Consider the following 57671-nt stretch of genomic DNA (forward strand, 5'->3'; position numbering starts at 1 on the left):
AATCTAGGTATTGGTCAGTATCGTAGTAGTACTTTCAAGAAACGTATTGATGAATCTGATTGGCAAAACGCATCTATTGAATGTAAAAGATGGGTTTACTCAAGAGGTAAGAAGTTAAAAGGATTGGTTATGAGAAGGGAAGTTGAAGCTACATTGTTGTTAAAAAGTTAGAGTGATTAAAAGGTGTGAGGTGTATATTATAGGATTTTGGTTCGAAGATATAATAACTAGAGAAAAGAAAGGTATAAAAAAAATGAATAACTTTACAGGTTTTTTGGTAATATAAAAGCTATTTCCTGTTAATTTTTTTAAACGATTCTTTCCTATGGGAGATGTCGTAAATTATATAATGATTATCCTCTTTTTGGTATAAAATAATTCGATAACAATAACGTATAGTGACTACGAAAGTGTTTTCTTTATTTTGTACCTTTCTTAATTTAGAAGTATCCCCACTAGCTGTGACATAGGAAAAATAATTAAAAACCGATTTTCTAACATCAACGGGTATTTTCTTTAATGGTTTATTGATGTATTCTGGTATATCAATTTTTACTTTACCCTCCATTTTAAGATGCTATTTCCTCCCAGTAATTATCCCAATCTTCTGTGCTAGAAAGAGTTTTTATTTTTACGTTTTTATTTTTTGAGCTTAATTGCGCCACTGATGCTTTCAAAAACACAGCAAAATCCCATATCATATCTGAACGTTTTTTGTAGCTATTCTTGATGCAATCAAGCACAATAGTTTTTAAAGCGGGATCAAACGGTATATAATTTTTATCTATATCATCATAAATACGATTGCCATCTCTAAGTAGTAACGATGCTCTTTCCTCACAGGTTTCAGCCAATTTTGCCCAATCATCTATCTCATCTTGGCTTACTTCTTCTTTCTTTTTTATTTTAGAGATAAGTAGAATGTATTCTTCCATATATGGGATATTTTCGTCAAAAGAAGCAAACCCATTGTCTATTATTCTATTTATTTTTACACGAGCATAAGTATATTTCATATTGGGTACGAGTTGCTCTTGCAACTCTTTAATTACACGTGCCTTATTATTTTTTCCTTGCCTTAGGCCACTCGGTGGGAAAAAGTCGCAATCAATACCCGACATATCTTGTTCTAACGTTAATGCCATTATCATGATCTCCCCCTTTTTTATCATAGTGCCTTAATCAAGTTGAAAAATCAATTAAACTTCGAAATATCTTGTATCTTTTTGTAGATTATAATTAAAAAAGTGCGGGCATCATAAAGTAAAACAACGTAGAATCAATGCTATTTACTATTGTAGATTCTAGGGTTAGGGCGTATCTAAATAATTGATTTTACGGTGTAATTACGGTTATACTCCATTATGTGCTAAGGAAGCTTCTCCTGGTAATACTTGTGTTCCTCCACCTATCAATGATGCAGTAGTAGCAGAATGATGTGGAGAGCGAAAAGGTCTATCTCGTACAAAAGAATATTCATGTGATGATTGACCAAAGATGGAATAAATCATTGATACTTCTATAGATTCTTCTAAAGATAAAGGTGGTAGTATTGATGGTAAGCAAGAAGCAAGCATGGATTTTCCTGCTACAGGTGGTCCAATCATTAATAAATTATGACCTCCAGCTGCTGCTATTTCAAGAGCACGTTTGGTAGTTTTTTGGCCTTTTATATCTGCAAAATTTGGAATATTATTTCGTGTTTTAGATGTATATTTTAAAGGTTGAGGTATAAGTTTTTTGTTATTTAAGTGATTTATTAGTTCTAAAAGATTATATGGAGCTATAATTTTCATGTTATCCGATGCTCACGCAGCTTCAGATCCACAAGATTGAGGGCAAATTAAATCTTTTTTGATATTTTTTGCACAAATAGCAGCAGATAGTAATCCATTAATTTTACCTAATGATCCATCAAGATTTATTTCTCCTACCGCTAAATATTTTGATAATAATTCACCATTAATTGCTTTAATAGATGCCATTAATGCAAGGATAATAGGAAGATCATAATGAGATCCTTCTGTCGGTAAATCTGCTGGAGATAAATTAATGGTAATCTTTTTACTAGGAAGAGCAAGACCGCATGAATAAAGTGCAGATTGAATTCTTTCACGACTTTCTATGACAGCTTTATCTTGTAATCCAACTATTTGCACTCCAACTCTTCCAGGAGATACCATTACTTGAACTTCTACAGGTATTTCTTTTATACCATGAAATGCAATTGTAGAAATTCTTGAAATCATATTTCAAACTTTAAAATTAATCTTAAAATAAAAAAGTATTTATATAATTATTTATATTACTAAAAATCAGACTATAGCAAGTATAAATTTGTTGTATATAAAATTTAAGTGACTTTTTATATAAAGATTAATCATATGATCTTTCTGATTAAGAAAAAACATTTATTTTAATAATACATTCAAAATTATTTTTTATAACGTTCTTCCAGATGAATGTACAAGCATTATGTAGACTTTTCCATAATTTGACATAATATGTTCCTGTACAATAGAAGGGTCAACATTAGAGTTAGTTTTTTCAGATAGCATTACTTCAAAATTTGATATATAGCTATCAACTTCATTTTTAAATTCTGAATCTACTACGTATTTTTCTTGAAGATTTCTAAATACTTTCTGTCCCTTTATAGTATACAAGCGATGGCTTAATATGTCTTCTTTTCCTTCTTTATAAGATTTCCATAGATTAACAAAAGCATCATAATCAACAAAATTTGAGATATTATTTAGTAGATTATCCATAAAAGACGGCGATGTTTTATCTTGAATACCCATAGATGAATAATCATTTTTTTTGCTATTGGTAGAAGAATTTAGAATACCATTAAACCATTTTTTTATCAAATGACTATTTTTTATCTGTGTATCTGATTTATTTTCTTCGATATTACTATTACTATTATGAAATTTTTGATTATTTTTTATATAATTATTTACTAATTTCTTAAAATCTTTTAATACACTAATTTGCTCTTCTAGGGCATTGCGTATGCTATCAGAGCTTTCTTTTGCCTCTTTTACTAAAGATACAGAATTACGTTTTAAAATATCTCTAGAATTGTTCAAATCTTCATTTATTCTATTCGAAGTAAATGTGATATCTTTGCTTGTTTTAGATAATTCTTTAGTAAAAGAATCTATTTTACTATTTATAGAATCCAAAAATAATTGCATAGATTGATCTGATTTTTTTTCAATAATAGAAAATATATTTTCAATATTAGGAATATAAGAACTTATTTTATCAACAATAATATTTGATAAGTCACCTGATTTTTCCTCTATCTTCATAAAATTACTGTCAATAGTTTGCATAGTTTTGTTTCCAATATTAGTTAAATCATTATTGATAACCTTTATTGTATTAAGACTACGCTCTTCTACATTAGATAATGTTCCATCTATTTTCGTAAATGATTCTCGGAAACTATCGATCATATTTTTAACAACATTTTCTGAAATAGAATCAGCTTGTTGTACAATTTTCTTAATATCTAATAAGAGGGAATTAACAAACTGTTGAGCTTCACTGGATTTGTTTACCAATTGGTTGGTCAATCCTATTAAGTTGTTTGCTCTTTTATCTAGAGTTAATCCAGTTTCAGATTGTGCTTTCACAAGTGAGTTATGGGCATTTATTAAAATATGAGAATTTTTATCAAATTTATTTACGATCTCAGATATCTGCAATAAAGAAACCTTTGATATTTCACTTATATCTTTAATTTTTTTCTCAAATAGCTTTGATGATTCCGAAAATACCATATTGATTTGTCCTGTAGTTTCGGTAATGCGATTAGTAGTTTGATACAAGCTCTTATCTACTTTATTCAGAGAATTAGTGGCGTTATTTAATATTGTTGTTATGTCTAAGCTACTGTTATTAATACGACCAGTGACCATTTCAACTTCACTAATTAATAACTTTTCAAGCTTTTTAAACGAATTGGCAGCATTATAAATTTGTTTTTCTATAATATTTACTATATTATTTCCTTCTTGATTAAATGCTCCAGAAATAGAATTTGATATTTCAATTGATTTCTTAGATAAAATATTATCAAGAATATTAGAACGTTCTTCAAAAGATAATACCATGGAATCATTATTTTTATCGAAAATATTTTCCATATTTTTCATGCTTGATTCAAAACAATGAATATATTCTTTAAACTGTTTGAATATTATAGATTCATGAGATTCTAACGAATTATCTAAATTTGAAATAATTTCTCTTATTCCATTAATTCTTTCTTCTATTAAAGAGCGAGATTCGTTGGTATGAGATGAAATAATATTATCAACATCTTTTAGTATCTTGGATATACTATCGCCAAAAATTTCTAAATTAGAACAAAACTTCTCTTCTCTTTTCTCTAATAATTGGCTAGTCTCAACAAATTTTTCGGAAATATCAAGTATTTCTCCGCTGATTCGAGAAGTATTTTCTATAATTTGACCAGTTATAACATCATTATTTTCCAATATTTTCTGTGAAATTTCCTGAGTTTTTTTGGATAATCTTTGTTCTGAATTTTCCATGGTTTTCGAGATTTCATCCATAAAGAATACAATCTTCTCGCCAAAAAATTCTTTACATTTTTTAATTTTTTGATCTACGGAATTCAGAGATAGTTCTAGTTGTCCAGAAACATCGTCTGTTGATTTAGACATACTACTAATAACTACAACTAGTTCTTGAATAAGGTTATTGATACTATTTGACAAATCTTTAAAGGAAGAAGAAGAATTATCAACAATCTGTGATAAAGACTTCTCTTGTTCTTTTAAGTTGTTTTCTAAATCTGTGGCTTGTTTAGAAACTGAGACAGACAAGCAAGATGATTTATCATCAATAATGCGGATAAGATCATCTGACTTTTCTTGTAATAGCTTATCAAACTTCTGATGACAAAGAAGCAATGCATTGTTTACTGAATTATTACTACAGTTAAGTAAAGATTCAATACGTGAAGAATTTTCATTTAAAATATCTTGAATAAACTGTGATGCAGATCCAACAACACCATCTATTTTATTTTCGTTGCCAGCAAGGGTTTGTTTTAAAATATTGATATGATCAGAAAGCTTTCTATCTAAAGTTTTATTATTCTCGTCATAAGACAATAAAATATTGCCCATAGATTCTTTGAATGTTTTTGCAACTCTCATATCAGCATCAGAAATCTTTTCTAACATAATTTTAGAATGATTTTCTAATGTTATTCCAATATTACCTTGGATTTTAGTTAGAGAATTAACTACATCTACTGCTTTGGAATAGGCTATATCTGTTAATTTTTCTATATCTAGAGAAATTTTTTCAATTAAAAGATGAGATTGATTAACAAGATTATTTTCAAATTTTAATTGATTGTCCGATAAAGAATTTATAAAATTATTATTACGTTGATCGAAAGTATTGCAAAGTAATTCTTGAGCTTGTTCTAGAGAACAAAGAATCTTATTAGAGTGATTTACAAGATCACTTCCTAATTCTTTACATCTTTTGTCTAACTCACTTGATATAGACTTAACATCATCAATTGAATATTTAATTTTCTTGTCAACTAATGATAATTCTGACTCAATATTTGCAGCACCATCATTTAGCAACTCTTTCATAGATTGCACATTGTCGGAAAAAAGACCACTAATATGTTCTGTAGATCTTTTTAGCATGTCATTTACATTATCACTTTTATTGCTAAATGTATCATTAAAAGATATAAGATGTTTTTGGAGAATTGTTTCAAGCTTGTTATTGTTATTGTTATAAGAAAAAACAATATTTTTAGATATTTTATCAAATATATCTACTAATTGAGTTTCAGTATTGGTTATTTTATGAACTACATCAGCAGCATGGTTTTTGAGACTATTATCAAGATATTTTTCATTTTCTGATAATGCTGCTACCAAAACCATTATTCTATCATATACATTATCTGTTAGCTTTTTGATATTAATAGAGATCGAATCAACAATAGATTGAGGGCGATTTGCAAGAGTTTCTTCAAATTGTAGCTGTGCTTTTGATAAAGAATTAGAAAAAAACTGTTCTCTATCTGATATAATATTACTTATCTTTTTATATGAAGAATCAAATGAAGAGCATAGTTCTTCCGATTTTCTTCCAATATCAAAATCAATTTTTTGCCGTTTTTCTTCAAGTATGTTTTTGAGATTATCTATGTTACTTTTTAGGATAACTTCTAATTGTTCTGTATTTTTACCTGTAATCTGATTTATATTGTTTTGCTTTTTAGAGAGTGTCTCTTCTAGAATTAAGGTTTTCTTTTCTAAATTAGAATCAATGTTTTTGATGTTAGAGAGAAATATATTATCAATATTACAATTTGATTCTTTAAAACATCTGTGAATTTTACCTATGTTGTCTTTTAAGGCTATTTCAACTTCATCAAAGTTACTTTTGAAAAATGAATTGAATTCATTAATGTTTTTATTAAGTTTTTCGATAGCTTCTTCAAGAAATATTTTAATTGTATTTTCTATTTCATCTTTACGGATATCAACCTCGTGCAACGTGGTATCTGTAGTAGATTGAAGATTATTACGAAAAATATCTTCTTTTTCTTGAAAGTTAATTCGTAAATTTTGCAACATATTATTTAATGCATCATTAATAGAACTTTGTTTTTCTGAAAAGAAATTCGAAATTTCACATATTTGCGATGTGAATGATTGCATTAATTGATGAGATTGATCCTTAAGTGCAATGCTAACTCTATCTGTGTTACTTTCTACCATTAATGCGTGATTATTCAGTTGATTAGCTAAATTACGATTTGAATTATCAATAGTGTTCGAAAGATATTTTATACGATTATCAAATTCTTCAGTAACTACAACGGATGTTGAATTAAGAACTTTTAACAACTGATCTATTTTCGATGAAATAATTTCTGCTGATTCTTTAACTATTCTATTTGTTTTTTCAGTCATTTTTACTACGCGCATATCTATCATAGACTGAAACGATTCTGTTGCATTTGATAAATGAAAAGAAATTTCCTCACATGTCAGAGAAAGTTCTTCTTTGAGCGATTCATGCACTTCAGAAATAGATTTGCGAAGTTGCATACCGTGATCAACTATTGCTTCACGTTCCTCTCTGAGTCTTTGTGTAATATCTTGAATCTTATTCTCATTTTCTGCGTGATTCTTTTCAAGAGCCTCTATCTCGCATCTGACATTTTTCTCTAATTCAGATGCTCGGGAGATAGTACGTTCTATTCCTTCTGTCATCAATACGATTTCTTTTCTTACAGCACTACTTATCGACTTTATCCTCTCGGAAGAGTAGTCTTCTGGATCTATTAGACGTAATGCAACTTCAGTTATTGATTGAGAAGCATCGTGCATATCTCTTGCACGTGATATCATTATAAAGAAAGAAAAAAACATCAAAATCGGAACAATACTTGTCACTAGAAGTAAGTTAATTACTTCTGGTCTCATAGAAAATTCGTAGAACGAATTCATAGTTGAATTAGCGTAAAATTTAGCTATAAACCCTAATTCGAATGCAAACCATATCAAAGACGATACAAATGCATTACGTAATGCTATGTTTAAGGAATTCTTCCCAATATTTTGTAATATACTAGTAATAACACCGCTATTTAAATCATTAGCAGGATGAAGCAGGGAACAAGATTCTTTGTTTTTTACTTGTTTAAAATCTTGCGTAAAACCAGCATCATCGTCCATATTCTCAGAATCAGAGTTAGTAGCAACTTCCCTTCTGGAAATGTCATCCTTCTTTTTATTATGTTTGTTTATAATCCTAGAATTATATTGCTTTTTATCTTTATTAAGATCTGATTTTGATAGCTCTTCGAACTCTCTTAGTGATTCGTCATAAGAAGACTTGCTTTTTTTGTTATTACTCATATACACGCCTTTATATTTCTAGACTTACAGACTGATCAAAGAAATTACAATACCAATCTCCGAATGTTGCTGATAAAAGACAATTAAATGCTATGAAAAACATTATAAAAGCCAATACATATAAAAAACATTTCAATGGATTTATAGTGAAATAGATCATTTCAACAAACGACATTACTCTCGGTTAAAAAAAACATTTTATACTAAAGATTAATATTAATTCTAAACAAAATATTACGTGCTTATTTAAAAATTAATACATTTCACTAACCTATTGTATATATTTGTAATAATTATGTATACAGCAATGCTCTGTTATGCACAGATGCTATTCATAGAAACAAATCTATAAATTAGTCCGGTCAATATTTGTCATATGATATATATATATATATATATATATATATATATATACATATTTTATATTAATAATTATTCACATTTTTTCTTGAATAAATATCGATGAATATTTCACATGTTATACAATTATAATAAAAGTTAGAATAATTTAATTTATTTGTAAAATAGGGATGAGGTATTATAAAATCGTTATACTATTATTACTTATTAAATTAATTTTTATATTTTTCTTTAAATTCCATCCAACCTTTTTTTCGTAAATGGCATGCTGGACACGAATTGCAACCATAACCCCATTCATGGAGTATATCTCGTGTCCCAAGATAGCAAGTATGACTTTCTTCAAGAACAAGATTTACTAAATTTTGTCCCCCTATATCTTCTAAAAGTTTCCAGGTTTCACATTTTTTAATCCACATTAAAGGCGTATGAATTTTAATATGGCTTTCCATTCCTAAATTAATGGCTTGTTCAGTTGCTTTTATAGTACTATGGCGACAATCTGGATATCCTGAATAGTCTGTTTCGCACATACCTGCTATTATATTGTCTATTCCACGACGATATGCTAATGCAGCAGCAAATACTAAAAACATTATGTTACGTCCAGGAACAAATGTATTAGGTAAATTATTATCATGAAACTTCATTTCAATATTTTTTGTTAGTGAAGAATGGGTAATATCTCCAAGTATTCCTAATGGCAATACGTGATCTTCTTTTAAAGAATCTTTCCATTCAGGCATTAGTTTGACTATTTTATTACGTAAGCAAAGTCGACATTCTAGTTCAACCTTATTACGCTGTTCATAGTTAAAGCTAAGAGTTTCTACCTCATTAAAATTTTTCAATGCCCAAGCAAGACAAGTAGAAGAATCCTGTCCTCCTGAAAATAGCAAAATAGCAGATGATTTTTTTTCTATAATATTATTCATAACGATTTTTGATATTCAACCCAAGACATTGGTGTTTCATAAACTCTTACAGCGGATAAAATTGGTAAAGAAGAAAATAAATGTTCCCAAATCCAGATAGCAATATTTTCTGCCGTAGGGTTCTCTAGACCTTTTACTTCGTTGAGGCAATGATGATCTAATTTTTCTAATAACGGTGCAAATTTTAGTTCTATGTTGAAAAAATCATCAACAAATCCAGTCTTGGGATCTAATTCTCCTTCCATCACTAGTTCTACTCGATAAGAATGTCCGTGCATACGATGACACTTGTGAGTTTTAGGTACGAATGGAAGTCTATGAGCGGCTTCAAATGTAAAAGCTTGTGTAATCTTCATTTTTTCCAAAATACTGTTCCTTTTATTTTATGATATAATACAGAAATAAAACTTTGCATTTCTATTTGTATTGGTTTTTTTAATGATTATTACTATGAATTTATTGTTATTGATAGCATGAAAAAATCATGAATAAGGTGTGATACGTCGTGCAATCGATAAAGATTGAAATTATAAAAACTCAGTATAATATTTTCTATGAGCATTCGTAAAATCCGATGGTCAGTATAATATATGTTTTATTGTTTTATTTTTAACGCCAGGATCGTCTAATTGTCTGATATGAGGATCTAAAATTATTTTATTATCATCTTTGAAGTAAGGACTTTTATCACTACTAAAAGGATAGTTTTTTGGGTCGTTCTCACTTAAAATTTGTATATTAAACATATTATTGTTCAATTTTATAGATGATATGGTGTCTTTATAATGTATATATTCTGGGCTTTTAGTAGGAATTTTCCATTCAAAGTAACATAGTGCTTTGCTTAAGGGTGATATAGGTAGCCATGTAGATGATAAATATCCATCATCTGATATCCATAGGGGATCTGGAATCGCATTTAATAGTGCTTTTTGTGTCCAATAAAAAATTTTATTGAGATTATTAGAACTTTCTTGTTCTATTTGAGCGATGAGCAAAAATACTTCTTTTCTAGGATTAGCTTGCATAGCAAGCATTGCCTTTGTACGTGCTAGATCAATATTTCCTGCTTCTAAAGATGTTTTAGAAACTATAAGCATAGATTCTATACTTTTGTTATTAATTTTTTCTAGTTTCAGTGCTTTATCTAATTTTTCTGTTGGATTTTTTGATAAAATTTTAGTGTAAATGTCGGCAATTTCGGGATGGGGATTGATTTTCCATATTTTTTCGAGGATTACTTCTGCTTTACTTTTTTTATTTTGGGAAATCAAAGATTTGGCGGCACATATTGATCCCATAATTGAATTATTGCACAGTTTTAAAGATTCTATTGCATCGTTGTAAGAATCTATAATGTTACCTTTTTTTGCATTATCCAAAGAACTTGCTATGAGAAGTATAGCTTTATTTTTATCATATGTTTTATTGTTTTTTATTTTCTTATGCTCATCTAAGCAATTAATAGCTTTAGACCAATTTTTTTCTATTGCATAATATTGAACAATTGCTTCAATAGCCCAAGGGACATCAGAGTACATTTTCAAAGCTTGCTCTGCATAATGTTTAGCAGATTTAAAATCACTTCTACGGAAGGATTCAAGGTATAAATGATAAATTGCAAATTCTTTTGTTAAAGGAATGTTCAACATCATACCTAGTTTTTCATGTACAACATTGTATTGTTTATCAGCTAAAGCTACTTGTACTTCCAGCATATGGGCAAGAGGTTCTTTATTAAAGACATGATGTTTGGATATGTAAGAAAACATTTTGCGAGCTAATGGTACATTCTGTGCTGCAATGGATATGAGGCCCTTGTATAATGATTTATATCCTTTTTCAGAGTTGTGCTTTTGAAATGTATTCAGAATTATAGAGGGAAAAGATAAAAAAAATCGCGATATATTAGATATTAGTATAAATGCAAATATTAAAAAATAAAAAATTGATAACATTACGAAAGGGTTTGTTTTGTAAATTCTATTTCCCCAAATAACTGATATATCATCTGGATAACATGCAATTATGATAAAGCTACAAGCTATTAGAAAAACTATACAAAAACAATATATGAGACGCATCATGATAATTTCATTCCTATTGCAAATTACCTTTTTCAATTTTAGCCATCTCTTCTTTTAATATTGCATCAGAGCAGATATGTGCTTCAATTGCATTTCTTAAATATACACCAGGTTTCTTCGCTTTTTCTGGAATATTGTCCCATTCAGAAGCTGCTTTTACTAGATCACCTGCTTTTATATTATTTTCAATGCGAGCTATTATAGCGGTTATTGAACTTCCTCCAATATTTTCTCCTACAGGGCGAATTTTTATCAATCTATTGAGTTGTAGCAATAGATAATCTGTAAATCCTGCATCATGTTCAAGAGATTCGCTTGCGAAAATCATTTCCTCAGAAACTTTAGGAAATTGTGTCAAAATTTCTACCGTTGTGGGTATTTTTGTATTAGCAAATTTCATAAGAACGGCAGTACATGGTTTTAAGATAGAAAATTCATTTTTCATCTTATCGTTCATCAAGAAATATTCTCCCTTATCCATTGAATTTTTTAAGATTAGTAGAGAAATCATACGTTGAGTATCTGGATTCCTGAGAGGATTGGAAATTAAAGATTCTGTCTTTTCCAGGCGGGTTACGATATTTTGATAATTTTCATTAATATCAGAAATCAATTTTTTTAGAGAAGATATTTCTTCTAATAAAGATTTTATATCTGATTTTTTTATATCATCTAGTTTTGGTGACGACTTAATACCAACAAGATTAAGATCTTTCACAGTAGAGTCTTGTTCTGCTTGTGTTCCCTCAGTATAATACGAACTTTTCTCATTATCAATTTTTGGAAAATGATTGACAAAATCATTATTATAAAAATTTTTTTTTGTCAAAAATGATATAAACATTATAAAAATTGCTAAAAATAATATACAAACTAAAGTTGTTAGTAATTTTGATAATAATCTATTTTTGCGTATTTTGATGAGGATGCGTTGCCTCCAATTTAGTTTTTTCCCACAAGAATGAGGTTGGTTTGCCTTTTCTTTTTCAGGCATCTCTTCAGATTTACGAATAGGCTCTTTCGTAGAATAATCAGAAACAGGGGTCATACTATTTTCTCCTAATCACATGTAATGTTTGGAATTAACTAACTCAACAGACTATCCTGCACCATTCGCACGTGGATTATGTTACCTTTCTTTGCAATATTTTAAATTATTATCACTAATAAAATCTATCTTTTCTAATAATAATTATATTATTGATTCTATAATATACCAAATATTATATTTAACTTATTAATTTTACATAAAATATTAATTATGATATAGAGATTTTATTTATTTTTAGGAAGAATAATGTTTAGTAGAGATTTTTCTTTTGGAAAATCTGCTACTATAGTTACATTTTTATATGATGGGGGGATGGCAAATGCAATGTTCTTGCTCAAACATAAGAAATTAGCAGATATTTTTTCTGGCAAAGGTAAACTAAAAAAATATGAAACTGCTGATCTGGAATAAAATAGTATTGAATCTGCATTTTGGAGTAAATTTTTTAATGTTACTTCAGGATAATACATTCTCCGACTAATATAACATTCAATTATTTTAAAAGGAATATTATGTTGGATTAGATAGTTTTCAAATTCAAGGTTTCTAGGTTTTCTTCCTAGGTATATCAGAGGTTTTTTAGGGGCAAACATTTTTTTTTGTTGGATAATTATATTAGCTAAACCAATGCTATTATCTTGACCATAAAATATTTTTGAAAACCCCTTTTGTTTTGCAAGATAAGCACTTGCCTTTCCTACAGCAAAAATAGGTTTATGATGGCAAAAATCTATGGGTAATGTACATAGAGCTTCACTACTGGTAATAGCTATACCTCCGTATGATTCTCCTTGTATTGCATGAAATACTTCTTCTTTGTTATATGAGAAATAGGATAGAGGCATCATAATAGGAATATGACCCATTTTTTTAATTTTTTCTTTTGTGCATAGTGCTTTTTTTATAGGTCTTGTAATAACTATGCGCATGATTTTTCTCTATAAATATTAAATATTTAAATGAACTTTTCCACACCATATAGAGTAGTAATTAGCCTAAGGAAGTTAATTAATTTCTTCTTTTATATTTTTTACTTAAAAGTTCAAAAGTTAAAAATATTTTTATTGCAAATATTTCGTATATATTTGCCTGCGTCACGGCCTATAAGAATAGCGTCGCAACGATTACCCTGTTTTGATACTTCATGATAAACTTTGCCATCTGGTGACAAAACTATACCACTAAAATACATGTCTTTACCTTTACAATAAGCAAATCCAGCTATTGCACTTTTACATGATCCATCTAATTCTTCAAGAAATGCACGTTCACACCTTACGCTATCCCAAGTTTCTTTATGGTTAATAGCTGCAACTAATTCTTGTGCTTTGTGATTTTTAATATGTGTTTCAATACAAATAGCCCCTTGTCCAGGTGATGGAGGAAAATCTTCTATATTCAGAATTTCTTTAATAATGTTCTCTTTTTGTAATCTTTTAATTCCAGCATATGATAGCAATATAGCATCAGCTTTTTTGTTTTTAAGCTTAGCCAAACGTGTTTCTATTTTACCTCTAAAATCTATTACAAATATGTCAGGACGATTTCTCAATAAAAGTGCTTTGCGACGTAATGATGATGTTCCAATAATGCTATTAGGAGAAAGATCCTTTAGGGAATTTACAGTATTGCTAATAAATACATCGTTTATTTCTTCACGAGGTAGGTAGGCTGAAATTTGCAGGCCTTTGAATAATTTGGTCGGCATATCTTTAGCTGAATGGACTGCAAGATCAATTTCACCCGATATCAATTTATTTTCAATTTCTTCAGTAAATAATCCTTTTCCGCCTATTTCCGACAATGTTATATTTGTAATACGATCTCCTTTGGTTGATAAAGGGACAATTACAACGTTATCAGGAGATAATTTGTGCATATCCATAAGATAAGATCGTGTTTCAAAAGCATGTGCTAAGGCCAAAGGACTGCAACGTGTTCCTATTTTAAAAACTTTGTTTTTCATATGTATTCATCTATGATACTAAAAATGGAATTGTACAATTAGCATAAAACAAATAAAGTATTGCAATGTTTAAAATACAAAAAACAGTTATCGGTATTGAAACTAGCTGTGATGAAACAGCTGTTGCAATATTAAGTCGTACAGATTCTAGCAATGATATTCTTGCAGAATCTATTTTGTCTCAAGTTGATCAACATGATCATTGCGGAGGAGTTGTTCCGGAAATTGCTGCTCGTTCTCACGTAAATGTTTTGGATACTTTAATAAAACAAACTTTATTAAATGCTAATATGCAAATTTCTGAGATAGATTCAATAGCAGTTACGGCTGGGCCAGGATTGATGGGTGGACTTATTGTTGGTTTGATGACTGCTAAGGCTATTGCTTATGCTGCTAAAAAGCCTTTTTATGCTATAAATCACTTAGAAGGTCATATTTTAACAGCACGTTTGACTAATAACGTTTCTTTCCCATATTTGGTTTTATTGGTATCAGGGGGACATACACAAATTTTGCTAGTAAGGGATGTAGCACGATATGATCGCTTAGGTACAACTATAGATGATGCACTTGGCGAGTGTTTTGACAAAATTGCTAAGTCACTGGGATTATCATATCCAGGTGGAGTTGAAATAGAAAAAGCTGCGTTAATGGGGGATAGTCAACGTTTTAATTTTCCATGTCCTTCTGTACAAGGAACGTTATGCGATTTTTCTTTTTCTGGATTGAAAACATCTGTTCAGAACAAGATACGCTCCTTTGATGTTCTTGAAAAACAAGATATTGCTGATATTTGTGCATCTTTCCAAGTAACGGTTGTCCGTATTCTAAAATCAAGATTAAAGCAAGGATTTCTTTTATTTCGAAATGCATTCCCGAATAAAAAAGCTGTATTAGTATTTTCTGGTGGGGTGGCTTCTAATCTTTTTATAAGGTCTTCTCTCGTTGATTTTTGTTCTTTACATGATTTTTGTTTTGTTGCTCCTCCGGCGCGTTTATGTACTGACAATGCAGTAATGATTGCTTGGGCTGCTTTGGAAAGGATGGATTCCGGATTTCCTTCGGATGATTTATCTGTATCTCCTCGTCCTCGATGGCCTTTAGATGAAAAAGCTATTGCAAAAATAGGATTTGGTAAGCGTGGAGTAAAAGCATGAAAAATCATCTTAAAATTTGTGTTATTGGTGCTGGAGCTTTTGGAACATCTCTATCTACTATAATTGCGTCACGTGGTAATTCAGATGTTACGTTACTTGGTCGAAAAGCAAGTATTATGCAACGAATCAAGGATACAAGGGTAAATGAAAAGGCGCTTCCTGGTATAAATCTTTCTCCTCTTTTAAATTTTTCATCTGACCATACTATTTTACAGGAAGCAGATATTGTCCTATTTGCTACTTCTTCTAAGGGATATGGAGATGCTCTTAATTTTTATAAAAATTGGTTAAAAGATTGTGTGCAAATTATTATTTGTTCTAAGGGTTTTGAATATCATAGTGGAATATTACTAAGTTCTTATTCAGAACAAGTTCTTCCATCTTATTCTATTTCAGTTCTTTCTGGCCCTGGTTTTGCACGTGATATTGCTCAAGGATTCCCTGTAAGGGCGGTTTTGTCTTCTAAAGATATCGAAACATCTCGTTTTTTATCCCAGATTCTTTCATATAATTCTTTTCAATTATGTTGTTCTGATGATCGTATTGGTGTTCAGATTGGTGGTGCTTTGAAAAATGTTATTGCTATAGCAAGTGGTATTGTAAAAGGAAGAGGATGTGGAGAATCTGCTTGTGCAACAGTTATGGTGCAGGGTTTGTCAGAAATGATAAAATTGGCAGAAGCGATGGGGGGTAGATCCGACACAATTCTAGGGTTATCTGGTATAGGAGATTTGATATTAACTTCTACAAGTAAACAGTCTCGTAACTTTTGTTTTGGTGTATCTCTTGGAAAGGGGGAAAAACATACTTTTGATCAAATGCAATTAGTGGAAGGGGGGATTGCTGCTTCACGCGTTATCAATATATCAACAAAAATGGGTTTGCATTTGCCAATTTTTCAAGCAATATCAGATGTTATGAAGAACAAAATAACTGTAGATGAATCTTTGAATATTATTTTAAATTACTCTTCGTGAGATAGTGCAAAATATAATTTATCGTGTTAGTGGTTATTGTAAATAAGAGAATAATGGATGTCATATTGGCTTGTAAAGTCTGAACCTGATTTGTGGTCTTGGAAAATGCAACAAGGCAAAGGTATTGTTGGAGAGGCATGGACAGGAGTTCGTAATTATCAAGCTCGCAATAATATGAGAAAAATGCATGTTGGGGATAAAGGATTCTTTTATCATTCCAATAAAGGTCGTGAGGTTGTAGGAATTTTTGAAGTGATCACTAGTGCTTATTCTGATCCTACAGCAGGACAATCGTCATGTTGGGAATGTGTGGATATATGTGCAGTTTGTAGTATGCCTTTTCCTGTTAGTTTGGTTTCTATCAAATCTAATTTGCGTCTTTCTAGAATGATGTTAGTTGTTTCCTCTCGTCCTTCGGTGCAACCTGTTACTCTTGATGAGTATTTAGAAGTATGTCGTATGGGAAAACTTTTAGATCCGCCGCTGTAGTTAATGTTAATAAAAGTAGATATTTTGATGATAGTTGTTCTATTGTTAAATTTCTATAAAAGTATTTTTTTGTATTAAATATTAATAATTTTATGAATATATATATAAATATAATTAAACAGAGAAAGGATTTATCTAAAATAGATGTCTAACTTTAATAATAATCGACCTATTTCTCCACATTTGCAGATTTACAAGTTGATTCCTACTATGTTTGTTTCTATCGCCCATCGTATTACGGGATCAGTTGTTTATTTAGGAACTCCAGGAGTGGTTCTTTGGTTTTTTTGTGTAGCTAGTGGCAAGTCTGCATTAAGTTATTTGAGGTATTATACTGAAAGTTATTTTTTAAAAATATGTTTTTTTTTGTACACTTGGGCTATTATTCATCACATGTTAGGTGGTATAAGATACCTGATTTGGGATTCTGGTTTATGCTTTGATAAAAGGATATCTACCCAAATGGCAAAAATTAATATTATTGTTGCTATTGTATTAGTATCTATAATTTGGATAGTTAAGGATCTAGTTTAAAATAAATTAAGATTGGACTTTTATATGCGTAGTAGTTTGGGAAAAGTTCGGGGCATGGGATCTGCCAAAGATGGTACAGGTCATTTTTTAAAACAAAGGTTTACGGCCATCGCCAATATTCCTTTCATCATTTTTTTTATTATTTTTTTTATAGAATATGGTAATGCTTCTTATGAACAGATTGTTTCTGTTATTTCAAATGTTTTCGTAGCATCTTTTATGGGATTAGGTATAATTTCTATTGCTTTACATATGCAACTTGGGATGCAAGTGATTATTGAAGATTATGTTCATTCTAAACCGTTTAAGGTTATGTTTATTTTTATGAATAGTTTTTTTGTTTTTTTTCTTATCGCTTTTTGTTTGGTTTCCATATTAAAGATTGCAATTTTAGGTAACCTATGAATAAATATCTCAATCTTAAATCTTCTTATACTTATGTAGATCATGCTTACGATGTTGTTGTCGTTGGTGCTGGAGGATCTGGTTTACGTGCTACTTTAGGTATGGCCGAGAAGGGATTCAGGACTGCATGCATTACAAAAGTTTTTCCAACTCGTTCGCATACAGTCGCGGCACAAGGAGGAATTGCAGCTTCGCTTGCTAATATGACTCCAGATAGTTGGCAGTGGCATCTTTATGATACTATAAAAGGTTCTGATTGGCTTGGAGATGTGGATGCAGCTCAATATTTGGCGATGGAAGCTCCGAATTCTGTTTATGAATTAGAGCGTTACGGTGTTCCTTTTTCACGTAATGAAGCAGGGAAGATTTATCAGCGTCCTTTTGGAGGACATATGCAAAATTATGGAGAAGGCCCTGTAGTTCAAAGGACTTGTGCTGCTGCGGATAGAACTGGACATGCTATTTTGCATACTCTGTATGGGCAGGCTCTGAAGCATAATGCAGAATTTTTTATCGAATATTTTGCGATTGATATTATCACAAACTCAGAAGGATGTTGTATAGGCGTTGTCGCTTGGCAGTTAGAAACAGGTGAAATTCATCGTTTTTCTGCTAAATTAGTTGTATTAGCTACTGGTGGATATGGTCGAGCTTATTTTTCTGCTACATCAGCTCATACTTGTACTGGTGATGGTGCTGGTATGGTTGCACGTGCGGGTCTTCCATTACAAGATATGGAATTTGTGCAGTTTCATCCTACTGGTATTTATGGTGCAGGATGTCTTATTACAGAAGGAGCTCGTGGAGAAGGGGGATATTTAGTAAATTCTAAAGGAGAACGCTTTATGGAGCGTTATGCTCCTTCAGCTAAGGATCTTGCGTCTCGTGATGTTGTTTCTCGTTGTATGACTATTGAGATAAGAGAAGGAAGAGGTGTAGGTAAAAATAAAGATCATATATATCTTTATTTAAATCATATTGATCCTTCTGTGCTTCATGAGCGTTTACCAGGTATTTCCGAATCTGCTCGTATCTTTGCTGGTGTTGATGTAACACGCGATCCCATTCCTGTTATTCCTACTGTACATTATAATATGGGGGGTATCCCAACTAACTATTGGGGAGAAGTTTTAGACGCAGATAGTAGAAACCCTGAACGTTTTGCTAATGGTTTAATGGCAATTGGCGAAGCTGGATGTGCTTCTGTTCATGGTGCTAATCGACTTGGTTCAAATTCATTGATTGATTTAGTTGTTTTTGGTCGTGCTGCCGTTATTCGTGCTGCGGAAATAATTGATAAATCTAGCCCAATTCCTAGTTTGGATATGGTCTCTTGTGATCGTATTATGGATCGATTTGATAAATTAAGGTATGCTGATGGTCATGTCCCTACTGCTGTTTTACGAGATAAGATGCAAAGAGCAATGCAGATAGATGCAGGTGTTTTTCGTACTCAAGAATCTTTGTCTAATGGATGTAGAAATCTTTCTGCTCTTTGGAACGAAATGGTTGATTTAAAGGTTCATGATCGTTCTTTAATATGGAATTCAGATCTTGTGGAAACACTTGAATTGCAAAATTTGATGATAAATGCAATTGCTACTGTTTACTCTGCAGAAGCTCGTAAAGAAAGTAGGGGGTCTCATTCGAGAGAGGATTATAAGGATGGTAAATTTAATGGGCGTGATGATGTAAACTGGCGGAAACATTCTCTTTGTTGGGTTGGCTCGGAAACAGGAAAAATAAAGATTGATTATCGTCCAGTTCATACTGAATTGCTTTGTGGTGGAATAGATTATTCTAAAATAGCTCCTAAAGCACGTGTTTATTAGTATAGGTGTTTGAATATGGTTGAAATAAGGTTGCCAAAGAGATCTCGTGTAATGCGAGGAAAAATTTGGGACGCTTTTGCAGGATCTAAGAATTTACGTGAGTATCGTATTTATAGATGGAATCCTGATGATCAAGATAATCCTCGTATTGATACTTATTATGTTGATTTGGATGATTGTGGCCCTATGGTCCTTGATGGACTTTTGTATATTAAAAATAAGGTTGATCCTACTTTGACTTTGCGTCGTTCTTGTCGCGAAGGTATTTGTGGTTCTTGTAGTATGAATGTAGATGGCACTAATACTTTAGCTTGTATAAAAGATATGAAGGATATTAAAGGTGCTATAAATATATATCCTCTTCCTCACATGTCTGTAATTAAAGATCTAGTTGTAGATATGACACATTTTTATTCTCAACATCGTTCAATTGAACCATGGCTTAAGACTGTTTCTCCAAAACCTGCTAAAGAAGCGTTGCAAAGTCAAGAAGATCGTCAGAAAATAGACGGCCTGTATGAATGTGTTATGTGTGCTTGTTGTTCAACATCTTGTCCAAGTTATTGGTGGAATTCAGATAGATATCTTGGTCCTGCTGTGTTGTTACAAGCATATCGTTGGCTGATTGATTCTAGAGATGAATTTCAAGGCGAACGTCTTGATAATCTTGAAGATCCCTTCAGGTTATATCGCTGTCATACAATCATGAATTGTACTCAAAGTTGTCCTAAAGGTCTTAATCCTGCAAAGGCAATTTCTAAAATTAAAATGATGATGTTAGAACGTAAAATATAGTTTTTTTAAATATTTATGTTTTTTTTATTTATATATATTAATATTTTATGAGATATAAGTGATAGTATCGATGAATACGTATGTGAATAAGGAACAATAGATGCAGTCTAGCTTTTTTGTTTTTATAGCTTTTTTCATAATACTATTATCTTCTGGTTGTAAAAGTGTAAATTTTACGGATTTTTTTGAAAGAAAATCCAATTTTGATGATTCTCCTACTTCTATTGAATCAGAAAATCTTCCTGCTCCTATTCCTGAAAAGGAATTTGATGATGATTATATTCCCGTTCCTTCTAAGGATAATGCGTTTATTCGTAAGGGAATAATAGGTGCTTGGAAAATATCTTATAAAAATTTTGACTGCAATATGATTTTGACTCTTACTAGATTCAAAAAAGATTTTCGTGCAACTCCTATAGGTTGTAGTAGTAAGTTTGCCTATTTGTCTGCATGGAATATAATAGACGAGAATAGTTTAGAGCTTAAAAATAGATATGGTAGAAGTATTATAGTATTGAATAAAAATGGTGATTATTCTTTTGAGGGATCTTTTTTTAAGGGTAAATCTTCTGATAAATCCATTAGTTATGAAAGTGAAAAAGTTATTATTTCGCGTGGTAATTAGCAGTTATTTTTTATTTTTTAAAAATATTTGTTTTATGGGTGTACATTGCCGTTTTCTGATTTAGTTGGTAGAAAACTTTTTTCCTTAATTAAGGATAAAAATATAAAATATAATCCTGATCAGCACAGAGTAGCTAGATCTTTTGATCTCCTTCTTTCTAATTTACATGAGCAACAAAAATTGGAAAATAGTTTTTTTTCTTGGTCTTGGATGGGCATAAAGAAAAAACATTATTCTACTCAAGGAATTTATCTTTATGGAGGTGTTGGTCAGGGTAAAAGTATGCTTATGAATATTTTTTTTGATTTAGTTCCTATAGAAAAAAAATGCAAAATTCATTTTTATGAATTTATGAAAAATGTTCATAGTCGTATTTTAATGTATCGTCAAAAAATTGAATCAAGGGAAATATCAAAATCAGACCTTATCCAATTAGTTGCAGATTCTATTTTTTTAGAATTTACAGTATTGTGTTTTGATGAACTAATGGTAACTAATATTGCTGATGCAGTTATTTTATCTAGATTGTTCGCTGCATTGTTTTCGAGAGGTTGTATTATAGTGATGACGTCTAATTTTATTCCAGAAAATCTTTATAAAGATGGAATAAATCGTGATCTTTTTATTCCTTTCATAACTATTTTACGAGATAAACTTGAAGTTATTTGTTTGGATTCAGGGAAAGATTATCGTAGGCAAGATAAAAAAGTTCTTCCTGTTTATATAACACCACTTAGTTCTTGTAATAGAGTACTAATAGACAGATTATGGGTTCATATAACAAAAGGGAAAAAAACTCTTTCTTGTGATATTACTGCGGAAGGAGGATATGATGTTCATATTCCTGCTTTTTGTGAAAGATCAGCTCGATTTTCTTTTTTTGACCTTTGTGATAGACTTTTAACTGCTAATGATTTTTTAGAGATTGCTACTCGATTTGATATTATTATTATATATGATATCCCGTTATTAAAAAAAGATCATAAGGATTGGATAAAAAGATTTATTATGTTAATAGATGTTCTATATGAACATAAGACTGGTTTAATCATATCATCTGAAGTAGATATAAATAATTTTTTTTATGACCAAGGGGTCACAACTTTTGAATTTCAAAGAACTGTATCGCGTTTATTAGAAATGTTTAGTGTACAGTATGTTAGTAGGCATAGTATTATAATGGATGTTTGTAACATTTTATTATCGATTAAAGGTGTAGATTATTTTTTAAAATACTAAGCAATTTTTGTTTAAAGACAATAATATTTTACTTTAAGAAAGGGTGCGTAATGAAATCGAATAAGATTGCTCTTATAGGGTCTGGTATGATTGGAGGAACACTTGCGCATCTTGCTGCCCTTAAAAAGCTTGGAGATGTTGTTTTGCTTGATATAGTGGATGGTATGCCACGTGGTAAAGCGCTTGATATTTCAGAATCTTCTCCAGTTGAAGGATTTAATGGGAGTTTGTGTGGAACCAGCGATTACTCTGATATTGAGGGGGCTGATGTTTGTATTGTAACAGCAGGTATTCCACGTAAGCCATCAATGAGTAGGGATGATTTGCTTTCTGATAACTTAAGGTCAATCGAAAAAGTAAGTGAGGGAATTCGTAAATATGCTCCTAATTCGTTCGTGATTTGTATTACAAATCCTCTTGATGCTATGGTATGGGCTCTTCAGAAATTTTCTGGTTTACCATCGCATATGGTCGTTGGAATGGCGGGCATTTTGGATTCTGCTCGGTTTCGCTATTTTTTAGCACAAGAATTTGGTGTTTCTGTTGAATCTGTAACTGCTCTTGTATTAGGTAGTCATGGGGATTCTATGGTCCCTATGTTGAGATACGCTACTGTATCAGGTATTCCTATTCTTGAGCTTGTAAAGATTGGGTGGACTACACAAGAAAAAATTGATCAAATTGTTAAGAGAACTAGAGAAGGTGGTGCAGAGATTGTTGGATTGCTTGGATCTGGTTCTGCCTATTATGCTCCTGCTTCTTCTGCTATAGCTATGGCAGAATCTTACTTGGAAAATAAAAAAGATCTGTTGCCTTGTGCTGCATACCTTTCAGGTCAATACGGTGTTGATGGATTTTATGTTGGGGTTCCAGTTGTTATTGGGCGTAAAGGGGTGGAAAAGATTGTTGAATTAAACTTTAATTCTGATGAAAAAGATGATTTTCAAAAGTCAGTAAGAGCTACTGTTAATTTATGCAATTCTTGTACTAAATTGTTTCCATCTTTGGTATAAAAGGATAGTTATTTATTATGGATATTCATGAATATCAAGCTAAAGCGTTGTTAAAAAAGTATAGTGTTCCAGTTGCTAATGGTGTGGTGATTTCTTCTGTCCATGAGGCAGAAGAGTCAATTAAATCTCTCCCTTATAAATTATATGTTGTTAAAAGTCAGATTCATGCTGGAGGACGTGGTAAGGGTCGTTTTAAAGAATTATCTGCTGATTCAAAAGGTGGAGTTCGTGTAGAGAAATCTATTGAAGCTGTTATGTCGGATGTTCGTGAGATGCTTGGCGCTACTCTTGTAACAAAACAAACTGGACCCGCAGGAAGTAAGGTTAATATTCTATACATTGAAGATGGTGCTGATATTGAAAAAGAATTATATCTTTCCCTTTTGGTGGATAGAGTATCTGGTAAAGTTGCTTTTATTGCTTCTACTCATGGAGGGATGGATATTGAGGAAGTTGCTAAAAATTATCCTCAGAATATTTTCAAATTACTTGTTGATCCTTTAAAAGGGGTTACTTCTGAAAACATTGATAATTTGTGTGATGTTCTTGAATTAAAAGGAAAGGCTCGCATTGATGGGGAGGTTCTTTTTCCTAATCTTTATAAAGCTTTTTGTGAAAAAGATATGAGTTTGCTGGAAATTAATCCATTGATTATTATGGACAATGGTCGTTTAAGGGTATTAGATTCTAAAATATCTTTTGACGATAATGCGTTGTATAGGCATTTGGATATTCAAGAGTTATATGATGCATCAGAAGAAGATGTTAGAGAAATAGAAGCTAAAAAGCATGATCTTTCTTATATATCTCTTGATGGTAATATAGGTTGTATGGTGAATGGTGCTGGTTTGGCTATGGCAACTATGGATATCATTAAACTATACGGAGGTTCACCTGCTAATTTCCTTGACGTTGGAGGGGGGGCTGATCAAGATAAAGTTGCAGCTGCTTTTAAGATTATTACGTCAGATTCTTCTGTTAAAGGGATACTAATAAATATATTTGGGGGTATTATGAGATGTGATGTTCTTGTCAAGGGTATTTTATCTGCGGTTAAGGAAGTAAATATTAATATTCCCCTTGTTATGCGTCTTGAAGGGGCTAATGTAGATATTGGAAATCAATTGATGTTAGAAAGTGGTTTGAACTTTATTACGGCAATTGATTTAGATGATGCTGCTCAGAAAATAGTGCATGCAGTGAAAGGAGTTTAATATTGTGTCTATCCTAGTTGATAAGAATACCAAGGTTCTTGTTCAGGGATTAACAGGTAAAGCTGGAACTTTTCATACAGAACAAGCTATTGCGTATTGTAAAACACAGGTTGTTGGAGGAATACATCCTAATAAAGGTGGGACTTATTGGACTGGAGCTAATGTTAATGTTCCTGTTTTTACGAATGTTTCAGAAGCAAAAGATATTACTGGTGCTAATGCTTCTGTTATATACGTTCCTCCTAGCGGAGCTTGTGATGCTATTATAGAATCTATTGAAGCAAGAATTCCATTGATTGTTTGTATCACTGAAGGGATACCAGTCTTGGATATGGTTAGGGTAAAGGCTCATCTTGAAAAGTCTTCTTCTCGACTTATTGGTCCTAATTGCCCTGGAATTTTAACTCCTGATTCCTGTAAAATAGGGATTATGCCGGGATCTATTTTTCGTAAGGGATCGGTTGGTATTTTGTCTCGTTCTGGTACTCTTACTTATGAGGCTGTATTCCAAACATCGAATGAAGGATTAGGGCAAAGTACGGCTGTTGGTATTGGTGGCGATCCTGTTAAAGGTACAGAGTTTATTGATATTCTCGAGTTATTTTTGGCAGATGAACATACTAAATCAATTATTATGGTTGGTGAAATTGGAGGATCTGCAGAGGAAGAGGCTGCTCAGTTTTTGAAAGATGAAGCTAAACGTGGAAGAAAGAAACCAGTTGTTGGATTCGTCTCCGGTAAGACTGCTCCTCCTGGTCGAACTATGGGTCATGCTGGTGCAGTTATTTCTGGTGGAAAAGGAAATGCTGAAGATAAAATATCTGCAATGCAAGAAGCTGGTATTCGTATTGCTCATTCTCCTGCACGTATTGGAAGAACTCTTGTAGAGTTATTGGATAGTTTATGATGTTTTTTAAATGATATATTTTTTTTATATTATGTAATTATTAGCAATGAATGATGATGGGACGAGTGATGTCGCAAAATTTAAATAAGAGGTTTTATATTTCTTCTTTTCTAGATGGTAATAATTGCTGTTATATTGAGAATTTATATAGTAGTTATCAAAAAGATCCTTCCAGTGTTTGCAAGGATTGGCATCCTCTTTTTGCATTTTTTGACGATAGTTTTAATGATAGTAATAGCTTAGAAGATTTGCTTGCTTCTTTTTGTAAAAAAGAAGCAAGTGATAGTACAAATGATATTTTTTCGATGAATAAAAATAACGTTAGTAATTCTTCTTATTTAGATGAAATTCAATCTGTAAAAGATTTTTTTCAAGTAACTAAAATGATAGATGCATATCGTTCATATGGTCATTTTAATGCAAACATTGATCCATTGGGATGTAATACTCATCACAGAGACATACCAGAATTATCTCCATCTTATTATGGGTTTTCTGAATCTGATTATAATCGTAAAATTTATATGAAAGGTTTATTGGATCTTGATAATGCCACTATTCCTGAGATTTTAGATGTTCTTTCTGGTCTATACTGTTCGAATATAGGTATAGAATTTATGCATATCATAAGTTCTGTTGAAAGGGATTGGATACGAGATAATATTGAAAACAATGATTTATCTTATGGCTTTTCTAAGGGCGAACAAAAAGATATTTTAGATAAATTGATTAGGGCAGATGGATTCGAAAAGTTTATTGATATCAAGCATAAAGGGGCAAAGCGTTTTGGTATAGATGGTTCTGAGGTTATTATTCCAGCTATAGATGAAATTATTAAGCAGGGATCTAAACAGGGTGTGGATGAGATAATTTTGGGAATGCCTCATCGAGGTCGTTTAAATGTTTTATCTCAGATAATGAATAAGATTCCGCGTTCTATTTTTTATGAATTTAAAGGAAAATGTTCTTTAGAAAATGAGCATTCGGGTGATGTAAAATATCACTTGGGATTTTATTGTAGCCGTAAAATTTCTGGAAATAATATTAATTTATTACTTTGTAATAATCCTTCACATCTTGAATTTGTTGGTCCTATAGTAGTGGGGAGTGTCCGTGCTAGACAGGATTTAAAGAATGATGTTTTAGGGGAAGATATCGTTTCTGTAGAAAAACGATCTCAAGTTATTCCGATTATTATTCATGGAGATGCTGCTTTCATTGGGCAAGGGGTTGTGTCTGAAACTATTTGTTTATCTGGTTTATCTGGATATACTGTTGCAGGAAATATTCATTTGATTGTTAATAATCAAATTGGATTTACTACAAATGCTTCTTCTGCTCGTTCTTCCACGTATTCTTCAGATATAGCTAAGTCTATTAGTGTTCCTATTTTTCATGTTAATGGAGATGATCCAGAATCTGTTATTCGTGTTATTAGGATGGCTGTTTCGTTTCGTATGAAGTTTCATAAGTCTGTAGTAGTGGATGTTGTTTGTTATCGTCGTTTTGGACATAATGAAGGAGATGAGCCATCCTTTACACAGCCTCTGATGTATAAATCTATACGTTCACATGAATCAGTTCTAAATTTATATGCTAATTATCTCATTGAAAATAAAGTTATTTCTAGACAGGATTTAGAAACTTCAATGAATAATTGGCGTGCATACTTGGAAAAAGAATTTGAAGAAAGTGATAAATATCATCCTGAAAAATCAGAACTTTTGCGTAGTAGTTTGTTTTTTCCATCTTCACGTGACGATGATAAACGAGATAAGAAAAGTTCTGTTTCGATAGACGTACTAAAAGAAATAGGTTCTAAAATTTCTTTTATTCCAAATTCTTTTAAGGCTCATAAGATTGTTGAACGCCTAATGAAAAATCGTAAAAAGATGATAGATACAGGAGAAGGAATTGATTGGGCTATGGCGGAAGCTTTGGCTTTTGGTTCTCTTTGCTATGAAGGTTATAAAGTTCGTTTATCAGGTCAAGATTGTGAACGTGGTACTTTTTCTCATCGTCATGCGGTTTTGTATGATCAGGAAACTGGAAAGCATTATTTTCCTTTAAATAATATTTCGAAAAATCAAGGGCATTGTGAAATTATTAATTCTTCTCTTTCTGAGCAAGCTGTCTTGGGTTTTGAATATGGTTATTCTTTGAATAATCTAAATGCATTAACTATTTGGGAAGCGCAATTTGGAGATTTTGCTAATGGTGCTCAGGTTATATTAGATCAATTTATTGTTTCTGGAGAGCAAAAATGGTTATGCTCTTCTAATTTGGTTTGCTTATTACCTCATGGATATGAGGGGCAGGGGCCAGAGCATTCTTCTGCTAGACTTGAAAGATTTTTACAGATGTGTGCAGAAAGTAATATTTATGTTGCTAATTGTACATCTCCTGCTAATTATTTTCATATATTGCGTCGTCAAATTTGTGATAGTCATTCTAGACCATTAATTATGATGACTCCTAAATCTTTATTAAGATATAAAAAGGTTGTTTCTTCTATTTCTGATATGTCTTGTGGAAGTTATTTTCAGTCGGTACTATTAGATGACGCTGATTTTCCTGTAAGGGATTCTGTAAAACTTACAGAAGATTCTCGTATTCGTCGTATTATTATGTGTACAGGTAAAGTGTATTATGATCTGTTAGAATATCGTGACAAGCATAATATTACTGATGTTTATTTATTGCGTATTGAACAGCTATATCCATTTCCAGAAAATCATGTTATGAAGATAGTTTCTCGTTTTATTCAGGCAGATATAGTTTGGTGTCAAGAAGAACCTGAGAATATGGGAGCATGGACTTTTATTAAGCCTTATTTAGAAAAATTATTGCATTCTGTTGGCTCAAGTTGTGATCGTATTAATTATTTTGGACGCTCCCCTTCAGCATCTACGGCTGTAGGTCATATGTCTAGACACCTAGAACAATTGTATTCTTTTGTTAAAGATGTTTTTGAATAAAGATTTAATAAATATTAGTCAGTACTATTACTGAAATCTATCTTTTTAGAATAGAAAGTTATAAATTATGGATACGAAAATTGTATTGCCCTCTTTGGGAGAATCTGTCAACGAAGCAACTGTTGGTACGTGGATTAAAAAAGTTGGTGATTTCGTCGAAATGGGTGAAACTTTGGTAGATCTTGAAACTGATAAAGTGACTATTGAAGTTCCTTCTCCTATATCTGGTCAATTGAAAGAAATATATTTCTTAACAGGTGATACAGTGGCTCCTGGGTCTTTTCTGGGATGTATATCAAAAATTTTAGAAAATAAATCTACTAAAGAAGAATTTGTTCCTGTTGATGTGAGTGATTCATCTAAAGATTTTAAAATGCCAAATTCTCCATCTGCTTCTAAATTAATAGCAGAATCTAATTTATCTCCTTCTGATATTAAAGGCAGAGGCAAAAGAGGTCAGGTATTAAAAGAAGACGTCCTTCAAGCGATTGCTAATTCTAAATCTACTAGTTCCGATAAATCAAAAGTTTTATCAGAAGGAAAAAGTTTTCCTTCTAATATTTCTAGTGGTTTTCCTAATGTTTCTGGAAAATCAACTATTTCCGAAGTGCCCTCTGAAGAGCGGATCAAAATGTCTCGTTTGCGTCATACTATTTCTAAACGACTGAAAGATGCTCAGAATACTGCTGCTATTTTAAGTACTTACAATGAAGTAAATATGTCAAATATTATTTCTATTCGATCTCGTTATAAGAATCTCTTTGAGAAGAAGCATGGTATTAAATTAGGTTTTATGGGCTTTTTTACAAAAGCGGTTAGTTATGTTTTGCAAGAAATTAAAGGTATAAATGCAGAAATTGACGGAGATTATATCGTTTATAAAAATTACTGTCACATTGGAATAGCCGTAGGAACAGATAAAGGTCTTGTAGTTCCGGTTGTGCGTCATGTAGAGAGAATGACTATTGTAGAAATTGAAAGAGAAATTACTCGTCTTGGTCAAGAAGCTCGTACAGGACAGCTTTCTATGAGTGATTTGCAAGACGGTACATTCACTATATCTAATGGTGGAGTTTATGGTTCTCTTTTATCTGCTCCAATATTAAATCCACCTCAATCTGGTATTCTTGGTATGCATAAGATTCAAGATAGGCCAGTAGTAGAGGATGGGCAAGTTGTAATTCATCCTATGATGTATCTTGCTTTATCATATGATCATCGTATAGTTGATGGTAAAGAAGCTGTGATTTTCTTAGTTCGTTTAAAGGAATTGCTTGAGAATCCTGAGCGTTTTATATTGGATTTATAAGCTGTATTTAAAGGTATAGTTTTTTTTATGGTATTTGTTTTGTATTTGCTTTTATCATGATCAAAATAGAAGTTTTTAATTATTGGTTATATGTATTAAGAAGACAAATATTTAATTTCGTAATTTGAGTATAATTTTATGGTTTTTCATAATTTATCTCTTTATGGCAGAGAGGGTAATTCATCTAAAACGGGAAAAATGATGGTTTATGATGTTGTTGTTATAGGAAGTGGTCCAGCTGGGTATGCTTGTGCGATAAAGGCATCTCAGTTAAAAAATAAAGTTGCTATAGTCGAAAAAGAAAAGAATTATGGTGGAACTTGTTTAAATGTTGGGTGTATTCCTTCAAAGGCTTTGCTTTATACATCGGAAGTTTACAATCATATTTCTAAAGGAGTAGAGGGTTTAGGGATAAATATTTCATCTTTTCAATTAGATTTAGAAAAGATGATGTCTTATAAAAAATCTGTTGTTCAATCTAATATTCAAGGAATAGATTATCTTTTAAAGAAAAATAAGATTTTTCCCTATCAAGGATTAGCAAAGATCATATCTCCAAATAAAATATTAGTTAAAAATGGTTCTTCAGAAGAAACAATTGAAGCAAAGAATATAGTTATTGCAACTGGATCAGAATCTTCTGGTTTGCCGGGAATGTCAATTAATTTTGATGAAAAGGTAATAGTATCTTCTACGGGTGCGTTATCATTTTCTTCTGTTCCAAAAAATTTATTAGTTATAGGTGCTGGAGTAATTGGTTTAGAACTAGGTTCTGTTTGGATGCGTCTTGGTTCTCATGTAAAAGTTATTGAGCATTCTAGTTCTATTTTAAATGGAATGGATAAAGAAGTATCATTACAATTTTTCAAAATTATGTCCAAGCAGGGAATGGATTTTCAACTAAATTCAAAGGTTGTTTCTGTAAAAAAAGTAAAAGAAAAAGCCAAAGTATCTTGTCAGGACTTAGATGGTAAGTCTATAGAAATAGATGCTGATTCTGTTTTGATCTCTGCGGGACGTAAGCCATATACAAAAGGTTTAGGACTTGAAACAATAGGTATAAATGTTGATCATAGAGGATTTATAGAAATAGGAGAGGGATTTAAAACATCTATTCCAAATATTTATGCTATTGGTGATGTTGTACGTGGGCCGATGCTAGCTCATAAAGGAGAGGATGAAGGTATTGCTGTAGCTGAAATAATTTCTGGCCAAAAAGGGCATGTAAATTATGGAATAATCCCGAATGTTGTTTATACTCATCCTGAAGTTGCTTCGATAGGAAAAACCGAAGAACAACTAAAATATGAAAATAAGTCTTATAAAATAGGAAGGTTCCCTTTTAGTGCTAATGGTAGAGCTCGTTCTATGAATTCAACCGATGGTTTTGTTAAAATATTAGCTGATAAAAACAGTGATCGAGTAGAAGGTGTTCATATTGTAGGTACTGGCGCTGGAGAAATGATACACGAAGCAGCTGTTTTGATGGAATTCGGAGGATCTTCAGAAGATCTAGCTCGAATTTGTCATGCTCATCCAACAATGTCTGAAGTTGTGAGAGAGGCGGCATTATCTTGTTTTGATAAGCCAATTCATATGTGATTTAATGTGCGAAATGATTGATCTTTTCGCTGTTACTTTGTTTTGCTTGATTTTAGATACGAAGAAAAGAGAAGTAAAATGGATGCTCTTCAAATGAAGAGAAATGCTGCGCGTAAAGCGATTCATTATGTTGATGATGGAATGATTTTGGGAATGGGTACAGGAAGTACCGTCAAAGAATTTATGATTTTACTTGCTGAAAAGATTGCGAGTGGTTTTCGTATTCAGGTTATCCCTTCTTCTAGAGATACAGAAGAATTTTGTAAAAAGCATTATATCCCTTTAAAATCTCTTGAAGATGTTTCGTTCATTGATTTAAGCATAGATGGCTTTGATGAGATAGATTCGCGTTTGCGTCTTATTAAAGGATATGGTGGGGCTCTTCTTCGTGAAAAGATTATAGCATATTCCTCTTCTCGTTTTATTGTAATTGGTGATGAAAGTAAAAGAGTTGATTTTTTAGGAAGGGGGATGCTTCCAATAGAAGTTGATCAGTTTGGAGTTAGTAAGACTATTTCTGCGCTCAAAGAATTCGCAACTTGTTTTGGTTTAAATAAAAAATTTATTTTACGTAAGAATGGATGTGATTTATTTGTCAGTGACGGAGGAAATTATATTATTGATGCTTTTTTTGGATTTATTCCAGATCCTCAAATGTTATCAGGGGAATTATGTAGCATACCAGGAGTTATAGATCATGGTTTATTCTTTGATATGGTAGATTGTGCAATTATTGGTATGTCTTATGGCGAATGTTTAGTTTTGAATAAATAAAATTTATAGTCCTTCTCTTAGCCTAAATTAGTTGGGAAATTAAGATATGCCTTATGAATATGATCTTATTGTGATTGGAGCTGGATCTTCAGGAGTTCGTTCTGCTCGTTTAGTTGCTCAACTTGGAAAAAAAGTAGCTATTTGTGAAGAATATCGTGTTGGTGGCACTTGCGTTATTAGGGGATGTGTTCCTAAAAAATTGATGTTTTATGCATCGCAATATTCTGAACATTTTGAGGATTCTAAAGGTTTTGGATGGAGTGTTGATTATAAAAGTTTTGATTGGCAATCTCTTATTGTTGCACAAAATAAAGAATTATCCCGTCTTGAATCTTTTTATCGTGATCGTTTAGAAAATTCAGGAGTAGAAATATTTGATAGTAAAGCGGTTGTTTATTCTCCTCATGAAGTATATCTCGAAAATTTAGATCGTACTATTACAGCTAAATATATTGTTATTTCAACTGGTAGATGTGCTAATCGTATGAGTTTTGAAGGATGTGATTTATGTATAACATCAGAAGAGGTTTTTTCTTTAAAAAGTCTTCCTAAGTCTGTTTTAATTATAGGTGGTGGTTATATTGCAATAGAATTTGCTAATATTTTTAATTCTCTAGGATCAAAAGTTACTATAGTGACACGTGGTAATAGCATTCTTTCTAGTTTTGATTTGGATATCCGTGAAGGATTAACAAATATAATGATTTCTAAGGGAATTAGAATTATTCATAACGATACAGTTTTTAATGTTTCCAGAGAATCAGGACAATTAAAAACTATTTTAAGATCTGGTGTGATTAAAAAAACAGACCAAGTAATGCTTGCAGTAGGTCGTATACCTAGGACTATGGATATAGGTCTTGAAAAAGTAGGTATAGAAAAAGATGCAACTGGTATCGTTATAACAGATCGTTATTTTCGTACAAATGTTAATTCTATTTTTGCTCTTGGTGATATTAGTAGTGAAATACAATTAACACCTGTTGCTATTCATACTGCAGCTTGTTTTGTTGAGACAGTATTTAAAAATAATCCTACAGTTCCAGACTATGATTTTATCCCTACTGCTGTATTTTCTAATCCTGAGGTTGCTTCTGTTGGATTTACTGAAGAAGAAGCTATTAATAAATTTCACAGATTAGAAATTTATAAGACAAAGTTTTTTCCTATGAAATGTTTTATTTCAAAACGTTTTGAGCATACAATAATGAAAATTATAGTTAATGCAGATGACCGTAAAGTTTTAGGAGTTCATATTCTTGGAGATGAATCAAGTGAGATAATACAAGTATTGGGTATTTGTTTAAAAGCTGGATGTATAAAAGAAGATTTTGACCGTTGTATGGCGTTGCATCCCACGTCAACCGAAGAGTTGGTTACAATGTATAATCCAAAATATCTAGTTGAAAATCGTATTAAAATAAATATTGCAAAATAAAATAGAAGAAGACATGATTTTTTTATTTAATTTTATGTATAATGACTAAGCTTTTACTTATTCTATTATATATATATGTTAGAATTATAATTCCATTGTTTTTTTGTAATAGTGTTCTATTTAGTGGCAGATTCATTATGTAAAGTTCTTGGGAAGATGATATTTGTTTAATGAATGTATAGTATCGTTTTTAAAGAAGATTACAGGCATGAATGATGATGTTGATGATGGAAATAATGCTGTGCCGATTCCTGATATTTTAATTGATATGATTAAAAAATATGAAGGTTGCATACTTACTGCTTATAAGGATTCTTCGGGTTTTTTAACAATTGGTTACGGACATACTGGTTTAGAAAACGGCATTAAAGTGACAGAAAATATGACCATTACCCAAGAAGAAGCGGAAGAAATACTGAAAGATGATTTGCGTTATCATTTCGATTTAATTTTAGAAGCAAGCCCAAATTTGGCTACAGTTGGAAATAACCGTCTTACTGCAGTAGCTGATTTTGTTTTTAATCTCGGTATCGATAATTACAAAAAAAGTACGTTTAAAAAGCGTATTGATGCTGAGGATTGGGAACAAGCGTCCATTGAATGCATGGGTTAAGGCAGGTGGAAAGGTTTTGCGAGGTTTGGTCAAAAGACGTGGAGAGGAAGCTGATTTATTGATAAGTAATTGATTTTAAATCTAAATATTCAAACAATCACTTTTTTAGTATAGCTTTTCCTTAATTTTCTTTCATGTAATTTATGAGTTTATTCTTGTTTTATGCTAATTCTTAGCAAGAAAAATTACAATAATTTTTAATTTATATTATATTAAACAATGTTTTTTGATTTAATGAACTACTTTTGATATTCTTAGATCTTATCCAAAGTGGTTTTTGATTAGCAGATGGTAGATTTTAAATAAAATAAGCTATTGCTTTTTTAATTTATTGATGAAATAAATAACGGAGTGTATAAGTCTGGTATTATATATGTTTATGCACTCGGATTAAGTTCTTTTTTTAAATAAAATCAAACTAGTATAGTATAGGTGTTGTAGTGGTAGCGATACGAGAAACAGTAGATAAAGTACGAAAAATAGATGTTGATCAATATAAATATGGTTTTGAAACAAATATTCAAGTTGACAAAGCACCTAAAGGTTTGAATGAAGATGTTATTAGATTTATATCCAAAAAGAAGAATGAACCAGAGTGGATGTTGGAATGGAGATTGTCTGCATATCGCCGTTGGTTGAAAATGAAAGATCCTTCTTGGGCTCGTGTCAGTTATCCTGCTATTGATTTTAATGATTTATATTACTACTCCTCTCCTAAAAGTGTTGTAGGCCCTCAATCTCTAGATGAAGTTGATCCAGAATTACTCAGGACATATGAAAAATTAGGAATACCTTTACATGAACAAGAGATTTTAGCTGGAGTACAAACTTCTAAAGTAGCTGTTGATGCTATTTTTGATTCTGTTTCAGTTGTGACGACATTTAAAGAAGAATTAAAGAAATCATCTGTTATTTTTATGCCAATTTCAGAGGCAATTTGCGAGCATCCAGATCTCGTTAAAAAGTACTTGGGTACCGTTGTCCCAGCAGGGGATAATTTTTATTCTGCTTTAAATTCAGCTGTTTTTACTGATGGTTCTTTCGTCTATATTCCAAAAGGAGTTAGATGTCCTATGGAATTATCTACTTATTTTCGGATTAACGAAAGAGGAACAGGTCAGTTTGAAAGAACTTTGATTATTGTAGAGGAAGGTTCTTATGTTTCTTATTTAGAAGGATGTACAGCGCCACAACGTGATGAGAATCAATTGCATGCTGCTGTTGTTGAATTAATTGCGCTTGATGATGCTGAGATTAAATATTCTACTGTGCAAAATTGGTATCCAGGAGACTCAAAGGGTAAGGGTGGTGTTTATAATTTTGTTACTAAACGTGGAGATTGTCGTGGTTTAAGGTCTAAGATATCCTGGACTCAATTAGAGACTGGTTCTGCTGTTACTTGGAAATATCCTTCTTGTCTTTTGCGCGGCGAACAGTCTTGCGGAGAATTTTATTCTATTGCAATTTCTAACGGCTTTCAACAAATAGATAGTGGAACTAAGATGTTGCATCTTGCTAAGAATACAAAAAGCCGAATCGTTTCTAAAGGAATTTCAGCTGGATTTTCTAATAACACTTATCGTGGAAAAGTTTCTGTGCATCGTTCTGCTGATAATTCTCGTAATTTTACACAGTGTGATAGTTTGTTAATAGGAAATAATTGTGGAGCTCATACAGTTCCCTATATTGAGTCAAAGAATTCTTCTTGTAATTTAGAGCATGAAGCAACAACTTCTAAAATATCTGATGATCACTTATTTTATTGTCTTCAACGTGGTATTCCTGAAGAAGTAGCAATATCATTAATTGTAAATGGATTTATAAAAGAGGTGTTGCAAAAGTTACCTATGGAATTTGCTGTAGAAGCACAGAAATTGATTGATATTTCTTTGGAGGGATCGGTCGGATAGGACAGACTATTTTTAGGTATTTTGTCTACTATAATAATTTAGTAAAATGGAAAAAGATATGCTTGAAATAAAAAACCTTCATGCAAAAATTATTGATACAGATACAGAAATTATTCGAGGATTAAATTTAAAAATAGATTATGGTGAGATAGTAGCTATCATGGGTCCTAATGGATCTGGAAAATCAACTCTATCATATATCTTATCAGGTCATAAGGCTTATGAGATAACATCTGGGGATATTATTTATAAAGGTGAGAGTATATTAGATTGGAGTATTTCAGAAAGAGCATCAAAGGGTATTTTTCTTGCTTTCCAATATCCTGTAGAAATACCTGGCGTTGTCATGATGCAATTTTTAAAAGTCGCTTTGAATGAACAACGTAAAGCACGTAATGAAAAGGAGCTGTCAATTCCTGATTTTACTAGAAAAGTAAAAAAAATCACATCAGAATTGGGAATGAATATGGAGATGTTAAAACGTCCATTGAATTTAGGTTTTTCTGGTGGTGAGAAAAAAATAGCAGATATTTTGCAAATGCGTATTCTAGAACCTAGTTTATGTATTCTTGATGAAACTGATTCAGGTCTTGATATCGATGCTTTGAAAGTTGCTGCTCAGGGAGTTAATGATCTACGTGCACAGGATCGTTCTTTTTTGATTATTACACATTATCAGCGTCTTTTAAATTATATTAAGCCAGATACTGTTCATGTTTTATACAATGGTAGAATTGTGAAAACGGGGGATCATAGTGTTGCTATAGATTTGGAAATGAATGGTTATGCTGAATTAATAAAAGAACACGTTGGATAAATGTCAAAAGGTATAAATATGAGTGATTTAACAGTAGCAGAGACTATGTTGCTTCAAGCATGTGATGAAGCTTGTAAGAAATCTTCTCAAGAACAGTCGGTTGCTGATTTTAAAAAGCATTTGTTATCTGATTTTCGTGATCAAGGTCTTCTTCCTACACGAAAAATTGAAAATTGGCATTATACAGATTTAAAAAATCTTATGAAAATATTCCCTGTCAATGAGAATAAAGATTCTATAGTGAAAGGATGTGCTCCTTTAGTGTCAAATAGCATTCAACTTTCTCTTCCTAAGAAAAATTTTTCAGATATTTTAAGAGAAAAGAAAATCGATTTTATTCCTTTTTGTCATATTAATAATAAAAATGATAATTCTTATTTTTTAGATCCTTTAGATAAACATGATGCCATTGGATATATAAATGCTATTTTATGTAATGATGGTTATAAGTTTATGATTCCTGATGAATGTCAATTAGATGTTCCTATTGAATTGCAAGTATTACAGTATGGAGGACAAACGCATTATCGTTATCCTATTAATTTTGGGATAAACTCTCGTGCTACTATTATTGAACGTTATACATCTCCTACACAAGCATCATCATTAGTATCTTCTATTGCAAATATAAAAGTTGGTAAAGGTGCAGATATTACTTGGATTATTGTGTTAGATCAAGGAATAAATGATACTCATTTAGGGCAATTGCGTGCTGTTTTAGAACAAGGATCTTCGTTAAAGGTATTTGTACTAAATACTGGAAAAGGTCTTTCTAGGAGAGAATTATCAATAGATATTGAGGGTGAAGAATCTAAATTTATGTTGAGAGGTGTAAATCTGCTCAATGGTAAGTCACATAGTGATTTATCAATGTTTTTACGTCATAAGTTTCCAAATACTCATTCTACTTCTGTAGTTCGTAATATTGTTTTAGAAAAATCTACTGGTGTATTTCAAGGTGCAATACATGTATCTCCTGAAGCTCAGGGTAGCAATGCTCGTATGGCTTCAAATACTCTTTTGTTTTCTAATGACGCAAGTTTTTATGTGAAACCAGAATTAGAAATTTTTGCAGATGATGTACAATGTGGTCATGGAGCGACGATTTCTGATATTAACCATCAACATTTATATTATTTGATGGCACGCGGTATTTCTAAAGATCAAGCATATATGATGCTTTCATATGCTTTTATTTCTGAAATTATAGAAGATATTGATAATGAAATATTACATTGTTCTGTAAAAGAGTTTTTATCTTCTTGGATGAAAAATAATTTTAGTAATATGGTTGTATTATGACTTTTGATATCAATTCTATCAGAAAAGATTTTCCTATATTAGATCGTTATATTAGAAAAAAGCCTCTTATATATTTTGATAACGCTTCTTCTTCTCAAAAACCTCAAGATGTTATAGACTCTATTAATTATACTTATAGTTATGAGTATGCAAATGTGCACCGTGGATTGCATTATATGGCAAATGCAGTGACAGATAAATATGAACAAGCTCGAGATAAAGTTCGTTGTTTTATTAATGCTTCTTCTACAAAAGAGATTATTTTTACACGTTCTGCAACTGAATCAATAAATATTGTCGCTTATGGATGGGGTGCTAGACATCTTTCTGCAGGAGATGAGATTGTTTTATCTGTAATGGAACATCATTCTAATATCGTTCCTTGGCACTTTTTACGTCAACGTTATGGTATATCTCTTGTATGGATTCCTATTGATAATCAAGGATTTTTACAGATTGATGAATTTAAAAAGTGTTTAACAGAACGAACTAAACTGATTGCCATTACTCATATGTCAAATGTATTAGGAACAGTTGTTCCGATAAAAGATATTTGTCGCATTGCAAATGAGCGTAATATACCTGTATTGGTTGATGGTAGTCAGGGATCTGTACATAATTTTGTTGATGTTCAAGATATCAATTGTGATTGGTATGTCATAACAGGGCATAAACTTTATGGTCCTTCTGGTATAGGAGGTTTATATGGAAAAGAATCTCGTTTAAATGAAATGGATTCTTTTATGGGTGGCAGTGAAATGATTTCTGATGTTACACAAGATATGGTAACTTATGCTGATTTGCCATATAGATTTGAACCAGGAACTCCTCCTATTTCTCAGGTAATTGCATTTGGTATTGCATTGGATTATATAAATAAAATAGGTCGACAATCTATTTTTTCATATGAAAGAGAACTTGCACGGTATGTGAGATCTCTTTTAAAAGAAGTAGGTAGTATAAAAATGGTAAATGAATCATTAGAAGATTCTCCTATTATCTCGTTTCGTTTAGGTAATATCCATCCATATGATCTTGCACTTTTTTTAGATAGTAATGGTATTGCTGTTCGTGCGGGAACTCATTGTGCTAATCCTTTATTTAGATTTTTGGAATTGGAGTCACTTTGTCGTGTTTCGCTAGCAATGTATAATACTTATGAAGAAGCTGATAAACTTATTGAAACTTTAAAAAAATCAGTTCGGTTTTTCCATTAATAATTGGTTTTGCTGTATTAGAAAAATTATGAACATGAAAAAAGAAATTACTGATAAAATATCATTATCTGAATCTGCTATTCCATCAGAAGATCTAGAGAGAATTTCAAATGATATTATTGCTGCTTTAAAAACAGTATATGATCCTGAAATACCTTGTGATATATTTGAACTTGGACTTATTTATAAAGTTGATATTGAAGATGATTATATGGTGAAAATTTTGATGACTCTTACCGCTCCTGGATGTCCAGTAGCAGGTGATATGCCTAAGTGGATTGAGAATGCTGTTGGTGCAATAGAGGGAATATCTGGTGTAGAGGTATCTATAACTTTTGATCCTCCATGGACTATAGATCGCATGTCAGAAGAAGCACAAATTGCAACAGGTTATTATTAAAATAATATAATTGAGATTTTATTGTGTTTTTATATATAAATATTTTCTATCTTTTTTTCTATTTTAAGGAGTGATAAAAGTAATGTCTAATGACTTAATAACCATTACTGAATCTGCTATCTCTCGAATCAAGAATATTGTTCTTAGCTCACAAGAAAAAGCTAAAGGTATTCGTATTTCTCTTAAAAAAGGTGGATGTGCAAGTCTGGAATATATGGTTGATTTAGTAATTAATCCTTTAGAAGGGGACGATTTAATAGAAAAAAATGATGTTAAAATTTGGATTGATTCTTCATCTCTCCTTTATTTGATTGGGACAGAAATTGACTTTAAGACGGAGGAATTATATTCTGGGTTTGTTTTTAGTAATCCCAATCAGATTTCTTCCTGTGGCTGTGGACAATCAGTGGAAATAAAACCCGTTAATATTTAAAATTGCTTATATTAAAATCCTGTATCATATAGGATTTCCATAGTTAGATCATTAATATTTTTTTAAAATAATATTAAAGAATATATAGTCAGGTAAATCTTTAAAAAGAAGTTAGAATCACTCTTTTATTTATTTCATATTGGATACGTGATGTGCTTCTTAAAAATTTAGATTATCAGTTGCAAGGTGTATTTTTTTTCTTAATAATATTTATTTCATCTCGGATACGTGCTGCTTCTTCAAAATTTAGATTATCAGCTGCAAGGTGCATTTTTTTTCTTAATGATTTTAAATATAAATCTTCTTTTTTCGTGGACGATTTATCAATTATAATACTGTGTTTTGTATTATCTTCTCTTAAGATTGGATCAATAACTTCAATAACTTTTTCTTTCACGGATTGAGGATTGATATTATGTTTTTTATTATACTGTATTTGTTTTTCTCGTCTTCTGTTTGTCTCGTCAATAGCCAATTTAATAGATTTTGTAATCTTATCTGCATAAAGAATAACTTTGCTATTTACGTTACGAGCAGCTCTACCAATCGTTTGTATTATAGATGTTTTAGAACGTAGAAAACCTTCTTTGTCTGCATCTAAAATAGCAACAAGACCGCATTCAGGAATATCTAATCCTTCACGTAATAAATTGATTCCGACTAGAACATCAAATTTACCAAAACGAAGATCACGTATGATTTCAATGCGTTCTAATGTTTTAACTTCAGAGTGCATGTAACGAACTCGTATTTTGCGTTCTTGAAGATATTCCGTTAAATCTTCTGCCATTTTTTTTGTAAGGACTGTTAATAAAATGCGTAAACCATGTTGAATTGATAAGTTTATTTCATCGTAAATATCTTCTACTTGGGTAAGAGCAGATCTAATTTCTACAGGAGGATCTACTAGTCCTGTAGGGCGAATAATTTGTTCTACAACAATTCCTTTACATTGCTCTAATTCCCATTGTCCAGGAGTCGCGGAAACCAAGATAGTAGTAGGTTTTAGGCAATTCCATTCTTCAAAACGCAAGGGACGATTGTCCATACAAGAAGGAAGACGAAAACCATGTTCGGCTAAGGTAGCTTTACGCCGAAAGTCACCTTGGTACATACCGCTGATTTGAGGTATACTAACATGACTTTCATCAACAAATAGTAGTGAATCTTCAGGAATATATTCAAAAAGTGTTGGAGGAGGTTCTCCAGGATTACGTCCGGTTAGATAACGAGAATAGTTTTCTATAGATTGACAAGACCCTGTTGCTTCTAGCATCTCTAATTCATAGGTAATGCGTTGTTCAAGACGTTGTGCTTCAATTAATCTGCCTTCTTTTTCTAATTCAATAAGACGAAGTGAAAGTTCTTCTTTAATATGTTTAATTGCAACGTTGAGGGTAGGTCGTGGCGTAACATAGTGGGAATTAGCATAGATTTTGATTTGTTCTAAACTTTTAATTTTTCTATTAGTAAGAGGGGAAAATTCTGTAATTTCTTCGATATTACTTCCAAACATGCTGATGCGCCATGCTGTATCTTCAAGATGAGAAGGAAAAACTTCAATAGAATCGCAACAAATTCGAAATGTTCCACGTATAATTCCTATATCTTGACGTTTATATTGCTGTTTAATTAAAGAAGAAATTAATTCTTTTTGTTCTATTTGATCTCCAATTTTTATTTTTATGATCATTTCAGAGTATGATTCAACAGATCCTATACCATAAATACAAGATACTGAAGACACAACAATGCAGTCATTGCGTTCTAAAAGAGAACGAGTAGCAGAATGGCGCATACGATCGATTTGTTCATTGATAGAAGATTCTTTTTCAATATAAGTATTTGTTCGAGGAACATAAGCTTCTGGTTGATAATAGTCGTAATAAGAAACGAAATATTCAACTGCGTTATTTGGAAAAAAATTCTTAAATTCTGAATAAAGTTGGGCAGCTAATATTTTATTAGGAGCCATCACGATAGCAGGTCTCTGCATCTTATCTATAACTTTTGCCATAGTAAAAGTTTTTCCAGATCCAGTAACTCCAAGTAAAAGCTGTATTTTTTTTCCTGAATCAATTCCTTTTACGATTTGTGAAATGGCATAGGGTTGATCGCCAGAAGGATGGTAATTTGTTTGCATTTGAAATGGAATGATATTTTTTGAATTATTATTTACTGAAAAAAAACGATTAGGTTTCCAAATTTTGCCGTTTTTAATAAGAGGATCATCTGATTGGATTAAACGAGCAAGTTCCTTTACTGATAAGGTCATTTCCTGTTCAAAATTTTTATTAGTATTATTATCGAACGTAGATTTTTTATATTTAAATGTAATGCTTGGTGTTTCTTCTTTTTGTTGATGAAGTTTTTTTTCTTGAAGAATGCGTTTTTTTACATTTTTTCTATGTTTACCTGCTTCAGAACGGATTTGACGCATATTATTAGCAGCTTTTGCTTTATCTGTTTTAAGCTGCATTTCTTCAAACAAAAGATCATTTATATTATCTATTTTTGAAGTCATAGTTGATTTTATATGTGATTTTTTTTAGAGGGAAAACTACTTTTATTTGGCATATTATAAGTACTAAAATATTATTTATCATCTTAGGTATTTATAATTTAAAGTCAATCTTTTTTATTAAATAATGATACATCATTGTAATGTAGGTTATTAATAAAAAGTTTAATATATAAAATAATTAATAATTTAGTTATAATAAAATTGTTATAATAATTGACTTTACTAGCTAAATTTACATCATAATTAATATTATATTGATATTACTATTTCAGAATAGTTTGTAAGTAGTATTATGTCTATTTATAATAATTTATTGTTGATCAACAGTTTTTATTTCCAAAATAATATATTTGTTATCAATTTATATATATAACTTGATTATAAAGCATTTTCTTTAATTTGTGTGTTTATATATAAGGATTGAATTGTGGATTATATTTATCTAATTATATTAGCTAGTTTCATTTCAGGTGCTCTTTCAGGATTATTTGGCGTTGGTAGCGGATTGCTTATGATACCTATATTGAGCAAGGCATTTCAATTAATGGGCGTTGATGATTTAATATGTATGCATGTTGCTATGGGAACTTGTTTAGGAGTTGTAGCTCCTACTTCTATTGTATCTTTCATAGCACATAAGCGACATGGTTCAGTTGATATGAAAATTTTTAAAAATTGGATAGTTATTCTTCCTCTCACTACTTTTTTAACGTCATATATGATCTCGCACGTAGATAAATATTTTTTAAACAAGATTTTCTCTGTTTTTTGTTTCGTAATGGGATGTGTAGTACTTAAAAAAGATCATTTTGTTTATAAACATAAATTTCCAGAAAATTATATGAGATATGTATGGGGAATTATCATAGGATTCTTGTCTGGAGCATTAGGAGTAGGAGGAGGAATATTCACTAATGTTGTTATGTTATTCTATGGTTTTTCAATACATAAAGCTACAGCAATGGCAACGGGTGTAAGTGTATTAATTACTATTCCTGGATTATTAGTGCGTATTTATAGTGGCTGGGGATTAAAAGATTTGCCTCCATTTTCTATTGGTTTTGTTAATATAGGTGCTGTTATGATCATTCTGCCTATTAGTATATTGGTCACTCCTGTGGTTACAAAGCTATCTTATGCAATAGAAAAGAAATATCTAACAATTGGATTTAGTATGGTTATGTTTTTAACATCTTTTGTTTTTTCGTAATATGTTTTATTGTAAAATACGATGACAGAAAAATATTAAGATTTTTTCGAATTACTATCTAAATACTCTTTCGTTAAATTGTGAATTTTATTTATTATGGCATATAATCCATTTGTACGTTTTTGAGATATATACTCGTTTAATCCAAGGCGTTGAAGTATTGCAATGGAATCTATTTTGAGTATTTTATTAATGCTATTGTTATCGTAAATACTTTTTATGATATATAGCAGTCCACATACTATTTGAGAATCAGAAACAGCATAAAATACCATGATAGGATCGTTATTCTCTTTATTCTTCCAATCTATTACCATCCATAGCTTGCTTACACATGCTGAGACGATATTTTTATCTATCATGTATTCTTTTGGGAAAGGAGGAAGTTTTTCTCCTAGCTCTATTAAATAGTGATATCGATCTTCCAAATCTTCTATTAAATCGATGTCTTCGATTATTTCTTTAATAGTAGTAGTCATAAGTAATATCCTTGTATTATAACGAAGGAAAAATTGTTCATTAGATAATAATTGTCTAATTATAAGTTAAAAGTATTTTATAGAAATTAAAGATATATTGCATATCTTCATTATAATCAAATATAAACTTGTGAAATAAATCATGTCAAATATTGTTGTCATAGTGAAAAAGCAAGTTTTAAAATATGTGTATTATAACAAAAATTGATTTTTTATTGAATAAATAATCTAAAGTTTAATATCTAATTATTTCTTGGGCTAAAATATTTTTATTCTTTGTATTTATAATCACGAAATTTATTGGTAATGGGATAAAGGCGATCACGCCCAAAACTTTTACAAGTTATTTTAGTTCCTAAAGTAGATTGTCGCCTTTTGTATTCAGAATTATATAAAATATTTTCTACATAACTAACTGTTTCACTACTATATTCATTATCAATATTTTTTAAAGATTCTTCATTTTCAACTATACGTTTAATAATATCGTCTAAAATAGGATAAGAGGGCAATGATTCTTGGTCTGTTTGGTTATAACGTAATTCTGCAGAAGGAGATTTCTCTATAATTCTAGATGGAATTACCTCTCCTAAAGGACCTAATCCACTAGAAATACAATTTAAATTACGCCAAGCTGCTAGTTTGTATACTTGTGTTTTAAATAAATCTTTTAACGGATTAAATCCACCACTCATATCACCGTATAATGTTCCATATCCAACTGCAACTTCCGATTTATTACTAGTAGTGAGCAACATTGCGTTTGAGTGATTAGAAATAGCCATTAAAATATTACCTCTAATACGACTTTGTATGTTTTCTGCTACTATACCACTTGGTTCTTCTTTTAAAAATTGTGCCATGATAGAAAAAAAAACATCAACAACATCATTAATAGGTAAGACGTCATATCTGCAACCTAATGCTTTTGCACAATCAGCAGCATCTTCTAAACTTTGATTAGAAGTATATTTATAGGGAAGCATAACTGTTGTAACATTATCTTTGCCTAAGGCATCAACCGCAATTGTAGCACATAGAGCTGAATCAATTCCTCCTGAAAGTCCAATGACAACTTTATTAAAGTTATTTTTTTTAATATAATCACGAAGACTAAGGACACAGGCACTATAGTCTTTTTCTTCTTCTTTAAGAGGAATATAAACCTTTGATTTAGGATAATCTTTTATAAAATCCCATTGATTCAATTCGTTGTCATACTTCCATTCGGTAATCAATTTTTGTTCTTCGAATTGATTCATTTGAAATACTAATTGTTGATGACTGTCGAAGCAAAAACTTCCACCATCAAATACTAATTCGTCTTGTCCACCTACTTGGTTTGCGTAAATTATAGGAATGTTCGCATGAGAACTTTGTAATTTTACTATCTCTTGACGTTTTCTTAATTTATCTTGACAATAAGGAGAAGCATTAAGAGATAAAAGAAATTCGGCTCCTTGTTTTTTTAAATGTCTACAAATACTTGAATTTTTCCATATATCTTCACATATAAGAACTCCTAATCGAATATTCCTAAAGACAACTGGATCATTACTATATCCCGATACAAAAGTGCGTTTTTCATGAAATTCATTATAATTTGGCAGATTAATCTTATCGCGTACATCAATAATATTACCTCTATCAAGTATTGCAACGGAATTAAATATTTCATCTTTATCTTGACGAGGAAAACCGATTATTACTCCAGCACCATTATCACGAGTATCATTTTTTAAAGTATTTAATGCATGATCACATGCTTTTATAAAAGATTTTTTGAAAATTAAATCTTCTGGTGGATATCCTGATATAAAAAGTTCCGTAAATAAGACAAGATCTGCTCCTTGGTTAGTTACTTCTTTGCGTACTTCCCGAGCCTTGGTGATATTACCTATAATATCTCCTACAATTGGATTCAATTGTGCTATGGCGATTTTAAAATTTTTAAACAAGATAAAATCCGTATTTCAAGTTATTATAATAGTCATTTAGTGCATTTGATGTTTTGTATACTATTAAATGTATTATATTTATTCATCCTAATTTTCCCCTAAAACAATGATTTTTTTTGAGTAGTATCTTAATAAATAAATTAAGATAATAAAATAATATTAAAATAAAAATTTTATTCAATTATATAAATATTATAAAGTTATGAATGGATAAACAGATCTCACATTCTTAATTTAAAAACAAATTAAATCGCAATAAACCAAAGGTAGTATTAATTTTATTTAGGTAATTGAAGATAGCAATATTGGGTGGTATAGAAATATAATTATTTAGAATATAACGGATTAGTTATAATTTTAATTATTTTATAAATCATAATAATTATTGTTTGTTTTTACTAAATGTATTTTGTCTTTTAAAAAAATCTTATTTATGTAAATAAACTTTATAATTCTTTACTTCATTTATATTGGAGAAAGATTATTATTCGTAATATTATAAAATAACTTTTATTTACGTTTTTTTTATAATATATTTTAAAAGTCATAATCGATTTTAATAGGACAATGGTCGCTTAATCTATTCCCTTTGGTTTTGATATCATTTGAATTATACCATTCTTCATGAAAACTATTTTTAATCAATATTTTATAAGCATTTTCATCCATAACAAAGTAGTCGATAGGTGTTTTATTTGATAGTTTTACATTTGCATTACAATTAGAATGTTTCATTATAGGAAAACGAATTAATGAATTATCACGATCTATTTTTTGCCAAAAATCATCATTATTTCCTAATTGATTTATTTTTCTATTGAAGTCGCCTGCTATAACAAAAGGAATACCAGTTTTCTTTTTTTTATTAATCCAAGTTTTTATCCATTGAGCTTGTTGATTAAGTAAATTACAGCTGTGATTATGGGAATTATCTAATTTATTTAAGAAACAAAAGGACTTAAGATGAATATTAAGAATCCACATCCTATTTCCATTTATTGTAACTAAAAGCTCAACGGCTTTACGTTTTGATGCTCTAGAGTGTGAATTTGTTTTTATTAAAGGATAAGATGCTTCGATTACATTAATGTTTTCTTTTTTTCTTACAACTATTGCTGTATTGATTGAACTATCGCTATTATCTGTGGTATGTGTAGAATCATTCGAAAAATAATTTTTACCTGAATAAAAAATTATCCATTTATCTTCAGGAAATATTCTTGCGACAGCATTATAACTTCCCATCTCTTGTAGAGAAATAATATCAGCATTTAAATTATAAGCGTAACGTCGCAATAAATCATAATCGCTTTTTTCCCTTTTGACTGAATTTTTCCAAAGAGATGCTCCTTCTTTTTCAGATAGAGTATTAATATTCCAAGATACAAATCTCACTCTTTGAGCAAAACTTGTATATGGAATAAGAAATAAAACAAAAACTAAAATATATTTTCTAATCATTATCTTCTTTGATATTGTCTATTATGATAGAAGCAGGGGTCTATTACTGACTTTTTAGTAAAAATTTTATTATATCTATAAACAAAATTTATTAATAAAAAGCATACTTCTTCTTATGGAAAATCTGGAGGTAAGGATTCTTTAGTTATTATAGATATTGCTTCTAGTAGGCTGAGTGTTTGGATTTCAGTAGACCCAAGACGACGAATTACTACAGAGCGTTCATTGGCTTCTTTTCCTCCACAAATTATAATAAGAGGGATCTTTTTGATAGAATGTTCTCGAATTTTGTAATTTATTTTTTCATTTCTAAAATCAGTTTCAACAGATAAATTATTGTTTTTTAAAAGAGAAGCAACTTCTTTTGCATATTGAATCGAAGAAGAAGTTATAGTTGTAACTACTGCTTGGATCGGTGAAAGCCATAGTGGAAGATTTCCTTTAAAATTTTCAATCATGATACCAATAAATCGTTCGATTGATCCAAATACTGCACGATGAATCATAACGGGATGGCATTTTTCAGATTTAGAGTTAATGTAAAATGCATTGAAACTGCTAGGAAGATTGAAGTCAATTTGTATTGTTCCACATTGCCAATCACGACCAATTGCATCTTTTAGTATATATTCGAATTTTGGACCATAAAAAGCTCCTTCTCCTAAAATAATTCCAGTATTAATTTTATTTTGAGATGAAGTCTTAATTTTATTAAGAACGCTTTTCATAATATTTTCTGCATCATCCCACAATTCATCAGATCCGACACGTTTTTCTGGACGAGTAGAAAGTTTGACAGTAATTTTTTCAAATCCGAAATCTTTGTAAATTGATACTATTAAATTATGAATTTTAAAACATTCTTCAAACATCTGTTCTTTAGTACAAAACACGTGTGCATCATCTTGTGTAAAACTTCGGACGCGCATTAGTCCATGTAATGATCCAGAGGGTTCGTTACGGTATACTGATCCAAATTCTGCTAAACGAATAGGGAGCTCACGATATGATTTTAATCCATGATTAAATACTGCAACATGACCAGGACAATTCATAGGTTTAAGAGCAAAAGAACGAACATCTTTTATTGTATCATCAGCACATTTTACAGCGAACATATTAGATCTATACCAATCCCAATGTCCTGACTGTTTCCATAGACTTTGATCTAATATTTGAGGAGTATTTATTTCTTCGTAATCATCTTTTATTTTCCTACGCATATAGGACATAAGCGTTTGAAATATTTTCCAACCTTTCTTATGCCAAAAAATAACCCCTGATCCATCTTCTGAAAGGTGGAAAAGATCCATTTCACGTGCAAGTTTTCTATGATCTCTTTTTTCAGATTCTTCAAGAAAATTTAAATATTGATTTAATTCTTGTTGAGTATTCCATGCAGTTCCATAAATACGTGATAACATAGGGAGATTGCTATCTCCTCGCCAATAAGCACCAGCTACTTTCATTAATTTGAAAAATTTTTTTACTTGCCCAGTTGATCGTACGTGTGGTCCACGACAAAGATCAAACCATGTTCCTTGATGATAAATAGTTATATTTTCTTTTTCAGAAATATTCTCCAAGATTTCTACTTTATACGTTTCTTTTTTGGATTCGAAAAGTTCTTTTGCTTGTTCGCGCGATAAACATTTTTTGATAAAAGGAGTATCTCTTGCAATGATATCTTGCATTTTATTTTCTATTTGCTCAAGTTCAGCCAAATTAAAGGGTTTTTCTTTGTGAAAATCATAATAAAAACCATTTTCTATAACTGGTCCAATAGTTACTTTTATATCTGACCAAATGCTTTGTACTGCCTCAGCCATTATATGAGCACAACTATGGCGAATTATATTCAAAGATCTAGGATCTTCATGTGTAATAATTTCAATTGATCCTGTTCGAATTGGATCAGATAAATCACATATTTTACCATCAATCGCCATTGCTATTGCTTTTTTTGCAAGAGATTTGGATATCGATTCTGCAACATCATATCCAGTTGTATGGTAAGGAAAACTCTTGATTAAACCGTCGGGGAATTCTAATTTTATATCTGCATGCATTTGATATACTCTTTTCTTTAAATCCGGTTACTTCATTGATTTTTCTAAAGAAAGATAACGGATCATCGATAGAATATCCAGTCGTTGAATACAATGATAAATCATTTTTTTATTAAAGTAATAGAAAGTAAAAAGATAATATGATTCTATTGAAATATCAATTCATATCAATGTTCAATTTGCTTATAAAAAATATTTTAAGAATTGATAGGTGTTAATTGAATAGAAGGTTATTGATATTTTACTTTAAAATATCTCTTAATTATCTAGAGATAAAATTATTGATATACTTGCATTTTAATCTAGTAAAATGTTATGATGAGAGTGAAATTTTATGCTATGATTATTATAAATTATTTGGGAAGGATGGCCGAGTGGTTTAAGGCACTGGTCTTGAAAACCAGAGATGGGAAACTATCCGTGGGTTCGAATCCTACTCCTTCCGCCAATATAAAGTATTGGAAATTTTGTCTGATTTATTGTATGCGAAGAACGGTCTTTGGGATATAGAGAAACACAGATTGAATTAGCCAAAATCTACAGCAAAACTTAGATAGATGTAGCAAAGATTAAAACAAGATATTGAATAATTAAAAGCATATAAACCTACAAGATTAACTCACGTAGAAGATCAAAACAAAACCATTAGACTTCGTTCGATGGATAGAGGGAGTTAATGCCCTAATAAGACCAGTTATAACATTTAGTTGGGTTATTGCCTGTCCATTACTATATTGGTTGTATTCAAAGATATCTTAGTTGAATGAATAACTTTATAGGTTTTTTTAGTAATAGCCATTTTTATTGCTCACCCTAACTTCTTCCTCCCGAGTTTTTAGGACGAGAAGAAGCGAGTGTTCAGAAAATGTCTTTTTACTTTACTTAATGAGTTACTATAAACTTTTTACAGTATTTACATTCCTCTTCTAATAGTAGCAGTTAGTTCTGCAATTCTTTCATCTTCTGAATCTTCTTCATCTTTTGGAGTTTCTTTATTTTCTGGAGATACTTTATCTCCTTTTAATTCTTCAGCTTTATTTACATCTTTTTTAGCTAATTCCATCAAGTCCTTCTTCCTGGCTTCTTTTGATTTAGATTCGCCACATCCGCTTATTATGGATATTGATGATAATAACAAAGGCACTAACGCTATATTTTTATTCATAACCTATGTCTTCTCTGTTTATATTAGTTTTTACAACCTTAAATAAGCAAAAAATATATTATACCCGTAATTGAGTCAAGAGATAATTAGATTTTAGCTATTAATTGGTTTAAAAGAGAGGGGGGGGGTAGTCTCGCCATTTAATAGGTAAGACCTAATTTTAAAAAGACATGTAAAATAAAGCGGTTATGATTTTGATTATACCTCTACGCCTTCCGTCATAATAATTTTAAATAAACAGATTATATAAAAGTAATAATAAATAGTATTCGTGAGAATAGTTTATGATTTAATAAATGTGATTTTATTTCCTGTTTTCTATTTTATTACTATTATTTTATAGGTTTTATGTGTTATTTTTCCTCAATAATATTGTATATATTTAAATATGAAATTGAAGTTTTTAAATTATATGACTATAGCTAGTAACTTATAAGAGTTACTTTTTTAAAGAGATATAAAATTTTAGAAAAAATAATTTATTTATGTTTTACTTAGCTATATTGATTGACAAGAAGTATACATAATAACAACTAATTTCATTAGTTCCTGTAATTTCTATATATTTATCTATTAAATCTTCAGTATTCATGGAAGTTAAAGAATATTGGATATACTATATACTATTTTATGGTATAAAATAAATTATTTAATATCTATTTTTAATAAATAATAGGAGTGTGTTTTGAGTTATCAAATAAACTTAATAAAGAATTTCGTTCGCCTGATTTCTTATTAGGATTTAAATTTAAAGAATAACTTTCAACTGGGTTACCAAATTCATCTTCTTCCTTTTTAGAAAAAGATAATAAGGATTTTTTATAATCAAAATTTTCATTTTTGCTATAATTGAAAGCATAAAGAAATCTATCTATCTTTTTAGGATCTTGAAAATCTTCTATCTTAACGTGTTTTTTAAGTGTATTAATCTTTTTTTCTTCGGATAAAGAATAGAAATAAGGAGATAATTTTAGTGCTCTTGATATAACCTTAAAAATCTTTTGGTCTCCTAAAATTTCGTAATAATTTTTAATATTAGGAATATTTCTTTTAAAATAAAGTGCTAATGCATTATCAGGATCTTTTAATTCTTCTTTTTTTTCTAGAATTTGATTTTTATATAGATCGCATATTTTATTAATGTGATAATTATCTTGTACTATTCCGTTTTCTTTATAGGAGGATTTTTTATGGGTTTCGAAGTTAAAAGAAGAAATTATTTCTTTATATCTATTGTCTTTATTTGTATTTATAATGCTTGTACGATCTCTTAAATCAGAATGAAATATTTTTCGTAAAAAGATATCATCTAATTTTGTAGAATCAATTTCTTTTGCTTCTAATAGAAAGTTTAGTATTCTTTTATTAGAAAGAAGTTCTTCAATAGAATTAATAGATTGAATGTTTTTAACATAATAATTTATTTCTAAATCAATCTTTTTTTCCATCCTTTTTTTATCTATTAAATTTAAAGATCTATTTTCATTATATGCTTTTCTTTTTATACGAACATAATTGTCTACATTATCTCGTATTGTGAGATTTGATTGTATTCTAGCTTCTAATCCTATTAATCCTTTTTTATCAAAATTAAATGATTTATTTAATTTAATAAAACGTTCGTCTTTTAATTTATTTACATAACTGTTGGGATCAGAGGAATCACTAGTAAGTATATCTCTTAATTTGTATTTATAAATATCTTTCTTATCAATGTTGTAAGCGTCTAAAGCAAATTCCAATGCTGTAACTGGTTCTTTATAGTAATTACTATTATTATATAATGAGGATTTTGCATTTAAAAAATCATCTATAGATTTAATTTTATTTAAAGATCTTCGATAATTTTCTATTACTGATTCTGTTTTTTTATTATATAACGTTATAGTATTATTCTTATAGAGATCCATTATTTTGCTAATTTGATTATCTTCTTGAATTTTTTCTCCAGGATTGATGTCTTTATTAAAATCAACTTGAAAATAATCTTTTATTTTTGAAGCTTTCGGATTGTTTTCTTTTATAAGTTCAAGTAAATCATCTGCTTTTATTTCTGGATTTAATGGAAAAAGAGATAATTTAATCATTTTAAAAATCTTGGGATCTTTTAAAAGATCTTTGAAAGAAGAAATAGAGCCAATAGTTGATTTATAATAATTTTGATCAATAATAATCTCTTCTTTTGGAATGTAATTTATTGTATTATTAAAATAATTGATGACAATGCTTTCTATTTGTACATTAGTTAATATTTTATCTTTAGCTAATTTATGGCCATCTGGTTGAAAACGAAAGTTCTCTGCCATTGCACGTAAACGATTGTCTTTTAGTTTTACAAAATATTTTTCTGGATTAGCCAGCCCTATAGTCAAAACATCCTTTAAAAACGGTAAAGCAATATATTTAGGATTAATATCAAAAGATTGTAGAGCATAATCAAGAAGACGTCTATTTTTGAAAAATTGATCAATAGAATTTATTTTATTAATATTCTGACGGAAATATTTGCTTTCTATTATAACATTTTCTTCTTTGTGTTCATACGAATTTATATAATCTTTGATGATTTTTTTTTGTTGTATATCACTTTGAATTATTTTATTAGAAGGAGAAAAATCATAATAGTGAGCAAGTTTTTGATATCTTAGACTATTCATCTTACTTACTAAACTTTTAGGATCAGAAATATTACTCGTTAAGATTTTCTTTATAAATCCTTTTGCATGCGACATATCTAATAAATCAAATGCTTTCAATGCAAAATAAAAAATTTTCTTGTCTTTGATAAATTCGTCTACGGTAGATATTTTTTTTATATTGGTTCTATAGTAATTCTCTTCATTACAGACAGTAGGATCTTTTGAAATATTAGAAAGTAATTTATTCTTAATATTATCTTGAAATAAAGGAGGAGGTGGTACATGCAACGTTTTCATAGGTAACTCCAAGTATGACTTGAATATCCCACCAAATAATCTCCGCCTTTCCATTATATATTAATTATTATACTAATTCCATAAAAATATAATTATTTTTGGATTATGTATCATTTTGAATTATAATTACATAAAATTGAATTAATATTGTAAATAATATTTTATGTTTTATTGAGTTCTTAATAATATAATAGTAGATTATTATTTTGATTTATAATGATGTACAATGTTATTGTGATCTGTAATATAGTAAGATCCATCTTCTATTTTTCTTATATTATGACTGTCAATTTTTACTTTCCCATATCCTCCAGGAATATCAAGAATATAAAATGGTTGGCATAATCCAGAAATTTTTTCTTTTAAATTTGCAACAATTTTTTGTCCTTCTTCAATGGTAAGACGAAAATGACTTGTTCCAGGAGCAAGATCTGGATGATGTAGATAATATGGTTTAATACGTAATTCTACAAACGTTCTCATAAGATTTGCAAGAATTTCAGGATCATCATTAATACCTTTGAGTAATACTGATTGACTTAAAAGAATTATTCCAGCATCTGAAAGTTTGTTAATAGCATCGATAGATTCTTGAGAGAATTCATGAGGATGGTTAGCATGTATTGCAATATATATTGTTTTTCTAGATTCTTTTAGACATTTAATTAAATAATTATTAATACGTTTAGGATCAACAATAGGAACGCGACTATGAAAACGCAATATTTTTATATGTTTTATATCCCTTAGTTTTTTCAAAACTTTTTGTAAGCGATTATGCGATAAAATTAAAGGATCTCCTCCTGTAAATATTACTTCCCAAATTTTAGAATGTTCTTTAATGTATTGAATGGCATTATCTATGTCATTGGAAGATAAAACATTTCCTTTTTTAGATCCTATCATTTCTCTCCGAAAACAAAATCGGCAGTAAACAGGGCATACATGTAATAATTTAAGCAATACTCTGTCTGGATAACGGTGTACAATGCCTTTTACAGGATTGTGAACATTATCTCCAATTGGATCTTCTAGTTCTTCTGGTAAAATATTTAATTCTTCTTTTTGAGGAATAAATTGACGAGCAATAGGATCATCAGGATTATTTAGATCTATTAAATTGGCAATAACAGAGGTCAAAGCGATAGAATAATGATCAGAAATTTCTTTTATCTCATTAACCTGTTCTTGATTGATTAGGTTAGCTTGATATAATTCTTGTGCGGAAGTTAATGTTTTATCGCTAAATTTAATCATATTTATTCCTTGTGGTATGCAGTCATAGGAATCCAAATAATTTCATTTAAATTATTTGCACCTGTAGCAAGCATGACAAGTCGATCAAATCCCATTGCTATACCAGAAGATTCTGGCATCTCGGTTAAACAAGATAGAAAATCTTCATCCAATGGGTAAGTTTCATTATATATTTTTTGCTTTTCTTGCATTTCTTTTTCAAATCTTCGTCGTTGTTCAATTGGATCAATTAGTTCGTCAAAGGCATTGCATAATTCAACATTACAAGCATAAAGCTCGAAACGTTTTGCAAAACGAGGATCATCAGTGCAAATATTAGCTAATGCAGATTCCGAAGAAGGATAACGATCAAGAATAGTACAGCAGTTTATACCAAGATTGGGTTCTATTTTCTCTACAAGAATTCGAGAGAAAATATCGCTCCAAGTATCGTCATGAGCAACACGTATTCCTGATTTTTGTGCTTGTGATGACAAAAGATTGCGATCTGGTTCGTTTGGATTATCAAGTGTAATGCAAAGATCAATATTAGCATATTTTGCAAAAGCTTCGGAAACTGTAATATACTCTGCTTCATTAAAAGGATTACATTTAACTCCTTGGAAATAAAACATTTTCTTATTCGCTACTTCTGCTGCACATCTTATAATATCTATACAATCTTTCATTAATTGTTCATATGCTTCATTCGTACGATACCATTCTAGCATAGTAAATTCTGGTTGATGTAGATAATCTTGTTCTCCATTTCTCCAAACATGCGCGAAACAAAATATTCTATTTTCTCCTGCTGCTAGAATCTTTTTACAAGAAAATTCCGGAGAAGTTTGCAGATATAAAGTCTTTCGTATATGATCTTTTATGATAAATTCTGTAGAAAAAGCTTGTATATGAGTTTCATTTCCAGGAGAATTTTGAAGAGATGTTGAATCAACTTCAAGAAAATTTCTCGTAGCAAAATATTCTCTTATATAATTTTGAATTATATTTCGTTTGATAAGCAAAGGACGTCGACGATGATGGAAATCGCGATTCCACCAAAGGTTTGAAGAAATTTTATTCATAAGTATTTTCTTGTTTTTAAAAACCAATAACTAGTGTTTAAAATAGGAGTTTTAGATTATTGTCTTTATAAGATAAAAAATAGTAATTAATGTTTTACATTTTAGATAATACAGTCAAATAACTATTTTTACTATAGTTAAATAAGGAATAAATTCAATATGGTAAAAGTTATCGCTTCTGCTGTGCGTAAAGGTAATGTTCTTGATGTAAATGGAAAGCTTTATGTCGTTCTTGTTGCAAAAAATTTTCATCCTGGAAAAGGTACTCCTATTACGCAGGTAGAAATGCGTCGTATTTCTGATGGAGTAAAGGTGTCTGAGCGTTGGCGTACAACAGAACAAGTAGAACGTGCTTTTGTTGAAGATCAGCGTTTTCAGTTTTTATATGAAGATCATGAAGGGTTTCATTTTATGAATCCAGAAACTTATGATCAAGTTACTGTTTCTAAAGATGTTGTCGGTGATCAAAAAGTATATTTTCAAGAAGGAATGGATATGAAACTTCTAATCCATGAAGGAATTGCTCTATCTGTTGAATTACCACGTCATGTAACATTTACCGTTGTTGAAACGGAGCCTTCTTCAAAAGGACAAACGGTTACAGCATCGTATAAGCCAGCTATACTATCTAATTATATTCGAACGACAGTTCCTCCCCATATTAATGTAGGAGATGATATTGTAATTCTCACAGAAGACAATTCATATGTTGAACGCGTAAAAAAATAGTTGAAATAAATAAATTACTTATTATTCCTTTTTATATCTTCTTCATTGAGCATTTCTAGTTTGAGCCATTGTTCTTCTTTATCTTTAATTTCTTGATGTATTTGATCAAGATCATGATAAAGTTTGTTAACTTCTTTATTTGAAATTAAGTTTTGGTCTTTTATTTGTTGTTCTTTTTCTGCAATTTTTAGTTGCAATTTATTTATTTCTTGAGGAAGTTTTTCTAGAAGTAGTTTTTGACTATAGGTAATATTTTTCTTTTTTTTGTCATTTGTATAATTTTTTTCTTTCAAAGATTGAGTATGAGTAATTTTTGTATTTGAGGTTTGATTGTTGTTTTTTTGTTGTACAATCATATCGGAGTATCCTCCAGCATATTTTGTCCAATATCCATTGGGTTCTTCAATATTTTGCACTGAAATTGTCGAGGTTACTGTTCGGTCTAAAAAATCTCGGTCGTGACTAACAATTAGTATTGTGCCTTTTAAATTAGT

General features: G+C 30.5%; 47 protein-coding genes and 1 tRNA gene (1 of these 48 running past the window's edge). 28 read left to right on the forward strand and 20 right to left on the reverse strand.

Annotated elements, in window-relative coordinates; genetic code table 11:
• Positions 1-9: 9 nt before the first annotated feature.
• Positions 10-171 (forward strand): glycoside hydrolase family protein, encoded by a 162-nt coding sequence (locus GY664_RS02570; protein WP_333947969.1) that lies wholly within the window; start codon positions 10-12, stop codon positions 169-171.
• Positions 172-569: 398 nt separating this feature from the next.
• Here the strand turns inward: GY664_RS02570 and GY664_RS02575 are convergent, their stop codons facing one another.
• The 10 genes from GY664_RS02575 to hemC form a co-directional block, all read right to left on the reverse strand.
• On the reverse strand, positions 570-1145 hold the full coding sequence (locus GY664_RS02575) for a hypothetical protein (protein ID WP_333947903.1): 576 nt from the start codon (positions 1143-1145) through the stop codon (positions 570-572).
• Between the two features lie 207 nt (positions 1146-1352).
• Positions 1353-1796: an ATP-binding protein gene (locus tag GY664_RS02580; protein WP_333947904.1), complete on the reverse strand. Its 444-nt coding sequence runs from the start codon at positions 1794-1796 to the stop codon at positions 1353-1355.
• Positions 1797-1808: 12 nt separating this feature from the next.
• Entirely contained in the window at positions 1809-2249 is a 441-nt protein-coding gene (locus GY664_RS02585) for a magnesium chelatase domain-containing protein (RefSeq protein WP_333947905.1), read from the reverse strand.
• A 192-nt stretch (positions 2250-2441) separates the two neighbouring features.
• Complete coding sequence (locus GY664_RS02590) at positions 2442-7946, reverse strand: chemotaxis protein (protein ID WP_333947906.1); 5505 nt, start codon at positions 7944-7946, stop codon at positions 2442-2444.
• A 572-nt stretch (positions 7947-8518) separates the two neighbouring features.
• The gene (gene queC / locus GY664_RS02595) at positions 8519-9241 is read right to left on the reverse strand and encodes a 7-cyano-7-deazaguanine synthase QueC (RefSeq protein ID WP_333947907.1); all 723 of its coding nucleotides are present in this window, start codon (positions 9239-9241) and stop codon (positions 8519-8521) included.
• Complete coding sequence (gene queD / locus GY664_RS02600) at positions 9238-9597, reverse strand: 6-carboxytetrahydropterin synthase QueD (RefSeq protein WP_333947970.1); 360 nt, start codon at positions 9595-9597, stop codon at positions 9238-9240. The genes queC and queD overlap by 4 nt, the downstream gene beginning before the upstream one ends.
• A 222-nt stretch (positions 9598-9819) precedes the next feature.
• Entirely contained in the window at positions 9820-11328 is a 1509-nt protein-coding gene (locus GY664_RS02605; protein WP_333947908.1) for a heme biosynthesis protein HemY, read from the reverse strand.
• A 13-nt stretch (positions 11329-11341) separates the two neighbouring features.
• Positions 11342-12376: a COG4223 family protein gene (locus GY664_RS02610; RefSeq protein WP_333947909.1), complete on the reverse strand. Its 1035-nt coding sequence runs from the start codon at positions 12374-12376 to the stop codon at positions 11342-11344.
• Between the two features lie 227 nt (positions 12377-12603).
• A complete protein-coding gene (locus GY664_RS02615; protein ID WP_333947910.1) occupies positions 12604-13308 on the reverse strand; it encodes a uroporphyrinogen-III synthase in 705 nt (234 codons plus the stop codon).
• A 113-nt stretch (positions 13309-13421) separates the two neighbouring features.
• Positions 13422-14345, reverse strand: a complete 924-nt coding sequence (hemC, locus tag GY664_RS02620) for a hydroxymethylbilane synthase (RefSeq protein WP_333947911.1) — start codon at positions 14343-14345, stop codon at positions 13422-13424.
• Between the two features lie 65 nt (positions 14346-14410).
• Here hemC and tsaD point away from each other — a divergent pair, with 65 nt between their 5' ends.
• From tsaD to GY664_RS02740, 24 genes are all read left to right on the forward strand, one after another.
• On the forward strand, positions 14411-15502 hold the full coding sequence (gene tsaD, locus GY664_RS02625) for a tRNA (adenosine(37)-N6)-threonylcarbamoyltransferase complex transferase subunit TsaD (RefSeq protein WP_333947912.1): 1092 nt from the start codon (positions 14411-14413) through the stop codon (positions 15500-15502).
• On the forward strand, positions 15499-16479 hold the full coding sequence (locus tag GY664_RS02630) for an NAD(P)H-dependent glycerol-3-phosphate dehydrogenase (RefSeq protein WP_333947913.1): 981 nt from the start codon (positions 15499-15501) through the stop codon (positions 16477-16479). The genes tsaD and GY664_RS02630 overlap by 4 nt, the downstream gene beginning before the upstream one ends.
• Before the next feature lie 57 nt (positions 16480-16536).
• Positions 16537-16968, forward strand: a complete 432-nt coding sequence (locus tag GY664_RS02635) for an EVE domain-containing protein (protein ID WP_333947914.1) — start codon at positions 16537-16539, stop codon at positions 16966-16968.
• 144 nt (positions 16969-17112) lie between these two features.
• Positions 17113-17502: a succinate dehydrogenase, cytochrome b556 subunit gene (sdhC, locus tag GY664_RS02640; protein WP_333947915.1), complete on the forward strand. Its 390-nt coding sequence runs from the start codon at positions 17113-17115 to the stop codon at positions 17500-17502.
• Between the two features lie 24 nt (positions 17503-17526).
• Positions 17527-17907, forward strand: a complete 381-nt coding sequence (gene sdhD / locus GY664_RS02645; protein WP_333947916.1) for a succinate dehydrogenase, hydrophobic membrane anchor protein — start codon at positions 17527-17529, stop codon at positions 17905-17907.
• Positions 17904-19739, forward strand: coding sequence for a succinate dehydrogenase flavoprotein subunit (sdhA, locus tag GY664_RS02650; protein WP_333947917.1), 1836 nt, complete (start codon positions 17904-17906; stop codon positions 19737-19739). Before sdhD ends, sdhA begins: the two co-directional genes overlap by 4 nt.
• 15 nt (positions 19740-19754) lie before the next feature.
• The gene (locus GY664_RS02655; protein ID WP_333947918.1) at positions 19755-20534 is read left to right on the forward strand and encodes a succinate dehydrogenase iron-sulfur subunit; all 780 of its coding nucleotides are present in this window, start codon (positions 19755-19757) and stop codon (positions 20532-20534) included.
• A 100-nt stretch (positions 20535-20634) separates the two neighbouring features.
• Positions 20635-21159 carry an AprI/Inh family metalloprotease inhibitor gene (locus tag GY664_RS02660; RefSeq protein WP_333947919.1) on the forward strand — a complete coding sequence of 175 codons (525 nt, stop codon included), beginning with the start codon at positions 20635-20637 and terminating at the stop codon, positions 21157-21159.
• 45 nt (positions 21160-21204) lie between these two features.
• Positions 21205-22398: a cell division protein ZapE gene (gene zapE, locus GY664_RS02665; RefSeq protein ID WP_333947920.1), complete on the forward strand. Its 1194-nt coding sequence runs from the start codon at positions 21205-21207 to the stop codon at positions 22396-22398.
• A gap of 50 nt (positions 22399-22448) precedes the next feature.
• Positions 22449-23411, forward strand: a complete 963-nt coding sequence (mdh, locus tag GY664_RS02670; protein ID WP_333947921.1) for a malate dehydrogenase — start codon at positions 22449-22451, stop codon at positions 23409-23411.
• Positions 23412-23428: 17 nt separating this feature from the next.
• The gene (sucC, locus tag GY664_RS02675) at positions 23429-24625 is read left to right on the forward strand and encodes an ADP-forming succinate--CoA ligase subunit beta (RefSeq protein ID WP_333947922.1); all 1197 of its coding nucleotides are present in this window, start codon (positions 23429-23431) and stop codon (positions 24623-24625) included.
• Positions 24626-24629: 4 nt separating this feature from the next.
• A complete protein-coding gene (sucD, locus tag GY664_RS02680) occupies positions 24630-25532 on the forward strand; it encodes a succinate--CoA ligase subunit alpha (RefSeq protein ID WP_333947923.1) in 903 nt (300 codons plus the stop codon).
• A gap of 65 nt (positions 25533-25597) precedes the next feature.
• Positions 25598-28510: a 2-oxoglutarate dehydrogenase E1 component gene (locus GY664_RS02685; RefSeq protein ID WP_408612126.1), complete on the forward strand. Its 2913-nt coding sequence runs from the start codon at positions 25598-25600 to the stop codon at positions 28508-28510.
• A gap of 67 nt (positions 28511-28577) precedes the next feature.
• Positions 28578-29819 (forward strand): 2-oxoglutarate dehydrogenase complex dihydrolipoyllysine-residue succinyltransferase, encoded by a 1242-nt coding sequence (odhB, locus tag GY664_RS02690; RefSeq protein ID WP_333947925.1) that lies wholly within the window; start codon positions 28578-28580, stop codon positions 29817-29819.
• Positions 29820-30020: 201 nt separating this feature from the next.
• Complete coding sequence (lpdA, locus tag GY664_RS02695; RefSeq protein WP_333947971.1) at positions 30021-31421, forward strand: dihydrolipoyl dehydrogenase; 1401 nt, start codon at positions 30021-30023, stop codon at positions 31419-31421.
• 78 nt (positions 31422-31499) lie between these two features.
• Entirely contained in the window at positions 31500-32195 is a 696-nt protein-coding gene (gene rpiA / locus GY664_RS02700) for a ribose-5-phosphate isomerase RpiA (RefSeq protein ID WP_333947926.1), read from the forward strand.
• Between the two features lie 46 nt (positions 32196-32241).
• On the forward strand, positions 32242-33633 hold the full coding sequence (gorA, locus tag GY664_RS02705; RefSeq protein ID WP_333947927.1) for a glutathione-disulfide reductase: 1392 nt from the start codon (positions 32242-32244) through the stop codon (positions 33631-33633).
• Positions 33634-33841: 208 nt separating this feature from the next.
• Positions 33842-34246: a lysozyme gene (locus GY664_RS02710; protein ID WP_333947928.1), complete on the forward strand. Its 405-nt coding sequence runs from the start codon at positions 33842-33844 to the stop codon at positions 34244-34246.
• A gap of 440 nt (positions 34247-34686) precedes the next feature.
• Entirely contained in the window at positions 34687-36156 is a 1470-nt protein-coding gene (gene sufB / locus GY664_RS02715) for a Fe-S cluster assembly protein SufB (protein WP_333947929.1), read from the forward strand.
• A 58-nt stretch (positions 36157-36214) separates the two neighbouring features.
• Positions 36215-36973, forward strand: coding sequence for a Fe-S cluster assembly ATPase SufC (gene sufC / locus GY664_RS02720; protein ID WP_333947930.1), 759 nt, complete (start codon positions 36215-36217; stop codon positions 36971-36973).
• 18 nt (positions 36974-36991) lie between these two features.
• On the forward strand, positions 36992-38275 hold the full coding sequence (gene sufD, locus GY664_RS02725; RefSeq protein ID WP_333947931.1) for a Fe-S cluster assembly protein SufD: 1284 nt from the start codon (positions 36992-36994) through the stop codon (positions 38273-38275).
• Entirely contained in the window at positions 38272-39492 is a 1221-nt protein-coding gene (locus GY664_RS02730) for a cysteine desulfurase (RefSeq protein WP_333947932.1), read from the forward strand. The genes sufD and GY664_RS02730 overlap by 4 nt, the downstream gene beginning before the upstream one ends.
• A gap of 28 nt (positions 39493-39520) precedes the next feature.
• On the forward strand, positions 39521-39892 hold the full coding sequence (locus tag GY664_RS02735) for an SUF system Fe-S cluster assembly protein (RefSeq protein ID WP_333947933.1): 372 nt from the start codon (positions 39521-39523) through the stop codon (positions 39890-39892).
• Between the two features lie 82 nt (positions 39893-39974).
• Entirely contained in the window at positions 39975-40325 is a 351-nt protein-coding gene (locus GY664_RS02740) for a HesB/IscA family protein (RefSeq protein WP_333947934.1), read from the forward strand.
• 175 nt (positions 40326-40500) lie between these two features.
• Here the strand turns inward: GY664_RS02740 and uvrB are convergent, their stop codons facing one another.
• Positions 40501-42849 (reverse strand): excinuclease ABC subunit UvrB, encoded by a 2349-nt coding sequence (gene uvrB / locus GY664_RS02745; protein WP_408612125.1) that lies wholly within the window; start codon positions 42847-42849, stop codon positions 40501-40503.
• 427 nt (positions 42850-43276) lie between these two features.
• Here uvrB and GY664_RS02750 point away from each other — a divergent pair, with 427 nt between their 5' ends.
• On the forward strand, positions 43277-44059 hold the full coding sequence (locus GY664_RS02750) for a sulfite exporter TauE/SafE family protein (protein WP_333947935.1): 783 nt from the start codon (positions 43277-43279) through the stop codon (positions 44057-44059).
• 35 nt (positions 44060-44094) lie between these two features.
• Here the strand turns inward: GY664_RS02750 and GY664_RS02755 are convergent, their stop codons facing one another.
• The 4 genes from GY664_RS02755 to thrS form a co-directional block, all read right to left on the reverse strand.
• Entirely contained in the window at positions 44095-44538 is a 444-nt protein-coding gene (locus tag GY664_RS02755; RefSeq protein WP_333947936.1) for a SufE family protein, read from the reverse strand.
• A gap of 269 nt (positions 44539-44807) precedes the next feature.
• Positions 44808-46496, reverse strand: a complete 1689-nt coding sequence (locus GY664_RS02760) for an NAD+ synthase (RefSeq protein WP_333947937.1) — start codon at positions 46494-46496, stop codon at positions 44808-44810.
• Positions 46497-47033: 537 nt separating this feature from the next.
• The gene (locus GY664_RS02765) at positions 47034-47957 is read right to left on the reverse strand and encodes an endonuclease/exonuclease/phosphatase family protein (protein WP_333947938.1); all 924 of its coding nucleotides are present in this window, start codon (positions 47955-47957) and stop codon (positions 47034-47036) included.
• Positions 47958-48070: 113 nt separating this feature from the next.
• The gene (thrS, locus tag GY664_RS02770) at positions 48071-50026 is read right to left on the reverse strand and encodes a threonine--tRNA ligase (protein WP_333947940.1); all 1956 of its coding nucleotides are present in this window, start codon (positions 50024-50026) and stop codon (positions 48071-48073) included.
• A gap of 360 nt (positions 50027-50386) precedes the next feature.
• On the opposite strand from thrS, the gene GY664_RS02775 reads away from it, so the two are divergent.
• Positions 50387-50474: transfer RNA gene (locus GY664_RS02775), tRNA-Ser, on the forward strand.
• Between the two features lie 465 nt (positions 50475-50939).
• On the opposite strand, the gene GY664_RS02780 is transcribed toward GY664_RS02775, so the two are convergent.
• The 4 genes from GY664_RS02780 to epmA all read right to left on the reverse strand — a co-directional run bounded on the left by GY664_RS02780 (position 50940) and on the right by epmA (position 56448).
• The gene (locus GY664_RS02780; protein WP_333947941.1) at positions 50940-51191 is read right to left on the reverse strand and encodes a hypothetical protein; all 252 of its coding nucleotides are present in this window, start codon (positions 51189-51191) and stop codon (positions 50940-50942) included.
• A 662-nt stretch (positions 51192-51853) separates the two neighbouring features.
• On the reverse strand, positions 51854-54127 hold the full coding sequence (locus tag GY664_RS02785) for a DUF1217 domain-containing protein (RefSeq protein WP_333947942.1): 2274 nt from the start codon (positions 54125-54127) through the stop codon (positions 51854-51856).
• A 201-nt stretch (positions 54128-54328) separates the two neighbouring features.
• On the reverse strand, positions 54329-55384 hold the full coding sequence (locus GY664_RS02790) for a lysine-2,3-aminomutase-like protein (protein ID WP_333947943.1): 1056 nt from the start codon (positions 55382-55384) through the stop codon (positions 54329-54331).
• A gap of 2 nt (positions 55385-55386) precedes the next feature.
• The gene (gene epmA, locus GY664_RS02795) at positions 55387-56448 is read right to left on the reverse strand and encodes an EF-P lysine aminoacylase EpmA (protein ID WP_333947945.1); all 1062 of its coding nucleotides are present in this window, start codon (positions 56446-56448) and stop codon (positions 55387-55389) included.
• 159 nt (positions 56449-56607) lie between these two features.
• Here epmA and efp point away from each other — a divergent pair, with 159 nt between their 5' ends.
• Complete coding sequence (gene efp / locus GY664_RS02800; RefSeq protein WP_333947946.1) at positions 56608-57177, forward strand: elongation factor P; 570 nt, start codon at positions 56608-56610, stop codon at positions 57175-57177.
• A gap of 14 nt (positions 57178-57191) precedes the next feature.
• Here the strand turns inward: efp and GY664_RS02805 are convergent, their stop codons facing one another.
• Positions 57192-57671, reverse strand: partial view of an ABC-F family ATP-binding cassette domain-containing protein gene (locus GY664_RS02805; protein ID WP_333947947.1) — the final stretch only. 1347 nt of this gene lie beyond the right edge of the window; only the last 480 of its 1827 coding nucleotides appear in the window; the start codon falls outside the window, past its right edge; its stop codon occupies positions 57192-57194.

The sequence above is a fragment of the Candidatus Liberibacter brunswickensis genome, from assembly GCF_036858155.1.
Classification (GTDB): Bacteria; Pseudomonadota; Alphaproteobacteria; order Rhizobiales; family Rhizobiaceae; genus Liberibacter; species Liberibacter brunswickensis.

Excerpts from the sequence above, each read along its gene's own strand:
- rpiA (WP_333947926.1), top strand. The coding sequence starts at position 31,500 with ATGGATGCTCTTCAAATGAAGAGAAATGCTGCGCGTAAAGCGATTCAT.
- epmA (WP_333947945.1), bottom strand. The coding sequence starts at position 56,448 with ATGAATAAAATTTCTTCAAACCTTTGGTGGAATCGCGATTTCCATCAT.
- gorA (WP_333947927.1), top strand. The coding sequence starts at position 32,242 with ATGCCTTATGAATATGATCTTATTGTGATTGGAGCTGGATCTTCAGGA.
- GY664_RS02630 (WP_333947913.1), top strand. The coding sequence starts at position 15,499 with ATGAAAAATCATCTTAAAATTTGTGTTATTGGTGCTGGAGCTTTTGGA.
- lpdA (WP_333947971.1), top strand. The coding sequence starts at position 30,021 with ATGGTTTATGATGTTGTTGTTATAGGAAGTGGTCCAGCTGGGTATGCT.
- queD (WP_333947970.1), bottom strand. The coding sequence starts at position 9,597 with ATGAAGATTACACAAGCTTTTACATTTGAAGCCGCTCATAGACTTCCA.
- GY664_RS02710 (WP_333947928.1), top strand. The coding sequence starts at position 33,842 with ATGAATGATGATGTTGATGATGGAAATAATGCTGTGCCGATTCCTGAT.
- GY664_RS02660 (WP_333947919.1), top strand. The coding sequence starts at position 20,635 with ATGCAGTCTAGCTTTTTTGTTTTTATAGCTTTTTTCATAATACTATTA.
- GY664_RS02790 (WP_333947943.1), bottom strand. The coding sequence starts at position 55,384 with ATGATTAAATTTAGCGATAAAACATTAACTTCCGCACAAGAATTATAT.
- GY664_RS02590 (WP_333947906.1), bottom strand. The coding sequence starts at position 7,946 with ATGAGTAATAACAAAAAAAGCAAGTCTTCTTATGACGAATCACTAAGA.
- queC (WP_333947907.1), bottom strand. The coding sequence starts at position 9,241 with ATGAATAATATTATAGAAAAAAAATCATCTGCTATTTTGCTATTTTCA.
- sdhA (WP_333947917.1), top strand. The coding sequence starts at position 17,904 with ATGAATAAATATCTCAATCTTAAATCTTCTTATACTTATGTAGATCAT.
- odhB (WP_333947925.1), top strand. The coding sequence starts at position 28,578 with ATGGATACGAAAATTGTATTGCCCTCTTTGGGAGAATCTGTCAACGAA.
- sufC (WP_333947930.1), top strand. The coding sequence starts at position 36,215 with ATGCTTGAAATAAAAAACCTTCATGCAAAAATTATTGATACAGATACA.
- sdhC (WP_333947915.1), top strand. The coding sequence starts at position 17,113 with ATGTCTAACTTTAATAATAATCGACCTATTTCTCCACATTTGCAGATT.
- GY664_RS02635 (WP_333947914.1), top strand. The coding sequence starts at position 16,537 with ATGTCATATTGGCTTGTAAAGTCTGAACCTGATTTGTGGTCTTGGAAA.
- sucC (WP_333947922.1), top strand. The coding sequence starts at position 23,429 with ATGGATATTCATGAATATCAAGCTAAAGCGTTGTTAAAAAAGTATAGT.
- GY664_RS02730 (WP_333947932.1), top strand. The coding sequence starts at position 38,272 with ATGACTTTTGATATCAATTCTATCAGAAAAGATTTTCCTATATTAGAT.
- uvrB (WP_408612125.1), bottom strand. The coding sequence starts at position 42,849 with ATGACTTCAAAAATAGATAATATAAATGATCTTTTGTTTGAAGAAATG.
- GY664_RS02615 (WP_333947910.1), bottom strand. The coding sequence starts at position 13,308 with ATGCGCATAGTTATTACAAGACCTATAAAAAAAGCACTATGCACAAAA.
- GY664_RS02585 (WP_333947905.1), bottom strand. The coding sequence starts at position 2,249 with ATGATTTCAAGAATTTCTACAATTGCATTTCATGGTATAAAAGAAATA.
- sufD (WP_333947931.1), top strand. The coding sequence starts at position 36,992 with ATGAGTGATTTAACAGTAGCAGAGACTATGTTGCTTCAAGCATGTGAT.
- GY664_RS02575 (WP_333947903.1), bottom strand. The coding sequence starts at position 1,145 with ATGGCATTAACGTTAGAACAAGATATGTCGGGTATTGATTGCGACTTT.
- sdhD (WP_333947916.1), top strand. The coding sequence starts at position 17,527 with ATGCGTAGTAGTTTGGGAAAAGTTCGGGGCATGGGATCTGCCAAAGAT.
- GY664_RS02785 (WP_333947942.1), bottom strand. The coding sequence starts at position 54,127 with ATGAAAACGTTGCATGTACCACCTCCTCCTTTATTTCAAGATAATATT.
- GY664_RS02740 (WP_333947934.1), top strand. The coding sequence starts at position 39,975 with ATGTCTAATGACTTAATAACCATTACTGAATCTGCTATCTCTCGAATC.
- GY664_RS02610 (WP_333947909.1), bottom strand. The coding sequence starts at position 12,376 with ATGACCCCTGTTTCTGATTATTCTACGAAAGAGCCTATTCGTAAATCT.
- GY664_RS02765 (WP_333947938.1), bottom strand. The coding sequence starts at position 47,957 with ATGATTAGAAAATATATTTTAGTTTTTGTTTTATTTCTTATTCCATAT.
- hemC (WP_333947911.1), bottom strand. The coding sequence starts at position 14,345 with ATGAAAAACAAAGTTTTTAAAATAGGAACACGTTGCAGTCCTTTGGCC.
- GY664_RS02605 (WP_333947908.1), bottom strand. The coding sequence starts at position 11,328 with ATGATGCGTCTCATATATTGTTTTTGTATAGTTTTTCTAATAGCTTGT.
- GY664_RS02780 (WP_333947941.1), bottom strand. The coding sequence starts at position 51,191 with ATGAATAAAAATATAGCGTTAGTGCCTTTGTTATTATCATCAATATCC.
- tsaD (WP_333947912.1), top strand. The coding sequence starts at position 14,411 with ATGTTTAAAATACAAAAAACAGTTATCGGTATTGAAACTAGCTGTGAT.
- GY664_RS02755 (WP_333947936.1), bottom strand. The coding sequence starts at position 44,538 with ATGACTACTACTATTAAAGAAATAATCGAAGACATCGATTTAATAGAA.
- mdh (WP_333947921.1), top strand. The coding sequence starts at position 22,449 with ATGAAATCGAATAAGATTGCTCTTATAGGGTCTGGTATGATTGGAGGA.
- efp (WP_333947946.1), top strand. The coding sequence starts at position 56,608 with ATGGTAAAAGTTATCGCTTCTGCTGTGCGTAAAGGTAATGTTCTTGAT.
- GY664_RS02580 (WP_333947904.1), bottom strand. The coding sequence starts at position 1,796 with ATGAAAATTATAGCTCCATATAATCTTTTAGAACTAATAAATCACTTA.
- GY664_RS02655 (WP_333947918.1), top strand. The coding sequence starts at position 19,755 with ATGGTTGAAATAAGGTTGCCAAAGAGATCTCGTGTAATGCGAGGAAAA.
- thrS (WP_333947940.1), bottom strand. The coding sequence starts at position 50,026 with ATGCATGCAGATATAAAATTAGAATTCCCCGACGGTTTAATCAAGAGT.
- GY664_RS02735 (WP_333947933.1), top strand. The coding sequence starts at position 39,521 with ATGAACATGAAAAAAGAAATTACTGATAAAATATCATTATCTGAATCT.